This window comes from Photorhabdus hindustanensis (assembly GCF_002968995.1).
Lineage (GTDB): Bacteria > Pseudomonadota > Gammaproteobacteria > Enterobacterales > Enterobacteriaceae > Photorhabdus > Photorhabdus akhurstii.
On the sequence record NZ_PUWT01000041.1, the window covers coordinates 1 to 57,671 of the forward strand.

Genomic DNA, 57,671 nt, shown 5'->3' on the forward strand with positions numbered 1-57,671 from the left:
AACAGCTCAGAGAGAGGGATACGGSCAATATACTGGTATATAAAATATATCGTAAAAGGCAACTCATTGGATATGTTTGTCATGATCCTTTCATTAGAGTTCTGGATAATTAAATACTTATAAAACCAATATATAAGAATAGGAACAGTATTATGAATGATATTGAATATACAGATCTAGATGATATAAGATCCATTAGTGGTGTACAATTGATTGATGTTCTTGCCATTGTTGATGTAAAAGCTATCACAAACGATCTCGGTAATTCCATTAGTCAGGACCCTAGCAAACCAACGGTAATGGATGATAAATACATTTATTACATTACCTCTCAAAATAATATCTATGTTCCCAAAAATAATGCTCAAGGTACACTTTTAATTCAAGGTAAGGTAGGGGATGTAATTAGATGGCGAGCTTCAACGCTATCAGCCCAATTTGATGAGCAGGTATTTCTGTATCATATGGAAGGGGTGGGAGCCAAATCGTTAGTTTCGCCACCAACCCTAACTTCGGCTGTATCTCAAGTTGCAGCCCCAAGTAAAGAGGCAACGTTAGGGACTAACCAAGACTATTCAGTCGTACTGGAAACGCGTAATATTTTCAATCAAGGATCTAAATTACGTACTCCAGGTATCGCCAAATATTCATGGTATGTATCCATTTTCGAAAGATGGAATGTTAAAGACAATATTGGCAATCTTGTTGGCTATCTTGCTCATTCTCCAAATATTCAAATAGTTGATTAAATTTAATATTACCTGAAAATTTAATAAATCAACCATGAAATATTAAAAGTCAACAGGCTATCACTGGAAAACAGGGTATAATTTCCAGTGATTTTATTTTCTTCATTCCGGCGAAAATATCCATTCATGTACTAATGGGAATTATTATTAAAATTATCCTTAAATACATATTTTTATTTTAATTGTTTTATTCATTAATTTCCAAAAAAAACCATTTCAAAAGTAATTATAAGAAATAATAGGTGGTGTCTTATGATGTGAATAACTATTTGGCTGTATAAAAAATCCTCATCAGTATGTGGACGAGGATTTTTGCTATTGGATGATTAGATGATTTTTTTGTTTCCAAGAGAAATAGTTTCTCATACTACATATCTTACATAAAAAAGAGATATTGAAATTAATCGAGTCCTTTTACAGGAGCCTCCCATATCTTGAAGAATCGTTTTACGTTGCTTGCGGTGTAAATAACGGTATGGGATATATTTCGATGACCGAGATAATCTTGAATAAGGCGTGTATCTCTTCCTAAATCAGCGAGCGCGTAACCACAAGCATGTCTTAACATGTGTGGATGAGGTGAGATATTAACTAATGCTTGCTTGCCATAACGTTTTAATAAACCATAAACTTGTTGGCGTGAAATAGCTCCTGATTTTTGTGATAAAAACACCCATTCTGTATCTGATTCTCGCCAACTCTTTCTAATATTAAGCCATTGATTTAGCGCTTTAATTTCTTCTGGTATTAGCGGGTGTGTGGTTGATAATCCCCCTTTTAATCGTCTGACATGAATAATTTCTGAGCTAAGATCAAGATCGGATAACGTTAGATTACAGAGTTCGCTCACTCTAAAACCATGAATAAAGCACATCAATAACATGCAATAATCTCGCTCGGCGTGACGTCCCTGACGTGCTTTTTCTAAAATCGCATTAATTTCATATCTGGTCAAAAACTTACGTTTCTTCATGAAAATAATTCCTGTGCAATTGGGGCGGATAGTTATAGGTAGAAAAATAATATTAATCTACCGGAATATATCAATTAATAGAACTTTTATAAAATTATTAGCTGGTAACTCTAATTATTTTGACCAAAATCTATAATTATCGTTTTTAGATAGTTATAGATAGCCATTTTTTAATAGAAAATATCAGCTTGTAAGCTTTGTAATTATATATGTGGAAATTATTTAACAATAAAAAGAAACTAAACAGAATGCACCAAACTGTAAATATGTTCCTATAAAACGACTGATTAAGTCAAATTTTGTGTAATGCCAAATTGCCAATGCTTAACTATTTATAATAGTTGGCTTTTTTTCATTGTTTTTTACTATTTTTTACGCTCTGCCATTAATTTATTGTAAAAAATTAGTAGGTTCATCTGAATTCAATCAAATACTAATCGATTAATTAGATTATAAGTTCAAATTAATATTTTTTTTCGAGTGTTAACTCCGAAATATTATGCCCTCTTAGTGTTTTTGACTGAAAAAAACAGTTTGGTGCATTTTGTTTGGTTTAGAAAATATTAATCCGAGATTTTTAAACTGTTTTGCACTGAATATTGGGTGCATGGAGCTGGAATCCTGCACGGTTATTTTTTTATGGTATTGGGTATTTTATCCTTAAATTCAAGGAATTAATTCACATGATATTGAATAAATTGGTTATGGCCCTGGGGTTAGGCGTAGCTTTAGCTGCGGGTTCTGTAAATGCAGCGAATCCTAGCCAAGGTCACGGAACGGTGACTTTTACCGGGTCTATTACTGATGCGCCTTGTTCTATCACCCCGGAAACGGTTGATCAGGTAGTTCCAATGGGTTCTATTTCTAGCAAATCTTTGCAAAACGGCGGCCGTTCTTCTTCCACGCCATTCAAAATTTCTTTAGATAACTGTACGACTGAAACGATAAGTACAGTCACGACGACGTTTGTCGGCGCTAAATCTAGCATTACTGGCGGTGATGGTTTGCTAGGTATCGAAGGCGTTGCTAAAGGTGCGGGGATTGCGATCACTGACGCGGGCGGTAACAAGATCAAACTAGGGACTCCCTCACCGGCTGTAGCTTTGCATGATGGTAATAATGATCTGCATTTTGCTGCCTATCTTCAGGGGGATACTTCACCTGATGCCGTTGTTCCGGGTAATTTCACCGGCATTGCCAACTTCCAGCTGACTTATCAATAAGTCTTTTCATGCATGGAAACGCTGACAGGGAGGCGGGCGTTTCCTAATTAAAAGTTTTGAATAAGTTTAGCTGGAGAGACGTTATGAGTCGATATGTTGCCGTTGTTGTAGTGCCCTGCCTGTTAATGTTTTCCTGTGTTATTGCAGCTGAAACGGCAGCTCCACGAGGAACACAAGGATATGGTCGCGTTAGCATGCAAGGCACCATCATTGATACGGCCTGTGCGATTGACGCAGGTAGCCGTGACCAGACGATTGAGTTAGCCACGATCCCGGTAAGCCGGATGATACATGATGGACAGGGACTAGTGCGCCCCTTTTCCATCCGTTTGATTAACTGCGTACTGACTTCCGCCACCTTGGGTAAACCCGATTGGCGCCACTTTCAGGTGACGTTTGACGGCGTACCGGATGGGAACAATTTCCGCTTATCGGGTGTGGCTCAAGGAGTAGCGTTACAAATTACCGACATGTACGGCAATCAAGCGTACCCGGGAACTCCACTACCGGTGGGGGACTTACAGGCAGGGCAGATGACGCTTAATTACGCGATGCGATTGGTGGGTAATCACCAGTTATTGCAAGCAGGGCAGTATCAAACCTCTGTTCGGTTCAGGCTGGATTATTACTAATCATCGATCTGGGAATGCTATGGCTTTATTTTTGGGTTCGACCACTGAATATGACAAGGTGGTCTCGGTTCGGTGTGTCCTGAAACCTCTTATTATTTCGGTATTGCTTGCTTTAATAGGTACTCATGCTGTGTATGCGGAAGAGGAAATTGAATTTAATACGGACGTGTTAGATGTTCAGGATCGTTCTCGGATTAATTTAACAGAGTTTTCCCGTGCGGGTTATATCATGCCGGGGGATTATCAGATGGCGATACGTCTGAACAAGAGCGAATTGCCGGAAATGCCGGTCACTTTTATGGTACCACCAGATGATCCTCAAGGAAGTGTGGCGTGTTTGCCGCCTGAATTGGTGAAGCAGTTGGGGCTGCGGGCGGAATGGGAATCAAAGATTACCTGGTGGAACAATAATCAGTGCCTGGAGACTAAAACGCTGCCGGGCATGACGGTGCGCGGTGATCTGAGCAGTGACACGTTATACCTGAGTATGCCCCAAGCCTATCTCGAATATAGCTCGCCAGACTGGGACCCGCCGTCACGTTGGGATGAAGGGATTTTCGGGATGATGTTTGATTATAACGTCAATGCTCAGGTCTCTAAGCCAGCGAAGGGAAATGAAAATCAGAATGTCAGTGCTAATGGTACGACCGGGATAAATTTGGGTGCATGGCGTCTGCGGGCAGACTGGCAATCACAGTATAACCACACCACGGGGCGGGGAGGGAGCACTGAGAAAAACTGGGATTGGAGCCGTTATTACTTATACCGGGCCATACCACGTTGGAATGCCAAGTTAACCTTGGGCGAGGATTACCTCAATTCAAATATCTTTGACAGCTTCCGTTTTACTGGGGTAAGTCTGGTGACGGATGACAATATGTTGCCTCCGAACCTGCGAGGCTATGCGCCGGAAGTGACAGGAGTGGCGAAAACCAATGCCAGAGTGACTGTTCGTCAGCAGGGACGGGTGTTGTATGAGACCCAAGTTGCGCCAGGACCATTCCGTATTCAGGACATCAATGACGCAGTGAGCGGCAAACTGGATGTGCGGGTAGAGGAGCAGGATGGCGGTTTACAAGAATTTCAGATCGATACCGCGAATATTCCTTATTTAACCCGTCCGGGCCGGGTGCAGTACAAACTGGCGGCGGGGAAGCCAACCAACTGGAAGCATCACAGTGAAGGATCGGGCTTTGGTATCGGCGAATTTTCCTGGGGAATAAACAACGGTTGGTCATTGTACGGCGGGATATTGGGAGCCGGGAATTATAATGCGTTGTCGTTGGGGATTGGTCGTGATCTGATGACCTTCGGAGCGCTCTCTTTTGATGTCACTGAATCCCGCGCCCATTTACCGGCTGAGGATCAAACGTTGACTGGCGGCTCTTATCGTCTCAGTTATTCCAAGCGTTTTGAGGAGTATGACAGCCAGGTGACTTTTGCCGGTTATCGTTTCTCGGAACGTGACTTTATGAGCATGAGCCAGTATCTGGATCGTCGTTACCACGACGGTGATGCAGAGAGCAATAAAGAACTTTACACCATTATGTTGAACAAGCAGTTCACGCATATTGGTGCCAGTATCTACCTGAATTACAGCCACCAGACTTACTGGAATCGTTCGAATAACGATCGCTATAACGTATCAATATCACGCTATTTTGATATTGGCAGTTATAAGAACATTAACCTGAATCTGTCTGCTTACCGTAATAAATATGAAGGTAAAAATGACGACGGGATGTATATGACGTTATCCCTGCCGTGGGGTAATTCAGGAACTATCAGTTATAACGCAATGGCCAACCGGGAAGGTAACTCCCACACGGTAGGTTATTACGATCGAATTAATGAAAACAGTAACTATCGTTTAGCGGTTGGTACCAGTATTGATGGCAAGGCTGCGGCTAACGGTTATTTAACCCATTACGGCGATCGTGCCCAACTGACGACCAGTGCGAGTTATCAGGATGGGCGTTATACCACGGCAGCGCTTTCTATCCAGGGGGGCATGACCGTGACGCCGAAAGGCGCGGCGCTGCATCGCATTAATATGCCGGGGACCACCCGTTTGATGGTGGATACTGATGGTGTCGGCGGCGTACCTGTGAAAGGTTTTGGCGCGATTACCCATACCAATATGTTCGGTAAAGCGGTGATCTCTGATGTGAACAACTATTACCGTAACAGTGCGAGTATTGATTTAAACAAACTGCCGGACAATGTGGAGGCAGTACGGTCGGTACAACAAGCAACACTGACGGAAGGGGCGATTGGTTATCGTAAATTCCAGGTGATATCCGGTGAAAAAGCGATGGCTCTGATCCGCTTGCCGGATGGTAGCGCGCCGCCGTTTGGAGCAGCGGTACTGAATAAGGATCAACGGGAGATCGGTATCGTCAGTGATGGTGGGAATACCTACCTGAGCGGGATAAATCCCGGAGAGAAACTGAATGTGCGTTGGGATGGGGAATTGCAGTGTGTGATTGAGCTGCCACATCAATTACCAAAAGTTGAAGAGATGGCTTCGTTATTACTGCTTTGCCAACTGGCCGACGGTAATAAACAGCCATGATTTTAATTGACTGGCAGCGAGGGAACCTTATTGCTGTTGCCGAAGTGTATCGCGGTGACCTGAAATGATTATTCTAAGAATGAGTAATTGAGTATGAAATTGAACAATACAATCAATGTAATCACGATAGCTATCTTAAGTCTGTCAGTGATCAGTGAGTCAATGGCGGCTATTGCGCTGGATCGTACCCGCGTTGTGTTTAATGGTGAAGACAAATCCACCAGTATGGATATCAGCAACCAGAACAAAGAGTTGCCGTATCTGGCGCAGGGATGGATAGAAGATGAACAGGGCAACAAAATCAATGGTCCGTTAGTGGTGACGCCGCCGGTACAGCGGGTGGAACCAGGCGCTAAGAGCCAGGTGAAAATACAGTCACTGCCAGCCATCGCACAGTTACCACAAGATCGGGAAAGCTTGTTCTATTTTAATTTGCGTGAAATTCCACCGCGCAGTAAGAAGCCGAATACCTTGCAGATTGCGTTACAAACTCGGATCAAGCTGTTCTATCGTCCGAAAGCCATTTTTGCCAGCCGTACCGATTTGGATAATCCGTGGCAAGAGAAGATGACTTTGACGCGTCAGGGAGACCGATATCAGGTGAACAATCCGACACCGTATTACATCACCGTGGTGGATGCATCAAGCCAGCTTAAGGGAGAGACGGCGGCGGGCTTTAAACCATTGATGATAGCGCCTAAAAGTAGTGCGGTGCTGAGTGGCAGTACCGGGGCGTTAGGGAGTGCGCCTGTACTAACGTATGTCAATGATTATGGTGGCCGACCGCAATTGACTTTTAATTGTGCGGGGAACCATTGTCAGGTGACTAAACATTCGTCGTGATGGGTAAAGTCGGGAGGGGCGACAATGAACATCAAGCGGATAAGTTGCGTACTGGCACTGGCGATCTGGCTGATACCGATGACGGAGAGTCAGGCGAGGGAGACACGGGCAGCAGATATAGACGGGTTGCACGGTGAACTGCATGTGTTTGGTGGGCTGACTGAGGCGGCCTGTCAACTGGACATGACCTCTGCATGGCAGGAGGTGAATTTAGGGAGCACGCCAAACAGTGACTTACGCCAGCCAGGTGATAAAGGGACACCGATACCGTTCACATTGAAGTTTCGTGACTGTCTAAGAACTAAAGGGGCAGTCAATGACAGTCGGACCGGCAATCTGACGTGGAATCAGTTACAGCCGGTGGTAACGGTCAGTTTTGCGGCGCCGGCGGATCGCGATTATCCACATCTGGTGCGGGTGACCGGTATCTCTGGGTTGGGGTTACAGATAACAGATACCGCGAATAATGATATCCGGTTGGGAGAGCGGGGACGCCCCCGTTTTACGGCGTCGGGGCAGGACAGCTTGGAATATTACGTGACGCCGGTGCGGACGCCGAGAGCGCTAGGGATTGGGCAATATCGCGCGGTGGTGGATTTCAGGGTGAATTATGACTAACTCTCTGTGTTCTCTGCGAATAAAAGGGCAGTATCGCAGGCAGAAAAAATGGAGCGTATTACTGTTTGGCTGTTTGTTGAGTGTAAATGCTCAGGCTGATTTACTGACAAATTTAGCCGCAAGACCTGCCAGTAATTTTGCGGGTAAAACACCGGTCAATATTTACGGCGTGGTTATCGCTCCTCCACCTTGTGTGATTAATAACGGTAATACTATTGATGTAGATTTTGGCGACGTGATGATTACCCGGATTGATGGGGTTAATTATATGCAACCCGTAAAATACACCGTGAGATGTGAAAAAATGCCGGCTAATGCGATGAAAATGATGATATCGGGTAACACTGCCAGTTTTGATCGAACGGTGTTGCAAACTAATCACTCTGGGCTAGGTATCGCTGTTATTCATAACGGACGAAAATTGCCCGTCAATGACTGGATGAAATTTAGCTATCCTAATTTTCCTGAGTTACATGCGGTGCCGGTAAAAGATATGGCTGCGGTATTGAAAGGCGGCGACTTTGGCGCGGGTGCAACCATGATGGTTGAATACCAGTGAACGGGAGACATGCAATGAACCCTCTGATCTATCGTGTTTTCTGGGGTGCGTGCCTAGGGTTAATCAGTGTGATGCCGGGACAGGCGGCAGATAATATGTGGTTTCACGGCACACTGCTTGAAGCGCCCCCTTGTGTGATTAATGACGGCAATATGATTGATGTCTATTTTGGTCGCAATGTTGGCATCCATCAGGTGGACGGGGTGAATTATACCAAGCCCGTGAATTACCAGTTGGTATGTGCGCCTAATCTCTCAGGTTGGAGTTTAGGATTGACGGTGGTCGGCCCGCCAACCTCATTTGATGCTGCCGCGTTGCAAACCAATATTACTGATTTAGGCATTCGTCTGACGTTGGATGGTAAAGCGTTCACCCTTAATGAGCGTATTCCGGTGACATCACAGAAACAGCCGGTGATACAAGCGGTGCCGGTGAAAAAACCAGGAAGTACGTTGCCGGAAGGGGCATTTGAAGTGACGGCGACATTGCTGGCGGAATACCAGTGAAAGGAAACTTAATGAAATATTTAAAATTATTCGTGTTGCGTGTTGGTTTTATGGTTATTGCTGCCACGGTTTATGGTCATCAAGTGGTACAGGCTGCGGATAATATGCGTTTTCACGGTGTATTGGTTAAAGAACCTTGCACGATTAAACCGGGTGATGAAGATATCCAGCTCGATTTTGCAACAATTTCTGAAAAATATTTGTATCTGCATGGTAGGACTAATAGCGAACCTTTTCTACTCAGGTTATCTGGTTGCGATATGAGTGTGGGTAAATCGATTAAATTGACATTCAGCGGCATAGAAAATACGCAATTGCCGGGCTTATTAGCGTTAAGTGCAGGGAGTCAAGCCTCTGGAATTGCCATCGGTATAGAAACGGCAGAAGGCAAACGGTTGTTGTTGAATAAAGAGGGGGAAGAGTATCCGTTAAAAAAGAGGGAAAACTTGATTGTACTGCAAGCATATGTGCAGGCAGAACCTGCTGCGCTAGCTAACCAGACGATTAAGCGAGGTGCATTTCATGCGATTGCGACATTTAATCTGAATTATGACTAACTTGCACGGTTTTATTAGGTAACTAAATGAAAAAGTTATTCTCTGTTTGGCTGGTACTTTTATCGCTGTTTTCATCAAATGCGGTTGCATCGATATTTTCATATATCACTAAATCCGAGGGGATTCCGACAAATGCCTATTATACTTTTGTCATTGAACGTTGGGACCCAGAAAACGATTTTACGCCAAATCCTTGTTATGGTTATTCTGCGTGTTGGATATCGGTTAACCATCGCCATTTTGTTGATGGTTATTCAGGGCAGCCCTATAGGATATTTAATACTCGCGTGGAAAGATTTAAGACCATGAAACAAGTGCAAGCTGAAATATTGAAATATACCAGTTTTCCGATCACCGGAGTTGCAAAACATTTTGGTCCTGCGATTCGGTCTCATCAGGAATGTGTCGGGCTATTTTATGAAACCGATCAAAATGGTTTTCATGGAAGATTATTACCTGGATCTTTATGTGGCGTTGCACCACCGCCGATAGGATTTTGCCAAGTCAGTGAAGGCTCCGTTGAACTTAATTACGGTAGTATTGATGAGGCAAAGCTAGAAGGCGCAACCAAAACGGAAAATATCAATGTAACCTGCAATGTAGACATCGAGATTATCGTGACAGCGACGGGGCCTGATCGGGGATTCGTACCGTTAAGAAGTGACGGTAGCTTGAAAGCTAAATTGCTATTAAATGAGAAAAACGGTGAAGACGGTGTTGCTGTGTTTGTACCGGCTGGAGGAAATGTACCCGTTACAGTGAAATCAATTTTACAGAAAAATGGCAGAGTAGAGGCAGGACCTTTCTCAGGATCAGGGGCAATAATTTTGGCGATGCCATAAAAAGGTGTTTTTTTTAATTTAAGGGCTGGGATGAAAATGAAACAAGATCATCTATTAGTAGGGAAGCGTATTCAAAAAAGAAGGAAAGAGTTGGGTATGACCGCTGCCAAATTGGCGGAAAAAATAGGTATTAGTCAGCAACAACTCTCACGTTATGAGAGGGGGATAAACCGAATTAATTTATCCCATCTGGTGCGGATCGCTTCAATATTGGAGACGCCGATAAACTGGTTTTTCCTTGATTGTAGTTATCCTGTAGCCAATAACAGCATCAATAAATTAACAGACCAATATATCCCTATTGCGGAGGCTACATTGGGTAAATTTGGATGTTAACTGATCTCGACGCCAATCGGGGGATCTATAAACCAGTTGATGACTGAGTTTTGTGACCGACGGAACGGTCACTTTTATGATTTATTCGTTAGCTGTGTTATTACCACAACGTTATTACCACAAATTAAAAAGTCCATTCTTATTTATCTCCCCTTTTGACGAAGTTATTAAAGTTCAGATAGTAATTTAATTAAGGAACAAATACTCACGACACCATAACGTTCAGGAATTAATGTTGAATATGTCGGGGCTAATAACTCGTTGTCTCAAAAAGAGAACAAACTGCCACTCAATATTTCCCGCTCAAAAATAGATATGTTATCGACGGTTTAACCAAAATTCAGAAGTTAATCAGCAAACAAAATAACTCAAATGACAAGTAAAACGCACCGCGTTAGCTATCTGATTGTTTAACTTGTCGTGATGTTGTTTTAGGCAAAATGTATCGAATAAATAAAAGGAATCGATGAAATGAAAAAACAAATTTTGAAGACCTGTGCGATAGCGGCGCTGTGTCTGGGGGGGATGTCGCAGGCGATGGCGGAGGAAGTGAGTGCCGGTACCCTGACGGTGAACTCTTCAGTGACCGCGGAGACTTGTAAGTTTGCAGCAATAGAGCCTGTTAGTCTTGGCGCTTTGGTATCTGATTTTACAGGGAAGGGAGATGGCGCAATTTTAACTAACACGCAAAAATTCGTCACGATTAAAACGGAAAAATGCCCTCTGTGGAGTTCCGCGAAAAGCGTTAAATTGACGGTTGGCGGCACCGCAGCAGGACCAGGAGGCAATTACTTTCAACTTCTTAACTCCACGGGTAACGCTGCAATTACCGACCATGCGGTTGGCCTGACGATAAATGATAAGCTCATCCCGCCAGGTGCGCCAGTTAACCTAAAAGATGCCTCATACAGTCCCGCAGTAGCCGGTGATAATGCCATCACGCTTAAAATAGGGCTGGCTAAGCTTGGTGTGGCGGCGGTAAAAGCAGCAGAGTCCAAAGGGAACCTGACCGTAAAAGTAGCGTATGACTAATTTAACGCCGACAGGCGTTAGAAATAGATAGCCGTGGAATTGGACAGGGAGGTCCAATTCTTACTTACGCAATACCAAACCAGACATTTTCAGGTGAGTCAGTGAAAAGATTGATGACAGCAATGATAGTGGCCGGTCTGTTAGGCTGGCCGGTTACTTCCGCGCAGGCGGAAGGAGTGGGGATCGGTACTACCCGTATTATCTATCCAGCGGATAGCCATGCGACAACCGCCTCAGTGAGCAATACCAGTAAAGAAGCGGTCTATTTAATACAGGCGACAGTCAGTTCTACTTTTGAGGGAGACAAAACCGCCCCATTTCTGGTGACGCCGCCCCTGTTTCGTATGGAACCAGACAGCCAGAATCAGGTGCGCATCATCAAAACTGGCCCGTCGCTGCCTGTTGACCGGGAATCCCTGTTCTGGTTTACGGCGAAGGCCATTCCGTTAAGCTCTGAATCCGATAATCGCTCCCAGCGGAATGTCTCCGGCGGAATACAGTTTGCTATAGCCAACACGATTAAGCTGATGTATCGCCCGTCGGGATTGTCGGTTTCGCCGGAACAAGGATTTGGTTCATTGCGCTTCAAACCGACAGCCGCAGGAATCACGATAACCAATCCGTCACCCTATTACATCACCTTAACCTCCCTAAAGGTGGGTGGACAGGAGGTGATGACGCAGCAGAAAGCCAACATGGTCTCCCCATTCTCCGATCTCTCTCTACTACGTAAAGGGGGACATTATCCAGCCAAAGTAAGCTGGACGGTGATTAATGATCTCGGCGGAGAATCCACCTATCAAGGGGAGATACCGTAATGCGCAAACCGTGGCCCCTTATCAGACGGGCAACACTGGCTTGCTTGCTCTGTATCGCCTTTCAGCCCGGGGGAGCGAACCCAAACACGGCGGAACTGACATTGGCGCTGACGCTGGAGCAGCCAACCTGTGAGCTTTACATGCAGACATCTCATGTCGAGTTTTCATCCGTACCACTCACCCAGGTGCAGCGCAGTACGGAACATATCGCAGCGGCGGGCAGCAAACCCATTACGTTGGCGTTGTCGGGCTGTGCGGGATCAGCCAGAGCAGGCCGTACTCCGGCCATTAAAATAGCCGGCCCCACGTCAGAAGGCCACCCGACGCTATTTCGGGATAAAACTTCCACGGTAGCGGGAAATGTGGGATTTGGCCTGCGCTATCAATTGCCGGGAGGCGGGTTGGGGAGCTACCTAAAAAATGGCGATTATGTGAATTTGGCGCCACCGGGTAACGCCGCTAAAGAGAGTCAAATTACCTTCCAGATGGATATGCGACATGAATCCGGCACGGTTGTGCCGACTCCCGGTGAACTGACCGCGCACATTCAATTTCAATTTGATTATCACTGAGCGCAGCTCGGGCAACAGGTTTCAGGAGACGTTGTGGAAACAGGTCGAGTACGCCCAGCGCGGTACCGGTTGGCGCCATTGATGTTCTGGCTAGGGCTAGGGCTAGGGCTAGGGTTAGGGATGACCGGCACAGAATTCTGTCAAGCAGCCGGTATCAGCCTGAATAAAACCCGGGTGATTTTTACCCAAGGCGAGCGGGTACAAACGCTGACGGTGGTCAATACCACATCTCAGGCGTGGCTGGTGCAGGTAAGGATAACGGAAGAGCAGGAGAAAACCACTCCGGCGTTTGTGGTGACGCCGCCGTTGTTCAGGTTGGAAGCCAACAGTCAAAACAGCCTGCGTATTTTGCCAACCTTTAATCAGCCCCCCTTTCCGGCGGATCGGGAATCGCTCGGATATGTGCAGATAAACGCCCTCCCCGCAACTCAGCGGGTGACGGATGAGCCTGTTCGGGATCGGGTGTCGATGAGCATGGGGATGCGGATTAAGTTTTTCTGGCGACCGCGTAGCCTGCCTCTGTTGCCGGAAGAGGCGTATGGACAGCTTCGCTTTCAGTCGCAACCCGATGGCATCGAGGCGTGCAATCCCACCCCGTATTTCTTGTCGCTGGACAGTCTCATGCTGGACGGATGGGCGCTCGATCTGAACCGCTATCCCTCAATGATAGCGCCGCAGGATTGTGTGACCTATGCCGGGCTGGTGGGTAAAAAATCGGTGAGTTGGTCGATGATTAACGATTACGGCGGCGCTTCAAACCTATTTACGGCCAGAGTGGAGCGTTAAATCCGCCATTGTTTTCTATTTTTCTACTTTTTTTCTACTTTCTACGGAGTTGGAGAATGAAGAGAGTCAGTGACCGGCATGGGCGGACATACTGGGAGTTAATGTTTTACTCCCTCGGTTTCACCCTGCTGCTAGGGAATATATTCAAGGCGCAGGCGGTTGATAATCAAGGGCTATCGTTCTCCCCGATGCAGTTGTCTTATGTGGCTAAAGATAGCCCGAGAGGCGTGACGCTCAGCATGGCTAATCATACGGGGCAGAACTATCTGGTACAGGGATTTGTCAGCCCGATGGACCCTGATACCGGTCGCTTTGACACTAAAGCCAGGCAAGTTCCCCCTTTTATCGTTCTGCCGCCGTTAAAACGGGTTGAGGCTGGCGAGAAATTTTCGTTCCGTATTCGCCAGCTTGGGGGGCAATTACCGTCGGATCGGGAATCGGCCTTTATAGTCTCGCTGCGAGCTATCCCAGGAGTTGCCGTACCGGATACCGAGGAGGCACCGGCATTAGGACACCGGACAGACAAAGCATCGCAAGTGCAGGTCGCCTTACAGATGAATATTCGACTGTTTTATCGTCCTCAAGGCGTGCCCGCCCGGGATAACGCCACGGTGGCTAAACAGGTGAAATTTTCCCTTCTAGGGACGCAGTTACGGGTGGAAAATCCCACGCCCTATTTTCTGACCTTTTCTGTTCTGAAAGTAGGTACTCAACAGGCAGATGATCACATACGTCAGGCGATGGTGCCCCCAAAAGGCATACAAAGCTATTCGTTTCAAGCTCATTCGTTTCAAACCCGTTCGTTTACCGCTGGGATACCGGGGCCGCTGGTCTGGCGTTTTCCCGGCGACAGTCAGGATCGCCATGTTTCGTTATAACGCGTCCTCATCTACAGGTAATGACCGGCTCCGTCCTGTATATGTATGTTTGCTATGCTTACTGACGGCGACAACCTTGCCCATCTCCGCGCGGGAATACTTTAATCCCGCTTTCCTGATGGGGGCGACGGGGGAGCAGGAGCATATCGATCTCTCGGCGTATGAAAACGCGGGTTATGTCGCACCGGGACGCTATCTGGTGGATATCTACATGAACCATAATAAGGTGGATAACCGCGAGGTTGAATTTATATTGGTCAACGACCATCTGCAACCGGTGTTAACGGTTGCACAGCTCGAAGAGTATGGCGTCAACATTCGCGGATTACCGGCTTTTCAGGGAAAAACGAGCGATAGCCCCATCACAGATCTGACGAAACAGATCCCACACGCCAACGCGATATTGGATTTCGCCCGTTTGCGTCTGGACCTCAGTGTTCCGCAGGCGGCTATGCAGCCCCACCATTCTGGGATGGTCGATCCGTCACTGTGGGATAACGGGATACCGGCCTTTTTGATGAACTACACCATTAACGGTTCGGAGGGGCGTTATGACGGTGAGGAAACCGGCGGCGGATCACGTTCCCGCAACCTGTTTGCCTCTTTTCGTAATGGGTTGAATCTGGGAGCGTGGCGTCTGCGCAGCACGCAAACTTACAGTTACAATCGCCAGCGCAATGGAGGGGCCGCCGGTTTTTCCCCCTCTACACAGATTCGATGGCAGGTGAGTAATACCTATTTGCAACGTCATGTGCAGTCATTGCGCAGTGAGTTCACCGCCGGTGAAACCTATACCGGTGGGGATATTTTTGACAGTATCCCGTTGCGTGGCATGAAATTGGCTTCTGAGGAGGCTATGTTGCCTGAAAGTCAGCGTGGTTTTGCCCCGGAGATAACCGGTGTGGTTAGCTCCAATGCGCAGGTGACTGTATCCCAGAATGGTTATACCGTGTATCAAACCACGGTGGCGCCGGGGCCGTTTCGTTTCACCGACCTGTACACCACCGGGGATTCTGGCGACCTCACGGTTACAATCAAAGAGGAAGATGGCAGTACTCGTGTCTCTACTCTCGCTTCTTCATCGGTCCCGATGATGCAGCGCCCCGGCGGCATTAAATATGAGTTAACGGCCGGTCAATATCACGGCGGCAACCTCACCGATGGCAGCCGCTCCCCGGTATTTGCTCTGGGCACCTTGGTTTATGGTTTGCCGCACAATATCACCTTGTACGGCGGGGGATTGGTGGCAGGCAACTACCAGTCGGGTGTATTAGGCTCGGGCGTGTCGCTGGGGGCATTAGGCGCACTGTCTGCGGATGTGACGTTTGCTCGTGCCCAGTTACAAGGGGCTAAGGGTCAGGAAAATAACCGGCAACAGGGCCAGGCTTATCGAATGAAATATGCCAAGAACGTGATCAGTACCGGCACCAGTATTGATCTGGCAGCCTATCGCTATTCCACTCAGCATTATTACAGTTTCAGTGATGTTAATAGCATGGGGTACAACCTGAATGAATATCAGGTCCCGTGGGCGCTTGACCGACGCCAAAGCACCTGGCAGGTGAACCTGCATCAAACGCTAGGACGTTGGGGCAGTCTTTACGCCGCCGGGACGCGCAACGATTATTGGAATGGCCGTACCGACAACAATCTGAATTTGGGTTATAACGCGATGCTGATGGGGATCAGCTATAACCTGAGTTATAACATTTATCGCATGGAAGGGGCAGGCAACTGGTCGGAGAATCGTCAGGTGTCATTCAATATGCAGGTCCCGCTCAGTCTCTTTGGTTCATCGTCTGCGCTACGGGGCGTTTACACCCGTTATACAGCCTCGCGCGACTCGCAGGGCAACCTCACCCAGCAGGCCGGGATCAGTGGCATGTTATGGGATAACCGCTTTAATTATAACCTCCAGCAAGGTTGGGGGAACAGCGGCCAGCAAAACAGCCGGGCCTTGTCTCTGAGTTATCAGGGCAGTCAGGGAAACGTTAATCTGGGCTACAATGACAGCGCAAATAGCTATCATTTCACCTACGGGGCTTCCGGCGCTCTCTTAATCCATCCTTACGGCTTGACGTTATCACGTTCACTGGGTGATGAAGCGGTGTTGGTTCGTGCGCCCGGAGCGAAAGGGGTGACAGTCGGTGACGGCAACGTGCAGACTGACTGGCGTGGCTACGCCGTACTGCCGGGCGGATCGGTCTACCAAAAAAAATACTATCAATCTGGACCCCTCCACCCTGCCGGAAGGGATCGATATTGACCAGACCAGCAAGAACGTTTATCCGACCAGAGGAGCAGTGACGTTGGCAAATTATCAGGTTCGTTCAGGCAGCCAGTTACTGTTGACGTTGATACATCATGGCAAACCCGTGCCTTTTGGCGCTATTGCGACGCTGGAAGAGAACGCCGCTCAGGTCGGCAGCGGCATTGTGGGCGATAACGGCCGGGTTTATCTCAGTGGTATGCCTCCTGCCGGTCATGTGAAAATTAAATGGGGAAACGGGGCAAATCAACAATGCACCATCCGTTATCAGGCGCCGTCCGATACACCCGGGCAACTGGTGCAGGCTGATGCCGTTTGTCTGTAAGCATTACCTTCATGTGGGTAGCCTGACCGGTGTGCCCGATGAGCAATTTGGAGAGAGAAGGATGTTAAAAACTGAACATTTGTGGGGCGGTAGTGTAGTAAATTCCGTCTCAACCCTCATCGGCTTGTGGGTATTATTGCTCTTTTTATTGACCACTTTGCCACTCCAGGCGGCAGAGAGTTATCAGGACTGTGAGATTGAACTGGTGCAAATGGTTCGTAATGTCACCGGTTATGCAATGGCGCCAAATAACAAAAATAAGCGTGATTACTCACGGGATGAGATAGTGGGTTATACCACCAGCGGCCCTCTTAATTGGTCGACAACCTGTCGTGTCCCCACCGGGACCCAGTTTATGGCCTACACAGTGGGATCGGGAACGCGTCCATTGATCTCTTCGTCGTCACCGAGTAGCGTCCGGGTAGGAAAAATCGGCGACTTTATGGTTGATATCGGACAATCTTCATTCTCCTGCCAAACGCATGGTTTACCCGGTACCTATCAATCGGCCAGTTTGGTTAAGGGGAATACCAGCGTTAACATTCCATGCGTTCCAGATGCCAACGGTCTGGTTGATGTCACTATCCGTACCGTGACAGGGGCGATTTACCCGGACAGTGACGGTAATTTCAATGTGAAGGCCGGAGGCACTCTCCTGTCAGTTGGCGCGATCGGCTGGACTCCTGCGCCCATATCGGGTTCTAACGGCATGCTGAAATCCCTATGGACCACGGTTATTCTCTCACCAGTTAAAAAGCCATCCACCTGTGCGGTTGTCCTGACCCCTTCATCGGTGGATTGGGGCACGGTGAAAAGAGCCGGTAAACAGGCGGGAGACCCACTGGCGTCGGCCAGACAGATAGGGATAAACAGCACCTGTTCCGGCGATGACGCTGTATTCCAAAATTCACGCCTACTTTACCGAATCGATGGGCCATTCGTGCCGGGTAAATCGAATGCATTAGCTTCCTCAATAGCGGAAGTCGCCTTTGTGTTTTTCGATGCCGCCAACAAACCCTTATCTCTCGGTACCGGGCACAGAGGCGAAGGAGAGAACGCAAGATACGTTAAACGGGGAGACGATAGCTATACCGCATCAACACAACTGTCTGTGGTACCGATTTTGTTGAGGACTGATGGCGCCGGAGGGCGAGCCAGCGCCGTAGCGGTTATTTCCGTGTGGTCGGATGTTAATTTCGTCGAACCCTCTGCTTAGGCCGGGGAATTTGTTGAAATGGTTTGGTGACGATGTTGTTTTTTATTTCACAGAAGCACCGATTTCAAGCACTGGTGCTTCTGTGTTTATTAGAACGTTAATTAGGTACAGTATTTGCTATACCGTATTAACCCCGCATTTCGGTTATCTCTATTTCTTTATCAAAGCGTAGATGCTCATCGGCCGCCATTGGAATCAACCAACGTAAGTTATAGATCACATTATCGGGTAATGAATTTGTTTCATAGATATTGACGATCTCTTTTTCGATAGAATTGACAGAATAGACACGATCATCATACATATAGAGAAAATTTACCTGATAAACGTCAGGGCGAGTTAATACCGTAAATAATCGCCACTCTTCAGGCCGTGTTTCAATGCCGGCTTCTTCAGCAAATTCCCTTGCCATTGCCTGTTGAGGGCTTTCACCAGCTTCTATTTTTCCACCAACTCCGTTGAGCTTCCCTTTTTGCCAACTGGGTTGTAATTTTGAAATCAGGGAGACATGTTTTTTATCTTTAGAAAACATAAACCCTGTTACATAGTTAATCATTATTTTCTCCACACTTTTATTTCATGACTAATGTCTGATTTCTGTCTGGCCCATAGGAAATATATTTGATTGGGATACCAGCATACTCTTGAATAAAAGTTAAGAAGTCAATCAGTTCAATAGGCAGTTCTGTTAAATGTGTATATGATGAGTTAAGTTCGCTCCAGGATTTAAATGTTTTATAGATAGGTTTAGCTCTATCGAGCTGCAATAATGCGTCATCGCAGCAGACGAGTTTATCATCAATTTCATAGGCAATAGCGACTTTTATTTCATGTAAACCAGCAAGAACATCAACATTCGTTATGGCGAGTTCTGTTACGCCATTGAGTTTCACCGCATGTTTAATCAAGGATAAATCCAGCCAGCCACAGCGCCTTGGTCTTTTTGAAACGGTGCCATACTCGTTTCCACGTTCTCGAATATAATCAGCCTGTTCTGTCAATAATTCGGTGGGGAATGGCCCGTTGCCGACACGGATCATATAGGATTTCATCACACCGACAATATGCATTTTCTGTGCCGGTATGCCTATCATGGCAAAGCAGGTTTGCACTAGTGTCTGATATGCTACGGTATAAGGATAAGTACCAAAACTATTATCTAAGAAAGTGGCTTGTGATGTTTCAAGTAAAACATCTTCTCCCGAATTAAGTAAATCACCGATAACTTCATTAGTAAACGTGAAATAGGGTGCTATTCTTTTTCCATATTGATAAGTTGCCTCTAACATCTCTTCAAAATCTAATGTAGCTTGTGCATTAAAAACATGGTTGATCTGTTTTTCTCTGATATTCCAAAGGAATTCTAATTTACTTCTTAATTTTTCTTTATCAAGCGTATCAATAAGCCGAATGCCATGACGGTTGGTTTTGTCTTCAACACAGGCCCCGACACCGACACCAACTGAGCCTATTTTCTGTTTACCTTTATATTTTTCTGACGCTCGATTTAATTCAGAGTGTAATGGTAAGACAATATGGCAGCGCGGATCGATAAATATATTAGAATCAATGTTTTCTTTTTGTATAAAATCGATCTCTTTAATCAGAACCGGAAGACTGATTAGAGCACCTTGGCAGATATATAAATTCTTTTTGTTGAGTGAAGCTGGTAATTGAGAAAAGGAGCCTCTTAGATTACCATGTTGCACACAATGACCTGCATTAGCGCCGCCATTGAATCGAGCAATGTTATTGATGTTGCTAGATAAATAGTCAACAAATTTTCCTTTGCCCTCATCTCCAAATTGGAGTCCAACTACAGCAATTAACATAAATCTATTCCTTAATTATTTATTGGCTTACTCTAAATAATAGTTAAATAGTCCATTTTTGTTTATCTTTTTTAAGATAAATAATCTGTTCTTTTTAAACAAATATTCCAAATATTTATTCATACTTCTTTATAAATTATCACTTTTTTTATCCGATTATTTTGAATAATCTCTCATTGCTGTTTATGAACTAAGGAGTCAGCTATTAATAACGCTTCACTTAATGTATCAACAATAGGAACACCGGCAGCTTCAAGGCTGACACGGCTGTGGGTTCCTCCGGTATAAAGAATGGCATGAGTTCCTGCGGCTAATGCGGCAATGGCGTCATCGGTAGCGTCCCCAATAACCACACTTTGCTCAGGAGAAACATTGAGTTTTTTGAGATGATTAGCTAATTGCTCTGATTTGCCGGTGGTCAATAATGGCGTATTTCTGCCATCTATTTGGGTAAAGAATTTACCAATACCATGATTGTCAAGCATAGGGACCAATTCATGATGCTCCATCAGTGAACATAATGACTGAGTTGCGCCTGTTTCATAACGGGAAGCGAGGAGCTGACTCACACCGTCTGTTAAACTGGCTTTCTGAATACCTGGGCGATAGTGAAAATTAAATATTTTTCCGATCACAGACCATTCAGAGGATGAAGGTTCTCTACCAATCACTTGTTTATAGAAAGTTTGTACTGGAACACAATAATGTTCCCGATATTGTTCCAGCGTCAGTGGTTCAATACCAATTTCTGCCAGTGCAAAATTGGTTGCACTCAATGAAACATTGACATCATTAAGTAATGTGCCATTCCAATCCCAAATAATATGTGCTGTTGTCATAATCAGTTAACTCCCCCTTTTCCAAACTCATTTTTGTGCGCTGAACATTCAGGACATTGATATGCCAGAGCTTTAAATGCATCGATTGGCTGTTCATAGTTCAGCGGTGTTTGTGCTTTTAGATTTAATAAAAAACGCAATAATTTGGCTGCCCATGTTGAGTCTGTCAGGGTGTCATTAAGAACAGACAATAAACTGTATGAATAAGCAACCCAATCCGCCGTGGTTGTATGAGCATATTTATCATCCGTGAAAGGCTGATGAACTAAGCGATTCAGGACCTGATGATGTCTGAAACACCAAGGCGTCAATACATCTAAAGTTTCAGGGTTGAATACGCGATCAGAATGCCCATAAACGCGGGTACGTAATAATTTTTCCCAATGCAGTTCGACGGCGCGAGCCTTCGGACGTCGCCCGGTTTGCGCCATGACCAGATCGATTGCCTGACATAAGGTGTCGCCTGTTCCGCAATTATCATCAATAATTGTCACCGTTTGCCCAGGTGGAATATTGCGCCCCCAGAGATGAGTGCTCTTGCAAGCTGTATCATCGTAACGTGAGACTTTCACTAAATTGAGTTCGCTATCCCATGCCGCGGCGGTGACTGCCGCTGCTGCCGATCCTCCTAACATGATGCCAACAACAGAGGAGTTGAGGCATTTGTCAATTTGTGCCGCGGCCAGAGTTAACAGATGATTATCCCCTTCAATAAACGGTCTTGGCACTTTGTGCTCCGTAGATGAAGGCAATGTCAGGTCATGGATCGGAGAGGGGGAAAAAGTAAATGCTGTACCCATCAGCGTTGAGCTGACGACTTTTGCACACTCTTTGATCCCATCGATGAATGGCACAATATCTTCGTTAACCGTTTGCGGAGAACTTAATAGGCTATCAACAATTCTGAGCAATTTTGCCAGGCTATGATCGGCCAATATATATTTTGATGGGGCAGTACACAGCTTATCGCTACACTCAAGTTGGGAGATGTATTCTGTGTAATATTTCGCCGTCATCAGTAGCTCGTGACAAGGTTTTTGTTCGTAATAGGCAGCACCGCGGGAACCGACGAATGCGGGCTTCTCTGTGAGTAAGCCGGGTAGCGCCATCACTTCTTTCGTTAAATAGCGTGTTTCAGGCACGCTACGCAATTCGCCCAGTAAACCAATAGAACGAAGATCCAAAGCAGGAGATAAATATTCAGGCATATTTAGCGTCTCGATGATTGCGTTGCAGCAAGGGCATCTTCGAGAGGAACCTTACCAATATGTAGAGCTTGACCAAGAATTGCACCTTCGACACCGATAGTGGACAACTCTGCTAAAGCGCGAAGATCGTCTAGGCTTGATACTCCACCGCCGGCAATAACGGGTGATGACGTTTTCGCACAAACTTCCTGTAATAGCGTGAAGTTTGGCGAACTCATCATGCCTCCCCGCTCAACATCGGTGACGACGTAGCGTTGACAACCCTGTTTATCAAGGCGCTCAAGAACATCCCAGAGATTGCCCTTGCTGACATTCCATCCATGCGTTGCCAGTTGATAACCTTCTGATGTGCTTTTTACATCCAGAGCGATGGCAATCTTATCGCCATATTCGGCAATGGCTCGGGCACACCAATCGGGATTTTCTAATGCTGCGGTTCCCAAATTAACTCGTTGGCATCCAGTTGCTAATACTTTGCGCAAGATGGTTTCGTCTCTGATTCCGCCGCAGACCTGTACGTTAATGTCGACCGCAGCTAGAACATCAGCAATAAGATGGCTGTTTGAGCCACGTCCTGATGCAGCATCAAGATCAACAACATGTATCCATTTTGCTCCGGCATTTTGCCAGGCGAGCGCTACTTCGGCCGGAGTGCCTAAAGGTCGCCGTAATGTTGGGCTTTCACCACGGGTTAATCGAATGGCGGAATTTGATGTCATTGCTATTCCGTCAACAATATCTACAGAGGGAAATATCTCGAATGTTTCCTTACTTATCATTGAATGCATCCTAATTAATTATTTAAAAATTAATAACCATTGTGACTAATGCAATTACAGCTTGTAATATAATGAACAAATATGTCTTTTATTTCTTCAAGAATAAACAGATATAAATAATAAACCTATTAATTTAATGAACTCAATAACCGTTCACTGATTCATAATAGTGGAAAGAAAAAATTTCTCAATACGGTTATTAGCTAAATATAGCAATTTGGATAACTTTGTTCAGTTAGTAAATCTTATATTTACTTAAGAAGAGTTAATTTGGTAATAGATAAACAGCGATTCAGCTTAAATATATAAAAAGTGAATTCTGCTAATGTCGTCAGGAATAGTTTAATTTTATTTATCTAATATTTTAATTGTCTAAAATAATATAGATCTATTTTTTTGATTAATTTATTCAATATATGCTGATTTATATTAAATAACTGCATTTAAAAATTTTTTATTTTGGTTGTTATTTATGGTTATGGTGAAGATATAATTTCAGCTAATTGATAATAGTAACGACAATCAATATATAATTACATGCAATTTATTCTGAATAATTATTTGTTTATATTATATAAGTATATTTCATCGAGGATTTCTATAAATATTTTTTATTGTCAATAATGATAATTATTATAGCAATATAGTTTCATTGTGAGTTATATGGCTACATATTATCAATTCTATTGATTGTAATATCCGAAATAGAGAACTTCGCTGATTGGCAATGTAATACTCTTTAGATAAGGAGATTTGTTAGTGATTTTTATATATCATTCTAGGTATGGAATTATATTTCCACATTAATTGGAGAGATAATTAAGATTAAATAATTAAGACATCGTATTGCCGAATAAACGCAACCTGTTGTCAGGCTGCGTTCCGATTGAACACTAAGGATTCGTCTTATCTTGTTTCGCTTTCTGACGGATTTCTCTGTACCAGCGAGGATGATGTTTCTTCGCCCAGCCACGGGTTACCCAACCTTCGACCATTGCCCGAATAGAGCCTTTTACCCAAAATGCGGCATAGACATGTATCATAATCAGCAGGATCAGGCCAATTCCAGCCAGAGAGTGCGCCAGAAGCGCAAGTCGGATCAGGGGGATAGAGAAGAAATCGGCAAAATAGGGGCGCCAGATAATCACACCACTGATAGCCAATAAAATCAGGCAACCACTGATAGACCAGTAAATTCCTTTTTGACCCAAATTGTATTGGCCGATATCGCCAGCCTCCTCATTTCTGATGATTTTATGGATGTTTTTTAGCCAAACAAGATCTTCTTTGTCGATAAAGTTATGTTTGAAATATCTGAAAAACATAAAGATAAATAAGAAAAACATGGCTGAACCAAGAAATGGGTGCAGTATCCGTGCTAACTGTGGTGTACCGAATATATTCATCAGCCAGTTAAAAGAGGGAAAAAAGAATCCTAATCCGCTGATGCCGGTAAATAGAAAGCAGAGGACGACTGACCAGTGATTTATTCGTTCAATCGGTGAGTAGCGGAGAATCGTATCTTTCTTCTTCATGACAGTTTCTCCTCGTTTGTGGATTGTTCAGCCATTTCATCATCTTGTCTGGCATGCTCTTCGTCTTGTTCGTTGGTTCGATTTGGACCAATGCCGACATAATGGAAAATACTGGCGGCGAATGTTGCAGCGAAACCCACGGCGGCTAGCGGCTTCCAGATGCCTTTCCAGAAGGTCACGGTTGAGCTGATGGTTGGATTATCAGGCAGACCATGATAAAGCTGAGGTTTGTCTGCATGATGCAAAACATACATCACATGAGTTCCCCCAACCCCTTGCGGATCGTATAAACCCGCGTTCTGATAACCGCGACCTTTGAGTTCCGTTACCCGTTCGGAGGCCAAATTTTTCATGTCCTCTTTGGTGCCGAAATGAATGGCGCCGGTCGGACAAGTTTTTACACAGGCGGGTTCCTGGCCGACGCCAACGCGGTCAACACACAGAGTACATTTATATGCCCGATTGTCCTCTTTATTGATCCTTGGCACATTGAACGGACAACCCGCGATACAGTAACCACAGCCGATACAGTGCTCTGACTGGAAATCCACAATGCCATTGGCATACTGAATAATCGCACCTGTTGAGGGACACGCTTTCAGACAGCCCGGGTCAGCACAGTGCATACAACCATCTTTACGGATAAGCCACTCCAGCTTGCCGTGCTCTTCTACTTCGGAGAAGCGCATCACGGTCCATGATTTAGCCGTCAGATCGGTGGGATTGTCATAAACACCAACATTAAAGCCTACTTCGTCGCGAATATCGTTCCATTCTGAACAGGCTACCTGACAGGCTTTACAGCCAATACAGGTGGTAACGTCGATCAGTTTTGCCACTTCTTCTTGATGATCACGGGCACGTGGTGCCGGGGTAAAGGAATGCGTGGCGGATTGACGAATAATATCTTGAGATTGCATTGCCATAATTCGCTCCTGTTACACCTTTTCGATGTTGACCAAAAATGCCTTGTATTCCGGTGTATGCGCGTTGGCGTCACCGACGGAAGGTGTGAGAGTATTTGCCAGAAAGCCTTTCCGGGTTACTCCGGCAAAACCCCAGTGACAAGGAATACCAACAGTTTCAACTTGCTTACCGTTGATGGTCAGTTGCTGAATTCGTTTGGTGACAACCGCTTTGGCTTTGATAAAACCGCGTTTGGAAGACACTTTGACTTCATCACCCTGAACAATGCCTTTTTCTGCCGCCAACTTTTCACCGATTTCAATAAATTGTTCGGGCTGAACGACGGCGTTAAGTTGGGCATGTTTTGTCCAGTGACGAAACAGCTCAGTGATGGAATAGGTCGTTGCGACATAAGGGAATTCGTTGGCTTCTCCCATATAAGCAACGTCAGAACTAAAGATCCGCGCAACTGGGTTGGAGATAACATTCGGATGAAGTGGATTGGTGCCGATCGGTGATTCAATCGGTTCATAATGCTCAGGGAATGGCCCATCAGCCATTTTATCGATGGAAAACAGGCGGGCTACCCCCTCTGGTTGCATGATGAACGGCCCGACGTGGCTTCCCGGTTCAGCATTGTTGTAATCAACAACATCAAAGCCATGCCATCTATTGCCATCCCATTTAATCAGTTCACGATTTGGGTCCCACGGTTTGCCTTGTGGATCAACCGAAGCACGGTTATAGAGTACTCTGCGGTTTTGCGGCCATGCCCACGCCCAACCCGGCGTACAGCCCAGACCGGATGGATCGGCGTTATCGCGGCGCGCCATCTGATTGCCTTGTTCGGTCCAACAACCGCTGTAGATCCAGCATAAGCTGAATGTGGAACCATCATCTTTTAGTTGAGAGAAGCTGGAAAGTTGCTGCCCTTTTTTCAGAATGATATTGCCGTCTTCATCTTTAATATCAGTTAATGCTTTACCATTGGCTTCACGGGCAACTTCTTCCGGTGTCGGATCTTCCGGGTTTTGATAATCCCATGACAGATTCATAATAGGCTCCGCGTAAGCACCACCTTCTTCACGATAAAGTTTGCGCAGACGTTGCAGCAATTTGCCAAGAATTTTACCGTCATGCAGCGCTTCTCCCGGCGGCTGTGCGCCAGCCCAGTGCCATTGCAGCCAACGGCCTGAATTAACGATCGATCCATTTTCTTCGGCAAAGCAGGAGGAGGGCAGGCGAAAAACTTCAGTTTGAATATCAGCCGGATTGACATCATTCATCTCGCCGTGGTTTTGCCAGAAGTTGGAAGATTCCGTGATCAACGGGTCGATCACCACCAGATATTTTAATTTAGCCAGTGCTCTGCTGGATTTATTTTTATCCGGGAATGCCGCTAATGGGTTAAAACCCTGAACGATGTAGCCGTTCATTTTGCCTTGAGTCATTAACTCAGCTTGCGCCATGATATCGTAGCTTTTATCCCATTTGGGCAGCCAATCGTAACCCCAGTCATTTTCTGCGGTAGCGTGTTCGCCCCAGAAACCTTTTAATAAGCTGATAAAGAAATTTGGCGTGTTTTTCCAGTAGTTCACCTGATTGGGAACCAAGGTTTTTGGTGTTGTTTGCGCCAGATAAGTTGCCAGATTCTCTTGTTTCTCATTTGGCAGAGGCAGATAGCCGGGCAGATTCAGTGACAGCAAACCAAGATCACTGTAACCCTGAATATTCGAGTGACCGCGCAATGCGTTAACTCCACCGCCCGGCATGCCTACGTTTCCTAACAGTAACTGAACCATTGCCGCGGCGCGGATAATTTGAGCGCCGCCGGTGTGGTGAGTCCAACCCAGTGCGTAGAGAATAGTTGCGGTACGATGGGTTACGGCGGTAGTTGCCAGTTGGGAACAGATATGGAGGAAATCGGCTTTTGACGTGCCACACAAATTGGAAACTTGTTCAGGGGTATAGCGTTCAACGTGATTTTTCAGTAGGTTCCAGACACAGCGTGGGTGAGATAGCGTGTCATCCCGTTTGGCATACCCCTGTTCATCGGTTTCGTAATGCCATGAGGATTTATCATAGCTCTTGGTATCTGGATCAAAGCCACTGAATAGGCCATCTACAAACTGATAATCTTCTCGAACAATCAAACAGGCATTGGTGTAAGCCTTAACATATTCGAATTGGATTTTGTTGTTGAACATCAGATATCGGATCACGCCCAGTAAGAACGCGGTATCTGAACCGGCACGAATCGGCGCATAGAAATCGGCTACAGCAGCACTGCGATTGAAGCGTGGATCAACCACAATCACTTGAGCGTTGTTCTTAATTTTTGCTTCAATAACCCACTTGAAACCGACTGGGTGTGCTTCAGCGGCGTTTCCCCCCATGATTAGAACAACGTTAGCGTTTTTGATATCTACCCAGTTATTGGTCATGGCGCCTCGGCCAAACGTTGGCGCCAAAGCGGAGACCGTTGGGCCGTGGCAAAGGCGCGCCTGACAATCGATAGCGATCATGCCTAGCGCGCGGATGAATTTCTGGTCGAGAATACCGGTTTCATTACTGGCTGCGGAGGAGCAGAGCATACCCGTTGTTAGCCAGCGGTTAACGGTGACGTTGTTTTCATTCTTCTCAACAAAGTTGGCGTCACGGTCATCTTTCATCAAACGGGCAATGCGTTCAATCGCTTCATTCCAACTGATGCGTTGCCATTTATCCGAACCAGGAGCTCGGTATTCGGGGTAATGAAGGCGGTTTTTACTGCGAATATAATCAAGTACTCCGGCTCCTTTCGGACATAACGAGCCTCGACTGACTGGGTGATCGGGATCACCTTCGATATGAAAAATGTTCTCTTTGGCATTTTTTGCACCATCACCCAGGCTGTACATTAAAATGCCACAGCCAACGGAACAATAGGTGCAGTTATTACGAATTTCACGCGAGCGCAGTAGTTTGTACTGACGAGTTTCAGCCAGCGCAACGGATGGAGCAAATCCTAGCGCGGCGGCTGTTGTTCCCGCCATACCTCCCGCGCAGATCTTGAAGAAAGCTCTTCTGCTGACCTGCATCGGTCTTCTCCTTATTTTTTGAATGACGACATTGCTTTACTTTTGATGCAATAACACGTTGAGGAATCAAGCGAAATTGCCTTCATAGCCCGGCTCGTTTGTCAATCAAAACACTCCTGGGTATCAAGGAGAACCCACTGCATTGATGAGTTGTAAACTACCTGAGGTTATTAGCCAATAATAGCACCAGTCAGTTTCTGAGAAACCTCTTATATAAATTGACAAGAGGCGCCCGTTGGGAATGGGGCCTCTTATTGTGGGAGTTTAGCAGGAAAATAAATGATTTTAGGGCAGCTGGTGGAATGGTTATTTTAGCTATCCGCAATTGTGATAATTAAATATCGAGTCGTTTAGTTTGCCATTTTTTTGATTTCCAACGCCAGATGTTAGTCAGCCCACGCAGCCATTCATCACAGAAGAAACCGATCCAAATACCTAAAATGCCCATTTCCATTTTGATCCCCAAAAAGTATCCCACTGGAATAGCAATACACCACATAAAGAATATTGCCGCATATAGTGGGAAACGGGCATCGCCGGAAGCGCGTAATGCGTTCACCATAACGATATTTGCGGTACGGATTGGCTCCAGAAAAACGGACAGCAAGAATAGCGGTAACAACAGCTTGATAATGGCTTCATCTTGCGTCAGGAAATGCAGAATCGGCATTCTGAACAGCCAGAAAGCGGCGACCACGCCAATAGTGACGATACAGCCAATTTTCAGACTATTAAGGCCACGAATATAAGCATCTTCAAACCGCTTAGCGCCGACCAGATGGCCGACCATAATTTCGTTGCCAATGCTGACAGAAATGCCAAACAACATCACAAACAGCGATAGCTGGAAATAGAGAGTTTGTGCTGCCAATGGAATTTCACCCATTAATCCGATGAATGCTATGGCTGCCATATATTGCAGTATCCATACCAAGTTTTCCCCTGCCGCGGGTAAACCGATATATAAGATCTTGCCCAACATACTTTTTGACCAGCGCAGGAAACCGGCCAGCGTAAATTTGATCCGCAGGCCATAACTGAGCAGGCAGAATAGTAGGATCACGGCAACAATCCGGCCAAAGACCGTAGACCAGGCAACCCCTTCCAGACCATATTGAGGTAATCCGAAGAAGCCATATAGGACGATCATATTACCTAGTACTGTCAGCAAGTTAGCAATCAAAGTAACATACATTGCCGCTTTCGATTTCCCATAAACCCGCAGACAAGCAGCCAGAATAATCGAAATAGCTTCGGGGATCAGACAGATGCCGAGGATATGCAGATAGTTAAAGCCATCTTCCATCAGATGTTCCGGCATGTTCATGATCTGCAAGAGCTTATAGCCGAAGAAGATAGTAATCAGTGCACAGCTAAACCCAAGCAAGAAGTTGAATGCAATAGAAATATGGATCGCCTGGCTGGCTTTATCCCGTTTTCCAGCGCCAATATATTGAGCAATGACAACACTGCATCCAACACTGATAAAGTTGAAGATAGTGATAAACAGATCAAATACCTGATTACCTACAGCCATAGCAGCCAGATAAGAAGTAGAAACATGGCTCACCATATAAGTGTTAATTAATAAAGTGGCCAGATGAAGGAGAATATCAATAAAAATCGGCCAGCTTAATGAAAAGAGCGAACGCTCAGTAACATCAGTTTGATGCATTTGAAAAACCTGCTTATTGAAAAAGGTAAATGAATTATTTCTTGAGATGCCGCGTACTCAGGAAATATCTAAACATTGTACATGGTTTATTTATCCGTTAACAGAGATGAAATAAAGAAAGATAAAAAAATGAATTCTGTAATTGGATTTGTTGTGCCTGAACAACTCTTTGTGGTGCGAATTAAATAACGAACAACGAGCATCATAAGGGGAATGATTAGCAGTAAATATCAGCGTTGCTATTTGCCAGATATGTTAGCGAAATTGATAAATTTTTGCCGAATATGTTGTACAGGGTGGATGTGGAATCTGAGAACCAAATGGTTTTGTCATTGTCGAATAAGGTTGCTAAATTTAGCACCTATTTTTTCCGCTGTGGATGCATATACTGTGGCTAAAGCATTATTAATACATTTAGTGAGTATAGTGTATTTGTTGTGAGGAAATGTAGATCAAAAAGTAAATGAATTTGATTGTAAATAATTAAGATATTTAAATGATTGCTTGAATTGGTAAAAAATTTAAACGCCAATTTTTAAAAATATTTTATATAGTTTCTTTAACTTATTATTAGTATTTGTGAGATATCAACTGTGTAGTTATGGATATCTTAACATGCTTATTAAATCATTAGATAACTTTATTCAAATATTGTTTATAGTTTAATGTTGATGAATAATTTTATTGGGTGATGAGATTTTTATAATCTGATTGTTCAATTTTTTTCGATAACTTAAATGATTTATCAACAAAGTGATAAAAAAATTTTTTCGGTTAAATTTTGCTCTATAATTAATTCAAAGGAGTCGAATATAAGGAAATGAAAATATACCATTCAGCGAGGTGATATGATGATAAATAGATTGCAACACCAGTTACTTTGGGCCCTTTTAACGTTAACTTTCTTTTCTGCTTTTTCTACATCTATCCATGCTTGTGTATTGTATCCGCATTTTCCTATATGTGCGGCAAAATGCGTTATTTTTTCATCTCATACTGCAACATGTATTATCGGTTCTCAAGCTCCTGATCATTTAACTTCTGATTATCCAATGCCTATTGTATCTGAAAAAAGTCGTTAATCGAAAGTAGAATTCTATTGATATTCAGTTATCATAATTATTGTGTTGTGCGGAATTCTGCTTATGTTTTTTCCTATTTTCCGCCCTTTAATAAAGGGCGGGTTTTTATTAAATAGAGTAAATTGGAGGGCATATTTCAGCTATTAAAGTTATTGACTAAGGCTATTTAAATTAATACGCCATTATATTTTCTATGAATTGGCTGAAACGTAGTAAATAGCCATCAGGATCTTGCACAAGAAATTCTCGTTGACATGCAATGACTTCATCAATACGGTAATGATTATCTTTAACCTCTCGATAAAGTTTGATGTTATTAGCTTTTAAGTTGTGCAGTAAAGGCGCTAAATCATCAACTTCAATCTGAAAATTCACCCCCCTCCCAAGAGGATAATGTAATGAGGCTGTGTTCCAGCCATCATCATGTAACACTTCAAGCATAAGTTGTGCTTCACCAAGTGCTAAGTATGCAAAATCTGGATTATCTCGTCGAATAAGCAACTGGAAGCCGAGAATTCTTTGATAAAAATCCAGAGATAGAGAGAAGTCAGTAACAGTGAGTTCTGGAACCATTCGATTCCAATAGGGTTTATCTTGTTCCATATGTTATCCTATATTCAACAATATCTATTTTATTATATGAAAATAGATTAATTTTACCCAGAATGAAAATATTATAGTCTAATGAATTAAATAGTAATAGGTCTAATAAAGCTATTTTTTATTCCTGAGAAATCTTAGTAAATAATGCTATTAATTCTTACGTTATTTAACTTGGTTTTTTAAGCTCTTATGGGATGGTTTACTGTGTTAGTAATTGACTTAATTGATGGTGCTTAATTGCATTGTTATATTTATTAAACTAAATTTATTATCTGTTTTTCTTGTTGATTTATATGATTCATTAAGTTGAATTCATATGTAAAATTATATTTATGATATTTTTATTTTTGTGGAATTGGTCACGGATAATTTAAATATTATCTATATCTTAATAGTTGATTTTAATCAGGGAATAAATGCATTTTATGATTTCTATATTTTTACGTTATTATTTTATTTGTTCTTGTAATATGCAAGCATGGTTTAATGTCGATCACCGTATTTCTCATTTTTTCCCTGATTAGCTGTTCTGGTTATATTTAAAAATTAAATATTGTAATCACTACATTATTCTGGCGTATTTCTGGCTGTTCTTGGAAATTTGTCTGAATTATGCGGTATAGCCAACTATTGGATAAAAAAATATATATGAAACGTATTCCAGAACCTTTCCGTATTAAAATGGTAGAAAATATTCGCATGACTACCCGTGCCGAACGTGAAAAAGCGTTAGAAGAAGCCGGGTATAATCCATTCTTATTATCCAGTGACGCAGTTTATATTGACTTGCTGACAGATTCCGGCACTGGGGCAATGAGTGATCGCCAGTGGGCGGGGATGATGATGGGGGATGAAGCTTATGCAGGTTCCCGTAACTATTATCATCTATGTGATAAAGTTAATGAATTAATTGGTTATCAATATACTATTCCAACGCATCAAGGGCGCGGCGCAGAACAGATTTTATTTCCGACATTAATTGCCCGTAAAAAAGCGCAAGGTGGTGCAAAGCATCCGGTCTTTATTTCTAATTTCCATTTTGATACGACAGCGGCTCATGTTGAATTAAATGGCGCGAAAGCGATTAATGTCGTCACATCAAAAGCCTTTGATACAACCACTTATTATGATTGGAAAGGCGATTTTGATATTGATGAATTGAAAAAAACGATAGCAGAACATGGCGATGATAATGTTGTCGCGATTATTACAACTGTTACCTGTAATAGTTCCGGTGGTCAGCCTATCTCTATCGCTAATATGAAAGCCGTGTATGAGATTGCAAAGCAATATGATATTCCTGTGGTGATTGATTCAGCTCGTTTCTGTGAAAATGCTTGGTTTATTAAGCAAAGAGAAAAGGGGTACGAAAATAAATCCGTTAAACAGATCGTTAAAGAGATGTATCAATATGGCGATATGTTAACAATGTCGGCTAAAAAAGATCCTTTGGTCAATATTGGCGGTCTTTGCTGTTTCCGTGATGATGAAGATCTCTTTAATGAAGTGCGTACCCGTTGTGTGCCAATGGAAGGGTTTGTCACTTATGGCGGTCTTGCCGGGCGCGATATGGCGGCATTGGCAATTGGTCTTGAAGAGGGGATGAATGAAGATTATCTGGCATATCGTATTAATCAGGTGGCTTATTTAGGTGACAGATTAAGAGAAGCAGGTATTCCTATTCAATATCCAACCGGTGGTCATGCTGTATTTGTTGATGCTAAATTATTATTACCACATATTCCCGGAGAACAGTTCCCGGCTCATGCACTGAATAATGAATTATATTTGGAGGCAGGAATAAGAAGTGTGGAAATTGGCTCTTTGTTATTAGGTCGTGATCCGGAAACAGGAAAACAGAAACCATCACCAATGGAACTTTTGCGATTAACTATTCCTCGTCGTGTTTATACTAATGATCATATGGATTATGTTGTAGAAGCCTTTATTTCCTTGAAGGAGCGATTTTCTCAGATTAAAGGATTAACTTTTACTTATGAACCATCCGTATTACGTCATTTCGTTGCAAGATTAAAACCAATTAAATAATAATAAATATCGGGATGCTTCTTGTTTAAGGGCATCCCCAATTTTACTGCTTACTATATAAAGTAAAGCCACGCTAGGGTAACGCATATGGCTACTTCGTCGATAGAAAAATCGTCTCCATCTTTATTTGGCGGCGCCATGATTATTGGTGGAACGATTATTGGTGCTGGCATGTTTTCTTTACCGGTTGTCATGTCAGGAGCATGGTTTTTCTGGTCAATTGCCGCTTTGATTTTTACTTGGTTTTGCATGTTGCATTCAGGGTTAATGATATTGGAAGCCAATCTTAATTATCGAATTGGTTCAAGTTTCAGTACCATCACGAAAGATCTGTTGGGCAATGGTTGGAATATCATTAATGGTATTACCCTTGCTTTTGTTTTATATATACTGACCTACGCTTATATTTCCGCTAGCGGCTCGATTATTCAACATGCTATGCGGGAGGTATCGATAGATTTTTCGCCTGGGTTTGGTGGTTTTTTATTTGCTTTTGTTGTGGCGTTTATTGTCTGGTTAAGTACTAAAACTGTCAGCCGGATAGCATCGATTATTCTTGGCGCTAAGGTATTAACTTTCTTTATGACGTTTGGCGGTTTGATTTATAACGTTAAACCCGCAGTATTATTTAATACAACTGAAGTTAATCCAACGTACTGGCCTTATGTATTAATGACTTTACCTTTCTGTCTGGTTTCCTTTGGATATCATGGTAATGTTCCTAGCCTAATGAAATATTATGGAAAAGAGCCAGAGAAAATAAAGAAATGCCTGTTTATCGGTACATCGATGGCCTTGGTACTTTATTTGATCTGGTTGATTGGAACAATGGGCAATATTTCCCGACCTGATTTTGTCGAAATCGTAGCAAAAGGGGGCAATATTGATGTTTTGGTTCAATCATTAAGTGGAGGATTGAATAGTTCAGCTCTGGGCTTATTATTAACTCTCTTTTCTAACTTTGCGGTTGCCAGCTCATTTCTTGGCGTCACGCTTGGGTTGTTCGATTATCTGGCTGATCTGCTTAAATTTGATGATACCAAGTTGGGGCGCTTGAAAACGGCAGTGGTGACTTTTCTTCCGCCAATAGTTGGTGGAATGATTTACCCGAATGGCTTTATTCACGCGATAGGTTTTGCCGGCCTTGCTGCGACAGTTTGGGCGGCTATCGTTCCCGCACTACTTGCCAGAGCATCTCGTAAGCGATTTGGCAGCCCTATGTACAGGGTTTGGGGAGGTAATGTGATGCTCGGCTTGATTTTTCTATTTGGTGTACTGAATGCTGTCGCGCATATCTTATCAAATTTTAATCTATTGCCGGTTTATTCATAAAAAAACTCCTGCGGTGGGGGCCGCAGGAGCCTGGTGTTGACGGAAATAAGCTCCGAAAGGGAGAAAACAAAGCAGGTGTATTTATGTTTTAATTTAGTTTGTTAACTCCTAACATCTACAGCAAGGTTATTAACAGGAAGTTCTTATGGCTTCCCTTTAGAACACGAATAGTCAACCGCTTTAATTTCTTTTAGTACAACGTTCCAACAGACACGTCGTAAATTCGTCACTGATAGAACAATAGCATTAGAATGCCCTCTTTTGACAACTTTTTGCCTAGTCATTAATTAGTTGTATATAATCTTTCAGTGTCAGTGTTGTTTTTGCAACGGTATTAGCGCTGATGCCAAGCCATCATTTGCCGGTATTCGTTGATCACCTGTTGGCAAAAGTCAGGTGAATTCACATGATGAGGGCTTTTAATTAGTTGTCTATTTTCCGTTTCTATCAATGTAGCTTCAAAAGCCTGGATAAATGCTTGATTAGCGTCAGGATTCCAGAATGGCCCATCTTTAATATCCAGAGCGGAAAAACCACCTTCTGGAATAATAAATTTTACTTTTCCCTCGCACTGATTGAGTTTTTCAGCGATCCAAATTCCCATTTGCCGATTCTCTTCGGGTATGGTGCGCATTAATGTTACTTGCGAATTGTGACGGTAAAATTGCCTGTATTTGTAGCGTTCTGGGATAGTGCTCAGATGACCAAAGTTCACCATATCCAACGCTCCGCAAGAACCGATATAAGGTATTCGCGTGCGGGCTATTGCCCCCAGACGGTCAGTATCACAGGCAAGAACGCCACCAAACAGATAGTCACAGACTTCAGTGGTAGTGATATCCAGTAGACTGTGAAGCAAACGGCTTTCGGCTAGTTTTTCCATTGTTTTGCCACCGCTGCCGGTTGCGTGGAAAACCAGACAATCATACTGCTGTTCCAACTCTCTGGTTAATAACTGTATGCAAGGTGTCGTCACACCAAACATCGTCAGACCAATAGCCGGTTTATCTTCAATATTGCTCTCTTCATGAAAATAGACTGCCCCTGCGATTTGGTTGGCCGCGTTTTTTAACACTTGGCGAGAGATACGGTTAAGACCGGATACATCTGTGACCGAATAGAGCATAGATATATCGCTAACACCCACGTAGCCAGAAACATCACCGGAGGCCATAGTAGAAACCATAAGTTTTGGTATACCTACGGGTAAAGATTGCATTGCCGGCGTGATCAGTGCTGTACCGCAGGAACCTCCCAGACCTAGGATTGCTAAAACATCAGTTTGTTTTGATAAAAAGAGATTAAAAGCAACTGACATCGCGGAAATGGCTTTCCCCTTATCACCACAGAAAACGGCTTCTTTACCTCGAGGGTGATGCTCTGCTACTGTTTGGGCCGTAATATCGGCACCTCTTTCCAGTGAGCCAGATTGAGTAGTCAAATCCACAGTTCGAACAGCAAGGCCAGCTTTTTTGATCAGATCCCTGACGTAGAAAATTTCTGTGCGCTTGGTATCAAAAATAGTAGCGATATAAACATAGCCTTGGTTTTTTTTCATTATAATTATGAATACTTCCCTGGTGCTGACTACTCATTCATGGACAGATTATAGTCAAGATGAGACTCAAGTATCACTGTTATATTATCAAATTGAGACTGTCATCTCATTTTATCCATAAATAGGCTGAATCAATTTGATCGTTTTGTAGATAGTTGAGTAGAGTGATGATAGCGAAAAAATATTTTAACCATAAGTGTTAATGTAGCGATTTTTACTGTGAAAGAGTTGTGGGGGATGATGGACTCGAAGACGAAAACTCATTTTACCGGTACTCGGAAAAAAACTTATACATTGTTAATAAATGTGGCGTTGGAACTTTTTGAACAGAGGGCGATACCTTCGGTTTCTGAATTGGCAATGCATGCTGGTGTTTCCAGGGCAACGGCATATCGCTATTTTCCGACTCAAAGTGATTTAATTGATGCAATTGTTGGCGCTAGCCTTGGGCCGATTCTTACCTGGAAACCGGCCAGTGAAAAAACTGAGGAGCGGATTATTGAGTTGTTGAATTTTGCCTATCCTCGAATGTTTCAACATGAAGGCGCGTTACGAGCAGCTCTGTTAGTTTCCTTGCAGCAATGGGCTCAGGGACGTTTATCTGAGGATAAACAGGAAAAGAAATTGGTTCGTGGGCATCGTAAAGATATCCTGGCAATGGTTGTTGAGCCATTAAAAGGGCATTTTCCGCCGGATACTTTGGAAAATGTCATTCGTGCTTTTTCCCTGATTTATGGTTCTGAGGTCTTTCTGGTGATGAAAGACATTTGGCAGATGGATAATGAAGAAATTATTGAGATTACTAAATGGATGGCAAAAGCAATTATTAATCAGGCGCACAGAGATTCTGAATTATAGTTATTCTTGATAGATTTTCCTGGCGTAGATATTTTGTCTGCTATTTCGTATAACTTGCGGTTATTCCTATGAAAAATATCCCTGTTTATGATGATGTTATTGCCGCTGCCCGGCGTATAGAAGGTTATGCTTACCGTACGCCGGTTCTGACTTCCCGTACTGCTGATGAAATGACCGGCGCTAAGTTATTTTTTAAATGTGAAAATTATCAGCGAATGGGAGCATTTAAATTTCGTGGTGCTTTTAATGCGTTATCACAATTTAGTGACGAACAGCGCCGCAATGGGGTTGTGACTTATTCATCGGGTAATCATGCTCAGGCGATTTCATTGGCGGCTCGTATACTGAATATACCGGCGACAATCATTATGCCGTTCGATGCGCCTGCGGCTAAGGTAGCGGCAACCGAAGGTTATGGCGGTAAAATTGTTTTTTATGATCGTTATACGGACGATCGTGAACAAATTGGCCGGGAATTATCAGAAAGGCACGGGTTGACCTTAATTCCTCCTTATGATCATCCGCACGTTATTGCCGGGCAGGGAACCGCGGCAAAAGAGCTGTTTGAAGAGGTTGGGGGATTGGATGCGTTGTTTGTCTGTCTCGGTGGCGGAGGATTGCTTTCAGGGAGCGCGCTTGCTGCCCGCCATTTTTCTCCTGAATGTAAAATTTATGGTGTAGAGCCGGAAGCCGGTAATGACGCTCAACAATCATTTCGTCAGGGAAAAATTGTTCATATCGATACGCCTAGAACCATTGCTGATGGGGCGCAAACTCGACATCTTGGGCAATATACTTTCGACATTATTCGAAAAAATATTGATGATATCTTCACCGTTTCTGATGAGGAATTGGTGGAGACAATGCGTTTTTATGCGGAAAGAATGAAAATGATTGTCGAACCGACCGGATGTCTGAGTTTTGCCGCTGTACGCCAAATGAGTACGCAGTTGCAAGGACAGAGAGTTGGGATCATTGTCAGTGGCGGTAACGTGGATATTGAGCGTTATTGTGCTTTGCTGTCAAAACAACCTAAGACGTAATGAGCCATATAGAAGGGGGCTTTGATATTCACAAAACTTATAATGTGTGTTTTGTAGTGTAATTATTATTCTTTAGTTATTGATTTGTTATATTTAAATATTAATTGTAGGGATAATATTATATATTGGCCGCTACATATTTTATGTGAATATTTTCCTATGTTATATTCACATTGATACATGTTATATTAATCATATGCATCCTAATTAATTCTCAATCTATTTGGATGTATTGGATAATATATATTTTTTCTTCAACTTATGCCTAAGTTGGTAATAGAGAACAAATATAAATTATCCTGGTGATTAATTTCATATTATTGAACTAATATGATGGCGGTAGCTATTATCTAATACGCCTACCTTAATAACATGTTTTTCATAACTTCAAACATAGGTGATTATATGACTACAGAAAATAGTATTGTTAATGATTTTAGTGGGAAAACGAAGACTCTTGGATGGGATATTATTGCTGCCTATGATAGAACTAAAATAAATATGCTGTTTGAACAGCAATATGTAAGAAAGGTGAGTGAAGGTACACATTTTTCTCCTATTTGCTGGGAAAGTGGAAATAAAAAGATAAAATTTGATAATTTGACGTTGGGAGTGCCATTAATTTCCTTTGAAAATTCATCAATTGAAGATTCTCAGGCAACGGTAAAATTAAATTTTATTTCTGGTACGATAGTAGAACTTTATGATGATGGTAGAGTAAAGAATTATCAAAGAATTACACCGAATAATGATTACCATATGACGATAACCGTAAATTTGATTGCGGGAACAGGCTCTGTTGGTAATGATGGAAAAGTTGTTGTTGAGTTTAAAAAAGGAGATTTGAGTGTAGTCAATGTTATTGACGATGCGCCAGCAGAAGTAAAAGAGTTTTTCCGTAATTGGCTTAAAAATAATGATGTAACTTATGAGTTAGGTATTTTGAAGCTGGATAATACGGCTGGACTGGTTCCAAAAATGTTTAAAATTAGAACCCAACCTGCACCCGATGCTAATTTACGTAGTTCTGATAATTATGGTCATGGGGCGGTGTTGTTATTTATTGCAACACACTATAACCCTAACGGCGGAGTATTACCAACTAACTCAAGTAATTTTCCTTATTTGATACCGGATAATCGTTCTGCGATGCTAATTATCAGTAATAAGACACTTTTTGAGAATATTCTTAAACCGCAATATGAGAGTTTATTACCGAGTTCTACAGGAGTAGAATTAGAGCTGGTCAGTCTCAATAGTCAACAAAATGATTCAGCCAAATATTTGAATATAAAAAACGGATATTCTGAAAGTGATAAACCTGTACAATATGAAAAAGGATCTTATACAGTATGGACGGGATTGGTTAAATATAATGGTGCCACTAATATTTGGCCAGAGAAGGTGAAAATCCCTTATTCTGGAATGTATATTAAACCTGAGAGGGAAAAAATTATCTTTTCTGGAGTAAGTAATAATGGTCAATCTTATCATTTTGCTCAGCAAGTGGGTATTATGAAAGATGGCATACTTGGTTATTATGATAAATCGAAAATTGATTTCTATGTTGATGGATCGATAGATATTACACCTACAGTTATATCTAATGATGAAATTAAGTTGGAATCACATTATGGAATGGGTGTTAAATATGATGAACAAGGCCCATCTGGTTGGGGAAGTCTTATAGGCCCTGATTTTCAATCACAGTTTATTGATAAAACAGCGGAAATTGTTAAAGGCGCCGTTGAAACGGATTTAGCCAACGTATCTAAAATTAAGTTAAATAGTATAAGTCTATTTGCAGTTAATCACCTTCTGTTCCCTGAAAGCAATTATCTTGAGTTTGATAAGGTGTATGTGCCTGGGGATATGGTGCTATTTGGTGATATTTCTCCAACATCAACTGCTTTTAAAATCAATGATCTTCAATTAACTATGCCAGTGAAAACTAAGCATAAATTTACAACCAACACCAATGCAACGGTAAATTGGTCCATCACTCCAGCGGAATTGGGAAGTATTGATGCTAATACGGGAGATTATACGGCACCGTCTAAGATAAAAGGAAATAGTCAAATTGTGACAATTACTGCGACAGACTCAAGAACGAACGCTAAAGCTTCAGCGGTTGTCACTCTGTTGCCCTCTTCTGTATCGGTTAGTCCTTCTTTTGTTGTTATCAATGAGAATGATGTTAATAAGGAAGCCAATTTTACTGTTTATGGCAATAAGAAAGTGAATTGGAGTGTGGAAACGGGTACTGGCTATGGTGTTGTTGATGCGAATGGAAAATATACGCCTCCAGCTGCTTTCCCTGCCGGATATAATATGGTTACGGTGACGGCTGTTGCTGATAATGGCGATTTAGATAAAGTTAATATTTTGCTTATCAGTAAAAACACGAAAGGTGAGTTCAGGATTGATCCTAGCTATAATCAAGAGTTATTAACACCTGATGCCGTAATGAAGTTCTCTTCTGTCGGTAATGATTTGACTTCTCCAAGTGAATGGAGCCTCATGCCAGAAAGAGGAAATATTAAGGTAGGTGAACCAGAAGTTACAAAAGATGAGTTTGGTAATGACATCGAAAAGTATACTGCAACTTATACTGCACCAAATGATATTACTCGTTCGGAAATTGTTTTACTCAGAGTGACACATAAAAATAAACCCAATCGTGCGGGATATGCTCTGATTACACTTGAGCCGAAAATTAGTTGATAACTAACTGTTTTTAATAACCATCAGATGATGCAATAAACTTCTTATTCTTTATTGCATCTCTGTTCTCAAGCCTATTATCGTTTTTAGATAAAACACCCATCCATATATTTCCAATAAATAAAGGCAATCCTATGAATCATGATATCAGCCCGTTGCTAAAGAAAATAGGTAATAAATATAACTTTACTGATAAGATAATTGAATTAGGTTATAAATCTATTTTTGATCTTATAAGAATGCCCCGTAATCTATTTGTAGAGAAGTATAATTCAGATCATCAGGCAGAAGATATTTATGATACGGCAAACAGCTATGCTATACAAATAGCCCGTAAATTTCGCCAGCAGCATTACACTCATAATACATATGCCAGAAGTTATTCTTCGCTTTCATTAAAAGAAGGTCCTCAATATCAATCCTTATTTCAGGATAACTGGCAGCAATATTGTCCAAATGGCGCACCGGAAGCAAATAATTCACCGGTTGCTTATTTAGCAGAGATTTATAAATTAGCGATGGATATTGAATTCAATGCGGGTGCTGAGGCCATTAAAATGGATGATCGCCGCTCTGATTTAGCGCATTTAATGCTGGATGAAGTCAGTATTAATCAAGAGGTTTCAACACTGTCATTGGTTAATACTATGCTAAGTCAACGTTTGGAAGCTATGCTAAAGCAGCAAGGAAAGACCAATTTATCCAGTTATGATCTTTTGGCTAATGTACGTTATCCATTCCAACTCCCTTATGATTATGCGCAAAACCAAATTAATCTAACGTTTGATAATAAAAAACTTTTTTGTTTGGAAATGATGCAACAGACAGACAAGAGTTATCCTTATTTTCTGAAATCCAGTCTGAATACTGCTAATGGAGAATTTGTCGCACCTTTAGCAAACCAGTTAGGTATTTATCAGCAAAAGATAATTAATGAGCCATTGAACCCCTCTAATAGCCAATTCTATCAGGATAATTACGGTGTTAATAATGCAGAGTTACTTGAATTGTTATCAACTTTTACTAGACAAACAACTCTTTCTGTCGCAGAGGTTGAGCAATTATTATGTATAAAAGGAATATCTACAAATAAGGAAGCTGCATTAGAGCAAAATAATGTGAGATTATCTCAAAATGTGCTTAATTTAGGTATGCCTGCGGCTCCTTATAGTTATGGCTCCGTTTTTATTAATGGGCCAAATACAAAAGAGAGTGATTTTTTACATTTGTATCGTGAGTTTTCCTCAAATGATCATTTGCCACAAGAGATAAATAAACTATCCGGTGTGAATCATGAACGCTTTGATAGATTAAATCGCATGATACGATTGTGGAAATGGGTTAATTTACCGGTAGATAAAATTGATTTATTGGTAACTTCGACGATGCGGGCAGAAGGGGATGCAAATAAACAATTACAGATGAATGATAATACCTTACGTATGTTAGGAATTTTTCATCATTGGAGTAAAAAATATCATATTTCACCTGATGATTTTGCCGCGTTGATATATCAAATTACCCCTTTTTCGACGGGTACAGCCATTCCTTTCTTCGATCAGATTTTCAATTCATCTTCGTTATTTGATGCGCCATTGGTGATTGATGATCGTGAGTTTTATTCGGAAACAAAGCAGGATGACACTATTATTAGCAAGTTATGTGCTGGTTTGAAAATTGAAGCGAAGGATTTTGCTCTATTAGCGCCATTAGTTGCTGAATCGATTGGTAAAAAGAGTTTAACATGTTCACTTGCTGTTATTTCTGCGTTTTATCGCATTGTGCGATTGTCGAGAATTTTTGGGTTAACACCACAAGAAGGTGTGGTTCTTTTAACGCTGATAGGTGGAAATAAAGTATTAAAACAGGTCGCGGGTATGCCTTATTTATCGCAATCAGGAAATAATAGACAAACAGATATACTGGATATTATGATTGCAATGGAGCAGGTTACAGAATGGTTGAGAATAAATAAATTATCTGTTGGTACTCTTCAACTATTCTTATTACCAGCTAATGAAGTTGTTATGACCGGAAATGCGGCTCAGGTGGCCTTTATTAATCAAGTTGGATTGCATCGTAATTCAGAAAGTCTAATGCTGGAAAGTTTGTCAGAAAATATCTTACCTGCATTGGATAATAATGGTGATTTGATTGATTGGTTAACTCCACGTCAAACTGTTTTAAACTCAGTATCTCATCAAAAATATGGTTTGGTTAAACCTGATGTTAATATTACTGATGAAATTAATAAAGCGATAAAAAGCATATTACTTGATGAGAAAGTCAAAGTATCTATTACTGAGCAATGGGCTGCAATTATTACTCAAACTCAATCCGCACAAAATGCAATATCAGCCAGTATGTTGGCAAATGCATTTCAGCTATCACAACCATTTCCTTTATTTATTTTAAATTGGATTGGCTCAAGTAGTTATGATTTTTTATTGAAGTCATTTGAACTGTTTGATAAGAAGAATTTGCAACCAGAGGTGATCAGTCAGGATTATTTGATACTGATGTATGACTTATCGCGATATATTTCAGTGATTAAGACGTTCCAATTGAGTACTGTGATGTTGAATCATTTTTCTGAACATCCTGAACGGTTTGGCTGCCAGAATACGCAACTTTCTTTATCGGTTATTTATTATTTCAGTCGCTACCGAGATTGGATGCAATTAGTTGCCTCTTTAGATAACGCGGAAGATAAAATATTGCGTTATTTGGAACTAGTCAATAAGAATAATCAAAGTAACGATAAAACTAATATGGTGAAAATATTAACTGAACTATTGTCATGGCAGAGTGATGAGGTGTTATTAGCTAATTCATATATTATTGGCAAGGAAGAGAATACAGTAAAAACATTAGCTGAAATAGATATCATGATGAGACTTAAAGTTTGGTCTGAGGAAATGGCTCTTTCCATGCGCTCATTATTAGCGACGATAAATATCAATGCTCATTCCTCTTATGAGGATTATAAACAGGTTGGCACAATGATGGTAGCAACTCTGTAAATATAGTTTTCATGGTGGAATAAAAAATTTCTAATAGAGGTTCAGGATATGAAAAATATTGTTTCTAAAAAATTAGCTGAGAATGTTCGTGATGGATTGGTTAGTTATTACTTAGGGCATATTTCAAAAACAGCTAATTCACCCGATTTAAAAACGCCGGATGATTTATATCAATATTTACTGATTGATAATCAGGTATCTAGTCAGGTTAATACCAGTGTCGTTGCACAAGCGATTTCCAGTATTCAGCAATATATTAATGGTATTATGCTTAACATGGAACCTGGGTATGATTATCAATATGAAGATAGAGTAGAGAAATGGAGTGATGTTTTAAGCCAATATAATATTTGGGCTGGTTTTCAACAGTTATGGAATTATCCAGAGAATTATATTAGCCCTATATTACGCCAGGGTAAAACAAGTGATTTTAAAGAATTGGAGGATAATTTAAATAAAGGGAAGTTGAGTGATGAAGTTGTTCAAGAAGTTATATTGAATTATTTAAATAAATTTGAAGAAATAAGTAACTTAGAGTTAATGAGTGGCTATATCAATACGACTAAAGAATTAGCTCCCGCTCAAGCCGAATATTATTTTATTGGTAAGATGAATATTACACCAGGTCAATATTATTGGCGATCCCTGAATATGGCTAATCGAAATATGCAAGATGTCATTAATCCTACCGCCTGGAAAGAATGGGAGAAAATTAGTATTCCTGCTACTGGGGAAGTGATTAAGATCCGGCCAGTTGTTATTGATGGTCGTCTTCATATCGTTTGGTTGGCACATGAAGTTGATAATAATAATGAAGAAAAAAATTATTATAGTATTAATTTGATATATCGAAAATTTAATGGTGAATGGAGTCTGCCAAATAAATTACGTACTTTTACCGGCGATAAGAGTAAAGTTAATGATGGTTTTGAATTAATTGCGTTAATGGATTTGCGAGCTGAACCGGTATTAGTTATTTCTGCTATTTATAAGTCAGGAAAAGAAGAACATTATCCGTACTCCTGTAATTTATTATTTAACGAAATTCCTGTTCCTCTGGTTGGTAATAAGTCATTAGATCTCTATATTTATCAACAGATTAAATCTAATTCTACGGAAGATCTTACACAATCAAATATGTTGTCAGCCTATTTTGGGGATGCATATAAATTAGTTGATAAACCTGTTTATCAGGAATCAGGAAGTTATCCTGGGCTTGCGACAGGGAAAATGACACTATTTGCTGAAATGGGTAGTAGAAAACTACGTCTCAGTGGTAATAATAGTTTGTCAATTGGGGAAGAGATTATTAAATCTGTAGTATGTGATATTGATCTTAAAAGTAAATCTAGTGAAGCAGGAAAGGTTAATATTTCACTTGCTGATGGCGCAAAAGAAAATAATGGAAAAATAACCGTTTCTGTCGCAGTGACTATTAATGATAATAGTTATGGGTCAGGTGACTATTTTTATATTATGTTTAATTCTAGTCAGAGTGGTTATCCTGAGTTGAACGTTAATTTTTCTGAATGGGGACAAAAGCAAGGTAATGCTTATCATTTTGCCAAAGAAATGGAAGTACCACTGTCTGGACTAAAAGAAGCTAAAGTATTTAGTTCAGAACTCAATAAATTTGGTGGTAAACTTGTTGCTTCTGGAGATGGCACGCCAAAAGTAGATATTGATCATTCCGGTTATCGGGAGGCTGATTTCTGTTTATGGCATACTAAAGGAGGGAGCGATAGTCTGTTATATTCAGAACGCCAATTACTCAATGGAAAGAGTATTATTCCTACTGTAGAACTTGAACTCGATGAAATAAATGGTAATGATCCGAGTGTCTTTTTAAAACTAGGTTATAAGAAAGAGGGTGAAGATGCGGATTTAGGTTATAACTATTATGAAATTAAACTAAGTAAAACGCCTTATCCTAATTTGCTGTTGGCCTATGATAAAAAAACGCAAGCACAGTATTTGGACATTACTGAATTACAATTTAAATATCGATCTATCAGATTAAATACCTTATTTGGCAAGGAACTTATTGCGCGAGCTAACCACTCTATTGCTGATGTACTGAGTTGGGAGGCACAACATATTAAAGAGCCGCCTATTCCGGGGAGTGATGAAAATAATGATTCAGCGCTTAACGGAGCAAATAGTATTTATTTCTGGGAGCTTTTCTTCCATGTGCCTTATTTAGTTGCGTATCAACTCAATGCTTCACAACAATATCAGGATGCTCAAAACTGGTTACACTATATTTTCAATCCAGGAGTAAAAAATAAGGCTAATGGTAGCCCAAGCTATTGGAATTGCAGCCTGTTAGAGGTTTCTCAAGATAGTTCAGTACAACTAAAAGGATTACAAGATCCAGATGCGATAGCTTATGCCGATCCGGTACATTATAAGAAAGCCATATTCCAAATGTATGTGCAGAACTTAATTGATTTCGGTGATAGTTTTTATCGCTTTCTGACCAATGACGGACTTAATAATGCTAAATTACGCTATCTTCAAGCACAGCAATTACTTGGCCCCAGACCTGATTTTGATTTAGTCAGTCATTGGCTACCGATTGAATTGGCAGATGTCACCTCTTCAAAGAATAATAAATTACGCGAATTTGAGAGTAATCTTGATCCTGATATATTAATTGATCTTCCAGCGACTAAAGTCAGTGCTCATACGGAGGTGGATAATGCGATATTCAGAGTGCCTTTGAATAATGATTTACTGTGGTATTGGGATATTTTATCCAGCAGATTTTATAATTTGCGCCATAATTTAACTTTAGATGGTAAACCTTTATCGCTACCATTATATGCAACACCTGTCGATCCGAAAAATTTGCTCGCTTTACTGGCGAACGGTGGATCATTATTAGCAGCAGGTAGTACGGCTATTTTGAATATACCGCCTTATCGTTTTCGGGCATTATTACCCAGTGTTTATCATGCGGTAGATACATTAAGTCATTTTGGTGATTTACTCTTGAGTGCGCAAGAACGTAAAGATCGCGCGGAACAGGAAGAGTTGAATCAATTACATTTGAAAGAGTTAGCTGTTTTTACCATTTCATTGCAGAAAGATGCTGTCGCAATCGCTGAAAAAGGGAAACAGGCATTATTAAAAAGTCGGCAGACAATACAACTGCGGATTGATCATTATAAGGCGCTTTATGATGAAAACATTTCTACAGATGAAACCAATGCTCTGAATTTACAAGGTACGGCAAAAATTATTTCTTCTGTTGAGGAAGGAATGTTAACCGCCGCCGGTGCCGCCTCGCTGATACCGAGTATTGCGGGAACGTCATTTGGTGGACAACGATGGCATATGCCGCTTGTTTGTTCTGCGGGTATTACACGTACGGCATCATTAATGATGCAAATGGCAAGTGATGCATTGAGCGTTAAAGCCAGTTATAACCGGCGACGTGAAGAGTGGGAGATTCAATATAAACAGGCGGAAAGTGAGCTGGAAATGTTGAAAAAACAGATTGAACAGCAAGAGGCGCAAATTTCCGCTGCGAATACAACATTACAACAATCTCAGGCACAACTGCAAAAAGAGCAGGATATGTATCAGTTTCTTACTGTGACCAGGGTAACGAAATCTTCGCTTTATCAATGGCTGAATGATCAGATGATGTCATTATATCGTCAGGCTTACGATGCAGTACTTTCGCTATGTTTAAATGCACAAGCATGTTGGCAATATGAAATGGGGGATTTTTCCACACAATTTATTGTACAAAATGGTTGGGACGATAATCATAGTGGTTTGTTGGTCGGAGAAAAGATTAAACTGAATCTATTGAAAATGGAATCGGCTTATTTGAATCGTAATGAACGTCGTTTAGAGTTAACTAAAACGATCTCGTTAAAAAATCTATTATCTGATACGAAAAAATGGCAAGATATTCAATCTGAACTTAAAACCGGTGAAGGAATTACATTTATACTGAACGAGAAATTATTTGATCAGGATTATGCCGGGCATTATTTACGCCAGATCACTTCTGTATCGGTTACGCTGCCGACATTAATTGGTCCTTATCAGGATATTAAAGCGATTTTAACCCAAACCAAAAGTTATACATTGAAAACGCCGGATATTAATGGTGTGAAATATTTACTTTCAAATAAAGAAGGCGATAATAAACAAATTGTTACGAATTTGAGAGCGAGTCAACAAATTGCACTTTCATCAGGGATTAATGATAGCGGTACATTTAATCTTAATTTCGGTGATGATCGCTATTTACCTTTTGAAGGAACGGGGGCGGTTTCTGACTGGAAACTTACCTTCCCATCAGCAGCAACAGACAGTATACAGCGAGATATTCTGGATAATTTGACAGATATTATTTTGCATGTACGTTATACCGCGAAGGATGGCGGAGAGGCATTTGCTGGTCAGGTAAGAGAATTGCTTAAATAATACGTTTATTTGTCGCTGTTTCTGTATCTAATATTTAATTAGGAATCTGGTAAATTTATTTTTATTATTTACCAGGTTCTTGTTATTTTGGTTAGGAATTAGATCATGATAAACAATACGTTAAAAATTGACGGCCATGTGGCTGTGATCACTTTTGACCCGGAAATCGAGATGTTTCGTGGTGAGTTTGTCGGGTTAAATGGTGGTGCTGACTTTTACGCTTATAGCGTCGATGAGTTGAAAGAAGAGGGTGTTAAATCTCTGGCGCTCTTTTTTGATGAGTGTAAAAAAGACGGCATAGAACCTTACAAATTGTATAGCGGTAATGGAATCAGGGGCTTTTAAGTAAAAGTGAAATTCAGCGTGCTAAGCGCTGGATCTCACTTTTGAGAGAGTTAAACGGCGGGTAATGTGGTTAAAGCGACTTCCGGCTCGCTTATCTCGATATGCCGGATATATACACCAGCATGAGCCATCATCGCAATCAACTTATCCACACTGAAAAGCTGTATTTTGCCCCTGGCAAGTTCTGAAACACGGGGTTGGGTAATCCCCAGTACTTTGGCGGCTTCAGCTTGGGTAAATTCCCGTTTTGCTATCCATGCGTTGAGCGTATTCGTTAGTTGCGCACGGATCTTCATGTTTTCGGCCTGCTCTGGTGTATCTCTGATCGCGTCCCATACGCTTTCAAAAGTCTGCATTTTCATAATTTCCGCTCCTGTATCAGTGCCTTAAACGAGGTTTGTCAGCGGTCAGAGTACCCCGAAAGGTACCTTTAATGGTTATGTTAAGCGGTGATAATTTTCAATCCTTGTTTATCAATGAGGTTTAGCATTCTTAATGCTGCCCCATTGGGCTTAATTTCACCACGCTCCCATTTTGATACGCTTTCTTTCGTCATATTAAGCGCCAGAGCTAAACTAGCTTGAGAAATGTTATAACGGTCGCGTAATTTCTTGATTTCATCGCCAGACATCGGGCGAGCTTTAGCTATATGTTTACTTAAATTGCGAACTTGAATTCTAGCTTCAAGTTTTTTGGTTAAATCACCGTTAGAAATACCAGCCTCTTCTAGCTCTTTTGCAAAGCCAAGCATTTCGTCCAATTTAGTGCTCATCTTTCACCTCTACCAAAAGTTTTAGTTCGAGCATTTTTTTTTATTTTTTTTATCATCATACTTTAGAAGTTCTGCGGCAACGTCTTTGTAACCCTCCAAGTCATCGTCCTCGATTTCCTTAGCTCTTTTTCCGCTGACTTCACTTTTTGACCAGCCATCGAAAAAAAAACAGGTTAGTTCCACTTTTAAAGAAGATGATAGTTCGTGTGCCACCACTTTTACCCGTGCCTTTTAAAGGAACCCGCTTCTTGATAACACCACCGCCTAAATCAGCTTCAAATACACCATTCATGACCTCAGACGCCGCTTTAAGTAAGGTATCTGTGGTGATTTTTAGTTTTTTGGCTTTTTTATTAAAAAGTTTTGTTAAGTAAATAGCCACGAAATCCCCGAAATGGTAATTTTTATTATAGTAATCTTTGCTATAGTATTGTGCAAGTTTTAATCTATATTATCTATATAAGCTAGGTCAGAGTAGTTATCAAATCGAGACCATTGACCGTTAAACATCAGTCAAACCGTACCTATCAGGTTGTTGCGCTGCTTACCTGTGATGACCTCAGCTATTCCTTTCGTGTCTGTATTTTCATTATATAGGCCGCCATTTGGCGGCCTATTGATCTAAAAGTCAGGATTTTTTGCAATCAAATTAACAGTTGCTTTTCTCGGCCAAAATAAACATCCCAAACGGATGAATTTCCAGATAATAATTATCGCCAACATCGGGTTGCAATTGGGTAGCGTTAATCTGTAATAGCAGAGTTTGCCCTTGCCAATCTACGGTGACTTCATATTGTGGCCCCATGTAAGCCACATGACTAATGGTACAGCGTTGGCTGGTATTACCTTGATGGCTCAGGGTAATTGCTTCCGGTCTGACGCCTACCGTTACCGATTGTTTGTTGGTGGTAAAGTTTGCTGGCCGTGGCAGGCGATATTGAAAAATCTCAACATAATCAGTACCTAAAGTCGCCGGGAAGATATTGGCGTCTCCCATAAAACTTGCCATAAACTCAGACGCCGGTTGGCGATAGAGTGTTTGTGGCGTGCCAATTTGCATGATTTTACCTTTATTCATCACCAGTACCGCATCGGAAACTGCAAATGCCTCACTTTGATCATGAGTAACATATAGCGAGGTAATATTAAATTGCTGCTGTAATTCGCGGATTTTCTCGCGCATACTGCGACGCAGATTGGCATCAAGGTTACTCAGCGGTTCATCGAAAAGTAACACTTTAGGCTTGAGGATCAGTGCGCGAGCGAGAGCGACACGCTGTTGTTGACCGCCGGAGATTTGGTCTACGTAACGCTCTTCAAAGCCGCCTAAATCCACCAGCTCCAGCGCCTCTTTAACCCGTTCCCGTATTTCTGCTTTAGGCCGTCCTAGCATTTTCAGCCCGTAGCCAATATTTTCCCCTAGCGACATATGCGGGAATAGGGCATAGGACTGAAATACCATACAGATATCTCGTTGCTGAATAGAGCGATCTGTGACGTCTTCACCGTCAATGAAAATCTTACCTGAGCTAGGTTTTTCCAGCCCGGCAACCAGACGTAATACGGTGGTTTTACCGCAGCCGGAGGGTCCTAATAGTGTGACCATATGTCCCTGTGGAATAGATAGTTCCAGATTATCGATCACGGTGTTGCTACCGAACCGTTTGGTTACATTTTTCAGTTCGACAAAATTTTGTTGTGTCATGTCGTCACTCCGTGATTACTGTGTATTTTTGGCTTTGGAACGAGAGATCCGCGCTTCGCCAATCAGGTAGTCAAATAAGAAAATAATGGCCAGCATAACCACAATCAGGATCGAGCCATAAGCGATAGCAACTCCGTATTCACCATCTTCCACTCGATTCAGAATATAAGAGGTTGCTACGCGGGTGTCTGGTGTGACCAGGAAGACAATCGCGCTGACGGTGGTAATCGCACGGACGAAGCTATAGATGAGTGCAGATAAAATCGCAGGGCGCAGTAAGGGTAACAGTATATGGAAGATGGTTTTCATCGATCCGGCACGTAGGCTGAGTGAAGCTTCATCCAGTGATTTATCAATTTGTCCAAGACCGGCAATACCTGCCCGGATACCCACCGGTACATTGCGCATGGTCATGGAGATAATGACGATTGCCGCAGTTCCGGTGAGATAAAAAGGTGAATCGTTGAAGGCCAGAATGTAGGAAACCCCGGCGACGGTACCCGGTACGGCAAAACATAGCATGGTAGTGAATTCGATGGTTTTTTTACCGCGAAATTCCTGGCGTACAACAATGTAGGCGATCAGCAAACCCAAAATAGCGGTAATAGGGGCCGCGATACCGGCGTAGAGCAAGGTATCCAGTAATGATGGCCATGCGCCGTCGTTCATCCCTTGACCGAACAGTTTAATAAAGTTATCCAAGGTCAGGGTGTAATCCACTCCCCAGTTAACGGTGAAACTGCCGTAGAAGATGCTGCCGTACAATAGAATGTTGAATACAACCCAGATAAACAGGATGGCACAGACACCCCAAACCAGTGAAGTTGGCAACGGTTGTACATCACCACGGTAGGATTTGCCGGAAACCGTGACATAGGAACGTTTACCAATCCACAAATACTGAACGCAGAAGACCAGTAGCGAGAAAACCAGCAGCGAAGCGCCGAGAGTACTGGCGGCTTGATAGTCGAGTTGAGAACCGGTGATATAGAAGTAGATCTGGGTCGCCAGTACGTCAAAGCTACCGCCCAGTACCAGTGGGTTACTGAAATCTGCCAGCGACTGGACAATGACAATCAGGAAAGAGTTCGCCAGTGCCGGTTTCAACAGCGGGATAAAAACATTGAAGAACGTCTGATAGCGATTGGCACGCAGAGTATAGGCAGCTTCTTCCAATGAGGGATGGATGGTTTTGATGGCGCCATCAAGGATCATAAACGCCATTGGTGTGAAGGCTAGAACTTGCGCCAGCCAGATGCCGGTAAAGCCATACAGCCAGTTGGTGTTGGTTAGGCCAAACCAGTTTGCCATAAATTCAGTGATATAACCGGAACGGCCCATCATCAATGTGACGCCTAAACCGACAACAAACGGCGGGGTGACGATAGGTAAGATGGAGAATACCCGGCCAATAATGGCGGAACGGCGGGCGATTCTGGCGGTATAAATTGCCAGTACTAGCCCGAAGAAGGTGCAACCTGCGCCAACCGCCAGCGAGAGTAGAACAGAGTTGATGATAACCTGAATAATATGTGCTTGCCCTAGGATCGATATAAAAGCAAATGGGGCAAACTGACCGGCATCATCCGTAAACATCGGAATAAAGATGGCAATACTCGGATAAAGGATAAATATGCCGATGAGGGCAATAACCGCGACTAATGAGCCGATAACAAAACTATCACCACCTAACCATTCAAGGCGAGACAGGGCCAGAGTAATAATCGCGCCCAGCGAGATAAACAGGAAAATCGTCGAGTAGCCTAGCCCACGACCAATAATAGCTGCGCTGATAACGACAAATAGCGCGCATAATAAAGCATAACCTGCATCAAAATAGTGGCGGTTACGTTGATTGCGGTTTGCTGGTGTCAGTGGACGTAGTAGCAGCACTGAGGGCAGCAGGAACCACAGTAAGCCGATGTTTAATCCATTCCAGCCATAAGCGGCGAAGAGTTCATCTTGAGTAGATTCGAAAAGGCCGTAGTCCAGGCTCCATGATGGCAGAAGCGCGAAGGCTAGCCACATTAGAGTAATCCACCAGAACACGGCATCCTGCTTTTGTCTGATAGGCAGGGTAAAGGCGTGAGACATAATTTCCTTCCGTTTTATTATTATTGTGTAGTAGCAGCAGTAAAGCAGTAAGAAGCTAGGCACTAAGGCATTATTGGTGCGGGAACATAAGGTAGCCTGACGGATAGCTTCTTAAGGGCGGGAAATGCTCCGCCCTTGACTGGCTTTATTTAGCCATTTTCACTTCTGTCACCCATTTGGTAATTAACTCTTTGCGTACATCACTGGCGCCATATTTATCCATGTGGTAATTGATCAGTTTCAGATCAGATAATTTAAGTGCCAAAGGAGAAGCTTTCGCCTTGGTATTGGTCAGGATCTGATAAGCTTTCCCTTTCTTCCAACTCAATTCTTGTGCTTCTTTGGATAATACCCAGTCAACAAACAGTTTAGCGTTATCCATATTGCGGGCATTTTTGATGATACTTACGCCGCCGATTTCATAACCGGTACTTTCACATGGCGCGATAAGTTTTAATGGTGCGCCATTTTCTACTTCCAATGAGTAATCATGCAGGAAACCGATACCAATCGCGGATTCGCCACGGGCGGCATTGCGTGCTGGGGCAATACCGGATTTGGTGTACTGAGAAATATTGGCGTTGAGTTTTTTCAGATAATCAAATGCTTGATCTTCGCCCCATAACTGAACAAAGGTTGCTAACGCAGTGTAAGCAGTGCCTGAACTTTGAGGATCGGCAATCTGAATTTCGCCTTTATATATCGGTTTGGTGAGATCTTTCCAGCAAGTTGGGATCGGCAGATTTTTCTCTTTTAAGCGCTCAGTGTTGACGCCATAGCCAAGAATACCGACGTAAACGGCGGAGCTGTAGTTGCCTTTACGTTTAGCCGGGTCGCGGAACTGCGGCATGATTTGCGCCAGATTAGGGGATTTATAAGGCTCCAGCAGATCCATCTCTCCCGCCTGAGATTGCGGGTCCAGTGTACCGCCGTACCAGACATCCGCTTGTGGATTGCGTTTTTCGGCTTCAATTTTTGCCAGCGTACTGCCTGAGCCGTTACGGACAAAAGTGGTTTTTACATTGTATTTTTCACCGAATGCTCTGGTTTCAGCTTCACACATGGCGTTAGTTGCGCTGCAATAAACGATCAAACGTCCGGCGGCTTGAGCGCTGTTGGTAAATGCAGCAACGGCCAGACCGGCTGCGATAAGTGTAGAGAAAGGTTTCAGTTTCATTATTTTGTCCTTGGTATTTAAAACTGCTTGTCATCGGAAAGTCTCGGTGCTATCCCTGCCATATGTTCCCTTTTACCAACGTCTGCCATTAACAGCGGCATCAACAGCAAACCCATCATGGCGGCTGCGGCTGTGAGTAGGGCAAACATCCCTGACCAGCCATAGTGGGCAATCATCTGACTTAGAGGCCAACCTGCAATTGCCGCGCCCAGGTAGGCGTACAATCCCAGATAACCAGTGACGGTACCGGCGGCTTGTTTATGGCAATATTCTGTTGCTGCCAGCCCAATCAGCATTTGCGGGCCAAATACAAAAAAACCGATACTGAAAAAACAGACTGCCAACAGCGCATAGTGATGAATGGGAGTCAGCCACAATGCGGTGACAGCCATGAACAGTCCAAGCGCGAACAGTAGAATCATTGGGGCGCGTTGGCCGCGGAACAGTAAATCCGATCCCCAACCCGAAAACAGCGCACCGGTTAAACCACCGAGTTCAAACAGTGAGAGCGTCGCATTGGCACTGAGCAGATTGGCGCCATGTGTTTCTGACAACCACAGGTTTCCCCAATCGTTAATCGCCATTCTGATGAGGTAGACCAGAATGTAGGAGAATCCTAGCAACCAGATAGTTCTGCTAGTTAAGATCGTATCCCGCAATATCTGCATCATCGGCAGCGGGGGCGATAGCTGTTCGTGCCGAAGCTCCAGTAAATCCTGCCGCCACTGTCCCACACTGGGTAAACCTTGCTGTTGTGGTATGCCGCATAATTGATAACAAAGCCCGATACCCAATAAAATGCCGATAATTCCCGGTATCATCAGCGCTGTTTGCCAGCCGTAAGTGGTCGCCAGAAAAGCGGACAATATTGGGACGGTAATGCCGACAATATTGATGGAAGTATTCCAATATCCCCACCAGAAGCCCCGCTCATTGCGGGAGTACCAGTGTGTCAGCAATCTGGCGCAAGGCGGCCATCCCCATCCCTGAAAGAAGCCGTTCAGTGTCCAGATGATCAGCAGTGCGGAAAATGATGAGCAGAAAGCAAAGATAATGTTTAACACACCTGTCATCACTAATCCGGCGCCCATAAACCAGCGATAACCGGTGTGATCATGAAATACACCGGAAATAAATTTTGAGCTGCCGTAAGCCAGATAGAACAGACTGGTTATCCAGCCGATATGCCCTTTATCCAATCCCAGTTCCAACTGCATAACCGGCATAACAAAGTTGAAGCTTTTTCGCGTCAGATAAAATGCGGCATAGCCAATAATCATGGAAATCAGCAGGCGGCTACGCCAGCGGCGATAGTGTTGTGAAATCTGTTCCTGGCTGGTGGCTTGCATACCCGGTTCCTCCATGAAAAAGGGAATGTAAAGAAAAATTAATGAAAATGGATGAGGTAAGGTTTTAGGCAACTAGGAATAATTCTTAGTTATGCTTGATTTTCATCAGAATTTGTGGGCAGGTTAACAGTTATGCGTGTGCCGTTATCATTACTTAATTGCCAATCTCCTCCTAATGCACGGATACGTTCTTCAATACCCTGGAGGCCAAATCCGCCTTTTCTGTTGTTTTCTGTAATGCCGATGCCGTTATCACTGATTCTGAGTTCAATCACATCCCGGTGTTGTCGCAGGATGATAGCGATTCGAGTCGCTTGAGCATGCTTGCTGATATTGTTCAGTAACTCTTGAACCAGACGGTAGAGGGTAAAAACCACCGTTTCATCCGTTGGATTTTGAGGAAGCTGGTAATTCAACTGGCAATCAATATTTTGTTCTTTAAACGCAAATTCATGGATCAAATGGTGAAGTGCTTTTTCTAAAGACATCTCTTCCAGAACTGGTGGGCGCAATTGGCGTAATAATTGACGCGTGGATTGATGAATCTGTTGGGCGAGATGATTGATCTGCTCTGCGATCATTTCTGTTGCCGGGGTGGTGGCGGTACGTTTTATCAGCGTTGCCTGAATTTGAATGGCGGTAATATTCTGACCAATTTCATCATGTAACTCGCGGGCAATGCTTTTACAAACGTCTTCTTCTGTGTGAATCAGTTTCTTCATCAGGGTACGGCGGGCGGTTAACTCCCGTTCTAGCAATTCACGGTAACGTTGCAAATTTTCAGCGAGCTGTTGCTGACGGCTGATTGCTATTCCCAGACCTATGCCTAATAAGGACTGAATGGTCAGGAACATTTCCAGTTCGCCTAAATCGTTAAAAGCACCACTGAATTGACGAGCTGACGTGATCATGAGACTGCCTAACAGAGCTGCCAGTACGCCGCCTTGCCAGCCATAACGGTAGGCCATGAAGACATTGGGGATAAATATGAGAATGATTAAAAGATTCTCAATTTCTGGCGACATAAAGATCTGGGCGCTTAACCCGAGCAAGCAGAATAGACAACACCACATCAACAAGGAAGGGCGTAGTTGCGGATCAGGATCGCTCGGTTGCAGCATATTTCTCAGATGTTGCTGACGCAGGTATTCATAGATCAGATAAACAAAGGGTGACAGCAAAACGCCACCGGTTAACGAGGTGAGAAACAGATGGCTGGCGTCGGCAGTCAGCGTAAACCCCAGACAAACAGCCTGTAACACACTATTAGCGGTTACACCAGCCAGCAGAATTGAGAGCCGTTGCCAATACAGGGTATAGCGCCCCCAGAATTGTTGCACGATAAGGG

General features: G+C 42.7%; 47 protein-coding genes and 2 pseudogenes (1 of these 49 running past the window's edge). 28 read left to right on the forward strand and 21 right to left on the reverse strand.

The features are described from left to right. Positions 1–152: 152 nt before the first annotated feature. On the forward strand, positions 153–749 hold the full coding sequence (locus C6H66_RS15325) for an AidA/PixA family protein (protein WP_052739447.1): 597 nt from the start codon (positions 153–155) through the stop codon (positions 747–749). Positions 750–1,149: 400 nt separating this feature from the next. On the opposite strand, the gene C6H66_RS15330 is transcribed toward C6H66_RS15325, so the two are convergent. Next, positions 1,150–1,722, reverse strand: coding sequence for a tyrosine-type DNA invertase (locus tag C6H66_RS15330; RefSeq protein ID WP_105396026.1), 573 nt, complete (start codon positions 1,720–1,722; stop codon positions 1,150–1,152). Between the two features lie 683 nt (positions 1,723–2,405). On the opposite strand from C6H66_RS15330, the gene C6H66_RS15335 reads away from it, so the two are divergent. From C6H66_RS15335 to C6H66_RS15415, 18 genes are all read left to right on the forward strand, one after another. Next, on the forward strand, positions 2,406–2,945 hold the full coding sequence (locus tag C6H66_RS15335) for a fimbrial protein (protein WP_046396169.1): 540 nt from the start codon (positions 2,406–2,408) through the stop codon (positions 2,943–2,945). Between the two features lie 83 nt (positions 2,946–3,028). Further along, positions 3,029–3,577 (forward strand): fimbrial protein, encoded by a 549-nt coding sequence (locus tag C6H66_RS15340; protein ID WP_105396027.1) that lies wholly within the window; start codon positions 3,029–3,031, stop codon positions 3,575–3,577. Positions 3,578–3,596: 19 nt separating this feature from the next. Further along, entirely contained in the window at positions 3,597–6,152 is a 2,556-nt protein-coding gene (locus C6H66_RS15345) for an outer membrane usher protein (protein WP_105396028.1), read from the forward strand. Positions 6,153–6,245: 93 nt separating this feature from the next. Further along, complete coding sequence (locus C6H66_RS15350; protein ID WP_105396029.1) at positions 6,246–6,995, forward strand: fimbria/pilus periplasmic chaperone; 750 nt, start codon at positions 6,246–6,248, stop codon at positions 6,993–6,995. Positions 6,996–7,019: 24 nt separating this feature from the next. Then, entirely contained in the window at positions 7,020–7,613 is a 594-nt protein-coding gene (locus tag C6H66_RS15355) for a fimbrial protein (RefSeq protein WP_105396030.1), read from the forward strand. Beyond that, positions 7,606–8,172 carry a fimbrial protein gene (locus C6H66_RS15360; protein WP_105396031.1) on the forward strand — a complete coding sequence of 189 codons (567 nt, stop codon included), beginning with the start codon at positions 7,606–7,608 and terminating at the stop codon, positions 8,170–8,172. The genes C6H66_RS15355 and C6H66_RS15360 overlap by 8 nt, the downstream gene beginning before the upstream one ends. A 14-nt stretch (positions 8,173–8,186) precedes the next feature. Beyond that, a complete protein-coding gene (locus tag C6H66_RS15365; protein WP_046396175.1) occupies positions 8,187–8,678 on the forward strand; it encodes a fimbrial protein in 492 nt (163 codons plus the stop codon). Between the two features lie 11 nt (positions 8,679–8,689). Next, positions 8,690–9,235, forward strand: a complete 546-nt coding sequence (locus tag C6H66_RS15370; RefSeq protein ID WP_036808361.1) for a fimbrial protein — start codon at positions 8,690–8,692, stop codon at positions 9,233–9,235. Between the two features lie 26 nt (positions 9,236–9,261). After that, positions 9,262–10,077, forward strand: a complete 816-nt coding sequence (locus C6H66_RS15375; protein ID WP_105396032.1) for an MrpH family fimbial adhesin — start codon at positions 9,262–9,264, stop codon at positions 10,075–10,077. Between the two features lie 30 nt (positions 10,078–10,107). Next, a complete protein-coding gene (locus tag C6H66_RS15380; protein WP_105396033.1) occupies positions 10,108–10,413 on the forward strand; it encodes a helix-turn-helix domain-containing protein in 306 nt (101 codons plus the stop codon). Between the two features lie 471 nt (positions 10,414–10,884). After that, on the forward strand, positions 10,885–11,445 hold the full coding sequence (locus C6H66_RS15385) for a fimbrial protein (protein WP_052105762.1): 561 nt from the start codon (positions 10,885–10,887) through the stop codon (positions 11,443–11,445). Between the two features lie 101 nt (positions 11,446–11,546). After that, positions 11,547–12,263, forward strand: coding sequence for a fimbrial biogenesis chaperone (locus tag C6H66_RS15390; RefSeq protein ID WP_105396034.1), 717 nt, complete (start codon positions 11,547–11,549; stop codon positions 12,261–12,263). Then, positions 12,263–12,835, forward strand: coding sequence for a fimbrial protein (locus tag C6H66_RS15395; protein WP_105396035.1), 573 nt, complete (start codon positions 12,263–12,265; stop codon positions 12,833–12,835). Before C6H66_RS15390 ends, C6H66_RS15395 begins: the two co-directional genes overlap by 1 nt. 120 nt (positions 12,836–12,955) lie before the next feature. Further along, positions 12,956–13,621, forward strand: a complete 666-nt coding sequence (locus C6H66_RS15400; protein WP_248000686.1) for a fimbrial biogenesis chaperone — start codon at positions 12,956–12,958, stop codon at positions 13,619–13,621. Positions 13,622–13,677: 56 nt separating this feature from the next. Next, positions 13,678–14,499 (forward strand): fimbrial biogenesis chaperone, encoded by an 822-nt coding sequence (locus C6H66_RS15405; protein ID WP_105396037.1) that lies wholly within the window; start codon positions 13,678–13,680, stop codon positions 14,497–14,499. Then, positions 14,486–16,765 (forward strand): fimbria/pilus outer membrane usher protein, encoded by a 2,280-nt coding sequence (locus C6H66_RS15410; RefSeq protein WP_248000687.1) that lies wholly within the window; start codon positions 14,486–14,488, stop codon positions 16,763–16,765. Before C6H66_RS15405 ends, C6H66_RS15410 begins: the two co-directional genes overlap by 14 nt. Before the next feature lie 43 nt (positions 16,766–16,808). Then, positions 16,809–17,093, forward strand: a complete 285-nt coding sequence (locus tag C6H66_RS26840; RefSeq protein ID WP_248000688.1) for a FimD/PapC C-terminal domain-containing protein — start codon at positions 16,809–16,811, stop codon at positions 17,091–17,093. Further along, on the forward strand, positions 17,077–18,309 hold the full coding sequence (locus tag C6H66_RS15415) for a hypothetical protein (RefSeq protein ID WP_248000689.1): 1,233 nt from the start codon (positions 17,077–17,079) through the stop codon (positions 18,307–18,309). The genes C6H66_RS26840 and C6H66_RS15415 overlap by 17 nt, the downstream gene beginning before the upstream one ends. A gap of 127 nt (positions 18,310–18,436) precedes the next feature. Here the strand turns inward: C6H66_RS15415 and C6H66_RS15420 are convergent, their stop codons facing one another. The 10 genes from C6H66_RS15420 to C6H66_RS15465 form a co-directional block, all read right to left on the reverse strand. Further along, a complete protein-coding gene (locus C6H66_RS15420; protein ID WP_036808346.1) occupies positions 18,437–18,865 on the reverse strand; it encodes an NUDIX domain-containing protein in 429 nt (142 codons plus the stop codon). Between the two features lie 16 nt (positions 18,866–18,881). Next, on the reverse strand, positions 18,882–20,141 hold the full coding sequence (locus C6H66_RS15425; RefSeq protein WP_046396181.1) for an adenylosuccinate synthase: 1,260 nt from the start codon (positions 20,139–20,141) through the stop codon (positions 18,882–18,884). Between the two features lie 173 nt (positions 20,142–20,314). Then, positions 20,315–20,980 carry an HAD family hydrolase gene (locus C6H66_RS15430; RefSeq protein WP_046396182.1) on the reverse strand — a complete coding sequence of 222 codons (666 nt, stop codon included), beginning with the start codon at positions 20,978–20,980 and terminating at the stop codon, positions 20,315–20,317. 2 nt (positions 20,981–20,982) lie between these two features. Then, on the reverse strand, positions 20,983–22,188 hold the full coding sequence (locus tag C6H66_RS15435) for a phosphoribosyltransferase (protein ID WP_046396183.1): 1,206 nt from the start codon (positions 22,186–22,188) through the stop codon (positions 20,983–20,985). A gap of 2 nt (positions 22,189–22,190) precedes the next feature. Then, positions 22,191–22,967 (reverse strand): HisA/HisF-related TIM barrel protein, encoded by a 777-nt coding sequence (locus C6H66_RS15440; RefSeq protein WP_105396039.1) that lies wholly within the window; start codon positions 22,965–22,967, stop codon positions 22,191–22,193. Between the two features lie 893 nt (positions 22,968–23,860). Then, positions 23,861–24,502 carry a formate dehydrogenase cytochrome b556 subunit gene (gene fdoI, locus C6H66_RS15445; RefSeq protein ID WP_105396040.1) on the reverse strand — a complete coding sequence of 214 codons (642 nt, stop codon included), beginning with the start codon at positions 24,500–24,502 and terminating at the stop codon, positions 23,861–23,863. Next, complete coding sequence (fdxH, locus tag C6H66_RS15450) at positions 24,499–25,428, reverse strand: formate dehydrogenase subunit beta (RefSeq protein ID WP_105396041.1); 930 nt, start codon at positions 25,426–25,428, stop codon at positions 24,499–24,501. Before fdxH ends, fdoI begins: the two co-directional genes overlap by 4 nt. A 12-nt stretch (positions 25,429–25,440) precedes the next feature. After that, a complete protein-coding gene (gene fdnG, locus C6H66_RS15455; RefSeq protein ID WP_105396042.1) occupies positions 25,441–28,488 on the reverse strand; it encodes a formate dehydrogenase-N subunit alpha in 3,048 nt (1,015 codons plus the stop codon). Between the two features lie 334 nt (positions 28,489–28,822). After that, positions 28,823–30,163 (reverse strand): MATE family efflux transporter, encoded by a 1,341-nt coding sequence (locus C6H66_RS15460; protein WP_036781683.1) that lies wholly within the window; start codon positions 30,161–30,163, stop codon positions 28,823–28,825. 1,253 nt (positions 30,164–31,416) lie between these two features. Next, a complete protein-coding gene (locus tag C6H66_RS15465; protein ID WP_046396187.1) occupies positions 31,417–31,848 on the reverse strand; it encodes a bleomycin resistance protein in 432 nt (143 codons plus the stop codon). A gap of 425 nt (positions 31,849–32,273) precedes the next feature. Between C6H66_RS15465 and tnaC the strand changes: the two genes are divergently transcribed. The 3 genes from tnaC to mtr all read left to right on the forward strand — a co-directional run bounded on the left by tnaC (position 32,274) and on the right by mtr (position 35,229). After that, a complete protein-coding gene (gene tnaC / locus C6H66_RS27690; RefSeq protein WP_181147885.1) occupies positions 32,274–32,372 on the forward strand; it encodes a tryptophanase leader peptide in 99 nt (32 codons plus the stop codon). Between the two features lie 124 nt (positions 32,373–32,496). Continuing rightward, positions 32,497–33,897, forward strand: a complete 1,401-nt coding sequence (gene tnaA, locus C6H66_RS15475) for a tryptophanase (RefSeq protein ID WP_105396056.1) — start codon at positions 32,497–32,499, stop codon at positions 33,895–33,897. A gap of 87 nt (positions 33,898–33,984) precedes the next feature. Further along, positions 33,985–35,229, forward strand: a complete 1,245-nt coding sequence (gene mtr / locus C6H66_RS15480; protein ID WP_105396043.1) for a tryptophan permease — start codon at positions 33,985–33,987, stop codon at positions 35,227–35,229. 334 nt (positions 35,230–35,563) lie between these two features. Here mtr and C6H66_RS15485 read toward each other — a convergent pair whose 3' ends face one another. Next, positions 35,564–36,787: a Tm-1-like ATP-binding domain-containing protein gene (locus tag C6H66_RS15485; RefSeq protein WP_105396044.1), complete on the reverse strand. Its 1,224-nt coding sequence runs from the start codon at positions 36,785–36,787 to the stop codon at positions 35,564–35,566. Positions 36,788–37,024: 237 nt separating this feature from the next. Between C6H66_RS15485 and C6H66_RS15490 the strand changes: the two genes are divergently transcribed. From C6H66_RS15490 to C6H66_RS15515, 6 genes are all read left to right on the forward strand, one after another. Then, positions 37,025–37,645 (forward strand): TetR/AcrR family transcriptional regulator, encoded by a 621-nt coding sequence (locus C6H66_RS15490; RefSeq protein WP_036808325.1) that lies wholly within the window; start codon positions 37,025–37,027, stop codon positions 37,643–37,645. 68 nt (positions 37,646–37,713) lie between these two features. Continuing rightward, the gene (locus C6H66_RS15495; protein WP_105396045.1) at positions 37,714–38,688 is read left to right on the forward strand and encodes a threo-3-hydroxy-L-aspartate ammonia-lyase; all 975 of its coding nucleotides are present in this window, start codon (positions 37,714–37,716) and stop codon (positions 38,686–38,688) included. A 405-nt stretch (positions 38,689–39,093) separates the two neighbouring features. Beyond that, positions 39,094–41,412, forward strand: a complete 2,319-nt coding sequence (locus tag C6H66_RS15500; protein ID WP_105396046.1) for a hypothetical protein — start codon at positions 39,094–39,096, stop codon at positions 41,410–41,412. A 134-nt stretch (positions 41,413–41,546) separates the two neighbouring features. Beyond that, positions 41,547–44,435 carry a Tc toxin subunit A gene (locus C6H66_RS15505; protein WP_105396047.1) on the forward strand — a complete coding sequence of 963 codons (2,889 nt, stop codon included), beginning with the start codon at positions 41,547–41,549 and terminating at the stop codon, positions 44,433–44,435. Between the two features lie 48 nt (positions 44,436–44,483). Continuing rightward, positions 44,484–48,881, forward strand: coding sequence for a Tc toxin subunit A-related protein (locus C6H66_RS15510; protein ID WP_105396048.1), 4,398 nt, complete (start codon positions 44,484–44,486; stop codon positions 48,879–48,881). 105 nt (positions 48,882–48,986) lie between these two features. Then, positions 48,987–49,226 (forward strand): type II toxin-antitoxin system HicB family antitoxin, encoded by a 240-nt coding sequence (locus C6H66_RS15515; RefSeq protein WP_248000690.1) that lies wholly within the window; start codon positions 48,987–48,989, stop codon positions 49,224–49,226. A 50-nt stretch (positions 49,227–49,276) separates the two neighbouring features. On the opposite strand, the gene C6H66_RS15520 is transcribed toward C6H66_RS15515, so the two are convergent. From C6H66_RS15520 to C6H66_RS15555, 9 genes and pseudogenes are all read right to left on the reverse strand, one after another. Next, a complete protein-coding gene (locus C6H66_RS15520) occupies positions 49,277–49,588 on the reverse strand; it encodes a helix-turn-helix domain-containing protein (RefSeq protein WP_105396049.1) in 312 nt (103 codons plus the stop codon). An 80-nt stretch (positions 49,589–49,668) separates the two neighbouring features. Beyond that, positions 49,669–49,998: a helix-turn-helix domain-containing protein gene (locus tag C6H66_RS15525; RefSeq protein WP_065390143.1), complete on the reverse strand. Its 330-nt coding sequence runs from the start codon at positions 49,996–49,998 to the stop codon at positions 49,669–49,671. Beyond that, a pseudogene (locus tag C6H66_RS27695) lies at positions 49,988–50,380 on the reverse strand (type II toxin-antitoxin system RelE/ParE family toxin). The gene C6H66_RS15525 and the pseudogene C6H66_RS27695 overlap by 11 nt, the downstream one beginning before the upstream one ends. 59 nt (positions 50,381–50,439) lie before the next feature. After that, a pseudogene (locus C6H66_RS27700) lies at positions 50,440–50,595 on the reverse strand (replicative DNA helicase); the annotation flags it as partial. Between the two features lie 52 nt (positions 50,596–50,647). Further along, complete coding sequence (gene fbpC / locus C6H66_RS15535; protein ID WP_105396050.1) at positions 50,648–51,703, reverse strand: ferric ABC transporter ATP-binding protein; 1,056 nt, start codon at positions 51,701–51,703, stop codon at positions 50,648–50,650. Positions 51,704–51,718: 15 nt separating this feature from the next. Then, positions 51,719–53,797: an ABC transporter permease gene (locus C6H66_RS15540; protein ID WP_105396051.1), complete on the reverse strand. Its 2,079-nt coding sequence runs from the start codon at positions 53,795–53,797 to the stop codon at positions 51,719–51,721. Positions 53,798–53,942: 145 nt separating this feature from the next. Further along, on the reverse strand, positions 53,943–54,974 hold the full coding sequence (locus C6H66_RS15545; RefSeq protein WP_105396052.1) for an ABC transporter substrate-binding protein: 1,032 nt from the start codon (positions 54,972–54,974) through the stop codon (positions 53,943–53,945). 17 nt (positions 54,975–54,991) lie between these two features. Further along, positions 54,992–56,323 (reverse strand): MFS transporter family glucose-6-phosphate receptor UhpC, encoded by a 1,332-nt coding sequence (uhpC, locus tag C6H66_RS15550; RefSeq protein WP_046395867.1) that lies wholly within the window; start codon positions 56,321–56,323, stop codon positions 54,992–54,994. Between the two features lie 89 nt (positions 56,324–56,412). Further along, positions 56,413–57,671, reverse strand: partial view of an MASE1 domain-containing sensor histidine kinase gene (locus C6H66_RS15555; protein WP_105396053.1) — the 3' portion only. It continues 286 nt past the right edge of the window; the window shows 1,259 of its 1,545 coding nt (coding positions 287–1,545); its start codon lies beyond the right edge, outside the window — the gene reads right to left on this strand; the stop codon is at positions 56,413–56,415.

Coding starts and splice junctions, on each gene's coding strand:
- C6H66_RS15325 (WP_052739447.1), top strand. CDS start 153: ATGAATGATATTGAATATACAGATCTAGATGATATAAGATCCATTAGT.
- C6H66_RS15330 (WP_105396026.1), bottom strand. CDS start 1,722: ATGAAGAAACGTAAGTTTTTGACCAGATATGAAATTAATGCGATTTTA.
- C6H66_RS15335 (WP_046396169.1), top strand. CDS start 2,406: ATGATATTGAATAAATTGGTTATGGCCCTGGGGTTAGGCGTAGCTTTA.
- C6H66_RS15340 (WP_105396027.1), top strand. CDS start 3,029: ATGAGTCGATATGTTGCCGTTGTTGTAGTGCCCTGCCTGTTAATGTTT.
- C6H66_RS15345 (WP_105396028.1), top strand. CDS start 3,597: ATGGCTTTATTTTTGGGTTCGACCACTGAATATGACAAGGTGGTCTCG.
- C6H66_RS15350 (WP_105396029.1), top strand. CDS start 6,246: ATGAAATTGAACAATACAATCAATGTAATCACGATAGCTATCTTAAGT.
- C6H66_RS15355 (WP_105396030.1), top strand. CDS start 7,020: ATGAACATCAAGCGGATAAGTTGCGTACTGGCACTGGCGATCTGGCTG.
- C6H66_RS15360 (WP_105396031.1), top strand. CDS start 7,606: ATGACTAACTCTCTGTGTTCTCTGCGAATAAAAGGGCAGTATCGCAGG.
- C6H66_RS15365 (WP_046396175.1), top strand. CDS start 8,187: ATGAACCCTCTGATCTATCGTGTTTTCTGGGGTGCGTGCCTAGGGTTA.
- C6H66_RS15370 (WP_036808361.1), top strand. CDS start 8,690: ATGAAATATTTAAAATTATTCGTGTTGCGTGTTGGTTTTATGGTTATT.
- C6H66_RS15375 (WP_105396032.1), top strand. CDS start 9,262: ATGAAAAAGTTATTCTCTGTTTGGCTGGTACTTTTATCGCTGTTTTCA.
- C6H66_RS15380 (WP_105396033.1), top strand. CDS start 10,108: ATGAAAATGAAACAAGATCATCTATTAGTAGGGAAGCGTATTCAAAAA.
- C6H66_RS15385 (WP_052105762.1), top strand. CDS start 10,885: ATGAAAAAACAAATTTTGAAGACCTGTGCGATAGCGGCGCTGTGTCTG.
- C6H66_RS15395 (WP_105396035.1), top strand. CDS start 12,263: ATGCGCAAACCGTGGCCCCTTATCAGACGGGCAACACTGGCTTGCTTG.
- C6H66_RS15400 (WP_248000686.1), top strand. CDS start 12,956: ATGACCGGCACAGAATTCTGTCAAGCAGCCGGTATCAGCCTGAATAAA.
- C6H66_RS15405 (WP_105396037.1), top strand. CDS start 13,678: ATGAAGAGAGTCAGTGACCGGCATGGGCGGACATACTGGGAGTTAATG.
- C6H66_RS15410 (WP_248000687.1), top strand. CDS start 14,486: ATGTTTCGTTATAACGCGTCCTCATCTACAGGTAATGACCGGCTCCGT.
- C6H66_RS15415 (WP_248000689.1), top strand. CDS start 17,077: ATGCCGTTTGTCTGTAAGCATTACCTTCATGTGGGTAGCCTGACCGGT.
- C6H66_RS15420 (WP_036808346.1), bottom strand. CDS start 18,865: ATGATTAACTATGTAACAGGGTTTATGTTTTCTAAAGATAAAAAACAT.
- C6H66_RS15425 (WP_046396181.1), bottom strand. CDS start 20,141: ATGTTAATTGCTGTAGTTGGACTCCAATTTGGAGATGAGGGCAAAGGA.
- C6H66_RS15430 (WP_046396182.1), bottom strand. CDS start 20,980: ATGACAACAGCACATATTATTTGGGATTGGAATGGCACATTACTTAAT.
- C6H66_RS15435 (WP_046396183.1), bottom strand. CDS start 22,188: ATGCCTGAATATTTATCTCCTGCTTTGGATCTTCGTTCTATTGGTTTA.
- C6H66_RS15440 (WP_105396039.1), bottom strand. CDS start 22,967: ATGATAAGTAAGGAAACATTCGAGATATTTCCCTCTGTAGATATTGTT.
- fdoI (WP_105396040.1), bottom strand. CDS start 24,502: ATGAAGAAGAAAGATACGATTCTCCGCTACTCACCGATTGAACGAATA.
- fdxH (WP_105396041.1), bottom strand. CDS start 25,428: ATGGCAATGCAATCTCAAGATATTATTCGTCAATCCGCCACGCATTCC.
- fdnG (WP_105396042.1), bottom strand. CDS start 28,488: ATGCAGGTCAGCAGAAGAGCTTTCTTCAAGATCTGCGCGGGAGGTATG.
- C6H66_RS15460 (WP_036781683.1), bottom strand. CDS start 30,163: ATGCATCAAACTGATGTTACTGAGCGTTCGCTCTTTTCATTAAGCTGG.
- C6H66_RS15465 (WP_046396187.1), bottom strand. CDS start 31,848: ATGGAACAAGATAAACCCTATTGGAATCGAATGGTTCCAGAACTCACT.
- tnaC (WP_181147885.1), top strand. CDS start 32,274: ATGATTTCTATATTTTTACGTTATTATTTTATTTGTTCTTGTAATATG.
- tnaA (WP_105396056.1), top strand. CDS start 32,497: ATGAAACGTATTCCAGAACCTTTCCGTATTAAAATGGTAGAAAATATT.
- mtr (WP_105396043.1), top strand. CDS start 33,985: ATGGCTACTTCGTCGATAGAAAAATCGTCTCCATCTTTATTTGGCGGC.
- C6H66_RS15485 (WP_105396044.1), bottom strand. CDS start 36,787: ATGAAAAAAAACCAAGGCTATGTTTATATCGCTACTATTTTTGATACC.
- C6H66_RS15490 (WP_036808325.1), top strand. CDS start 37,025: ATGATGGACTCGAAGACGAAAACTCATTTTACCGGTACTCGGAAAAAA.
- C6H66_RS15495 (WP_105396045.1), top strand. CDS start 37,714: ATGAAAAATATCCCTGTTTATGATGATGTTATTGCCGCTGCCCGGCGT.
- C6H66_RS15500 (WP_105396046.1), top strand. CDS start 39,094: ATGACTACAGAAAATAGTATTGTTAATGATTTTAGTGGGAAAACGAAG.
- C6H66_RS15505 (WP_105396047.1), top strand. CDS start 41,547: ATGAATCATGATATCAGCCCGTTGCTAAAGAAAATAGGTAATAAATAT.
- C6H66_RS15510 (WP_105396048.1), top strand. CDS start 44,484: ATGAAAAATATTGTTTCTAAAAAATTAGCTGAGAATGTTCGTGATGGA.
- C6H66_RS15515 (WP_248000690.1), top strand. CDS start 48,987: ATGATAAACAATACGTTAAAAATTGACGGCCATGTGGCTGTGATCACT.
- C6H66_RS15520 (WP_105396049.1), bottom strand. CDS start 49,588: ATGAAAATGCAGACTTTTGAAAGCGTATGGGACGCGATCAGAGATACA.
- C6H66_RS15525 (WP_065390143.1), bottom strand. CDS start 49,998: ATGAGCACTAAATTGGACGAAATGCTTGGCTTTGCAAAAGAGCTAGAA.
- fbpC (WP_105396050.1), bottom strand. CDS start 51,703: ATGACACAACAAAATTTTGTCGAACTGAAAAATGTAACCAAACGGTTC.
- C6H66_RS15540 (WP_105396051.1), bottom strand. CDS start 53,797: ATGTCTCACGCCTTTACCCTGCCTATCAGACAAAAGCAGGATGCCGTG.
- C6H66_RS15545 (WP_105396052.1), bottom strand. CDS start 54,974: ATGAAACTGAAACCTTTCTCTACACTTATCGCAGCCGGTCTGGCCGTT.
- uhpC (WP_046395867.1), bottom strand. CDS start 56,323: ATGCAAGCCACCAGCCAGGAACAGATTTCACAACACTATCGCCGCTGG.